General features: G+C 70.9%; 62 protein-coding genes and 2 pseudogenes (1 of these 64 running past the window's edge). 33 read left to right on the top strand and 31 right to left on the bottom strand.

Features of this window, described 5'->3' with window-relative positions:
- From metG to DJ69_RS02055, 5 genes are all read right to left on the bottom strand, one after another.
- A protein-coding gene (gene metG / locus DJ69_RS02075) for a methionine--tRNA ligase (RefSeq protein WP_099254086.1) crosses the window boundary here: on the bottom strand, positions 1-1,499 show its 5' portion. It extends 670 nt beyond the left edge of the window; the window shows 1,499 of its 2,169 coding nt (coding positions 1-1,499); the start codon lies at positions 1,497-1,499; the stop codon falls past the left edge of the window.
- A gap of 156 nt (positions 1,500-1,655) precedes the next feature.
- Entirely contained in the window at positions 1,656-2,108 is a 453-nt protein-coding gene (locus DJ69_RS02070) for a pyridoxamine 5'-phosphate oxidase family protein (RefSeq protein ID WP_099254085.1), read from the bottom strand.
- Positions 2,109-2,186: 78 nt separating this feature from the next.
- On the bottom strand, positions 2,187-3,086 hold the full coding sequence (locus tag DJ69_RS02065) for a thiamine-phosphate synthase family protein (protein ID WP_099254084.1): 900 nt from the start codon (positions 3,084-3,086) through the stop codon (positions 2,187-2,189).
- On the bottom strand, positions 3,083-3,694 hold the full coding sequence (dcd, locus tag DJ69_RS02060) for a dCTP deaminase (RefSeq protein ID WP_099254083.1): 612 nt from the start codon (positions 3,692-3,694) through the stop codon (positions 3,083-3,085). The genes DJ69_RS02065 and dcd overlap by 4 nt, the downstream gene beginning before the upstream one ends.
- Before the next feature lie 72 nt (positions 3,695-3,766).
- Positions 3,767-4,519: a YIP1 family protein gene (locus tag DJ69_RS02055; protein WP_099254082.1), complete on the bottom strand. Its 753-nt coding sequence runs from the start codon at positions 4,517-4,519 to the stop codon at positions 3,767-3,769.
- 88 nt (positions 4,520-4,607) lie between these two features.
- Between DJ69_RS02055 and polX the strand changes: the two genes are divergently transcribed.
- The 4 genes from polX (at position 4,608) to DJ69_RS02035 (ending at position 8,889) form a co-directional block, all read left to right on the top strand.
- Entirely contained in the window at positions 4,608-6,407 is a 1,800-nt protein-coding gene (gene polX, locus DJ69_RS02050) for a DNA polymerase/3'-5' exonuclease PolX (RefSeq protein ID WP_099254081.1), read from the top strand.
- Positions 6,404-6,958: a Mut7-C RNAse domain-containing protein gene (locus DJ69_RS02045; protein WP_394338348.1), complete on the top strand. Its 555-nt coding sequence runs from the start codon at positions 6,404-6,406 to the stop codon at positions 6,956-6,958. Before polX ends, DJ69_RS02045 begins: the two co-directional genes overlap by 4 nt.
- A gap of 50 nt (positions 6,959-7,008) precedes the next feature.
- Entirely contained in the window at positions 7,009-7,653 is a 645-nt protein-coding gene (locus tag DJ69_RS02040; protein ID WP_099254079.1) for a DUF7095 family protein, read from the top strand.
- An 81-nt stretch (positions 7,654-7,734) separates the two neighbouring features.
- Complete coding sequence (locus DJ69_RS02035) at positions 7,735-8,889, top strand: pyridoxal phosphate-dependent aminotransferase (RefSeq protein WP_099254078.1); 1,155 nt, start codon at positions 7,735-7,737, stop codon at positions 8,887-8,889.
- 42 nt (positions 8,890-8,931) lie between these two features.
- Here DJ69_RS02035 and DJ69_RS02030 read toward each other — a convergent pair whose 3' ends face one another.
- From DJ69_RS02030 to DJ69_RS02015, 4 genes are all read right to left on the bottom strand, one after another.
- The gene (locus tag DJ69_RS02030) at positions 8,932-9,660 is read right to left on the bottom strand and encodes a 3-oxoacyl-ACP reductase family protein (protein ID WP_099254077.1); all 729 of its coding nucleotides are present in this window, start codon (positions 9,658-9,660) and stop codon (positions 8,932-8,934) included.
- A gap of 99 nt (positions 9,661-9,759) precedes the next feature.
- Positions 9,760-10,566 carry a class I SAM-dependent methyltransferase gene (locus tag DJ69_RS02025; protein WP_099254076.1) on the bottom strand — a complete coding sequence of 269 codons (807 nt, stop codon included), beginning with the start codon at positions 10,564-10,566 and terminating at the stop codon, positions 9,760-9,762.
- A gap of 40 nt (positions 10,567-10,606) precedes the next feature.
- Positions 10,607-11,101 carry a hypothetical protein gene (locus tag DJ69_RS02020; protein WP_099254075.1) on the bottom strand — a complete coding sequence of 165 codons (495 nt, stop codon included), beginning with the start codon at positions 11,099-11,101 and terminating at the stop codon, positions 10,607-10,609.
- A 176-nt stretch (positions 11,102-11,277) separates the two neighbouring features.
- Positions 11,278-12,153: a deoxyribonuclease IV gene (locus DJ69_RS02015; RefSeq protein WP_099254074.1), complete on the bottom strand. Its 876-nt coding sequence runs from the start codon at positions 12,151-12,153 to the stop codon at positions 11,278-11,280.
- A gap of 78 nt (positions 12,154-12,231) precedes the next feature.
- On the opposite strand from DJ69_RS02015, the gene DJ69_RS02010 reads away from it, so the two are divergent.
- On the top strand, positions 12,232-12,765 hold the full coding sequence (locus tag DJ69_RS02010) for a redoxin domain-containing protein (RefSeq protein ID WP_099254073.1): 534 nt from the start codon (positions 12,232-12,234) through the stop codon (positions 12,763-12,765).
- Positions 12,766-12,774: 9 nt separating this feature from the next.
- On the opposite strand, the pseudogene DJ69_RS02005 reads toward DJ69_RS02010, so the two are convergent.
- A pseudogene (locus tag DJ69_RS02005) lies at positions 12,775-13,469 on the bottom strand (lipoate--protein ligase family protein).
- 239 nt (positions 13,470-13,708) lie between these two features.
- Between DJ69_RS02005 and DJ69_RS02000 the strand changes: the two are divergent.
- The 4 genes from DJ69_RS02000 (at position 13,709) to DJ69_RS01990 (ending at position 15,716) form a co-directional block, all read left to right on the top strand.
- On the top strand, positions 13,709-14,623 hold the full coding sequence (locus DJ69_RS02000) for a serine/threonine-protein kinase RIO2 (protein ID WP_099254072.1): 915 nt from the start codon (positions 13,709-13,711) through the stop codon (positions 14,621-14,623).
- 118 nt (positions 14,624-14,741) lie between these two features.
- Positions 14,742-15,182, top strand: coding sequence for a metal-dependent transcriptional regulator (locus DJ69_RS01995; protein ID WP_099254071.1), 441 nt, complete (start codon positions 14,742-14,744; stop codon positions 15,180-15,182).
- A gap of 50 nt (positions 15,183-15,232) precedes the next feature.
- Positions 15,233-15,400, top strand: a complete 168-nt coding sequence (locus DJ69_RS18165) for a hypothetical protein (RefSeq protein WP_180271695.1) — start codon at positions 15,233-15,235, stop codon at positions 15,398-15,400.
- Between the two features lies 1 nt (position 15,401).
- Positions 15,402-15,716, top strand: coding sequence for an amphi-Trp domain-containing protein (locus DJ69_RS01990; RefSeq protein ID WP_099254070.1), 315 nt, complete (start codon positions 15,402-15,404; stop codon positions 15,714-15,716).
- A 22-nt stretch (positions 15,717-15,738) separates the two neighbouring features.
- Here DJ69_RS01990 and dpsA read toward each other — a convergent pair whose 3' ends face one another.
- Positions 15,739-16,284 carry a DNA starvation/stationary phase protection protein DpsA gene (gene dpsA / locus DJ69_RS01985; protein WP_099254069.1) on the bottom strand — a complete coding sequence of 182 codons (546 nt, stop codon included), beginning with the start codon at positions 16,282-16,284 and terminating at the stop codon, positions 15,739-15,741.
- A gap of 253 nt (positions 16,285-16,537) precedes the next feature.
- Between dpsA and DJ69_RS01980 the strand changes: the two genes are divergently transcribed.
- From DJ69_RS01980 to DJ69_RS18720, 8 genes and pseudogenes are all read left to right on the top strand, one after another.
- Positions 16,538-17,818, top strand: coding sequence for an ABC transporter substrate-binding protein (locus DJ69_RS01980; RefSeq protein WP_099254068.1), 1,281 nt, complete (start codon positions 16,538-16,540; stop codon positions 17,816-17,818).
- Positions 17,815-18,828, top strand: a complete 1,014-nt coding sequence (locus DJ69_RS01975) for an NAD(P)/FAD-dependent oxidoreductase (RefSeq protein ID WP_099254067.1) — start codon at positions 17,815-17,817, stop codon at positions 18,826-18,828. The genes DJ69_RS01980 and DJ69_RS01975 overlap by 4 nt, the downstream gene beginning before the upstream one ends.
- Positions 18,825-19,997 (top strand): FecCD family ABC transporter permease, encoded by a 1,173-nt coding sequence (locus DJ69_RS01970; protein WP_099254066.1) that lies wholly within the window; start codon positions 18,825-18,827, stop codon positions 19,995-19,997. Before DJ69_RS01975 ends, DJ69_RS01970 begins: the two co-directional genes overlap by 4 nt.
- Positions 19,998-20,897 (top strand): ABC transporter ATP-binding protein, encoded by a 900-nt coding sequence (locus tag DJ69_RS01965; protein WP_099254065.1) that lies wholly within the window; start codon positions 19,998-20,000, stop codon positions 20,895-20,897. It abuts the gene before it with no gap.
- A gap of 80 nt (positions 20,898-20,977) precedes the next feature.
- The gene (locus DJ69_RS01960; protein WP_099254064.1) at positions 20,978-22,231 is read left to right on the top strand and encodes an ABC transporter substrate-binding protein; all 1,254 of its coding nucleotides are present in this window, start codon (positions 20,978-20,980) and stop codon (positions 22,229-22,231) included.
- A complete protein-coding gene (locus tag DJ69_RS18160; protein ID WP_180271694.1) occupies positions 22,232-22,387 on the top strand; it encodes a hypothetical protein in 156 nt (51 codons plus the stop codon). It begins immediately after the preceding gene.
- The gene (locus DJ69_RS01955) at positions 22,384-23,274 is read left to right on the top strand and encodes an FAD-dependent oxidoreductase (protein ID WP_099254063.1); all 891 of its coding nucleotides are present in this window, start codon (positions 22,384-22,386) and stop codon (positions 23,272-23,274) included. Before DJ69_RS18160 ends, DJ69_RS01955 begins: the two co-directional genes overlap by 4 nt.
- A gap of 23 nt (positions 23,275-23,297) precedes the next feature.
- Positions 23,298-23,513: pseudogene (locus tag DJ69_RS18720) on the top strand (DUF7552 domain-containing protein); the annotation flags it as partial.
- Between the two features lie 23 nt (positions 23,514-23,536).
- On the opposite strand, the gene DJ69_RS01945 reads toward DJ69_RS18720, so the two are convergent.
- Positions 23,537-24,640: a TrmB family transcriptional regulator gene (locus tag DJ69_RS01945; RefSeq protein WP_099254062.1), complete on the bottom strand. Its 1,104-nt coding sequence runs from the start codon at positions 24,638-24,640 to the stop codon at positions 23,537-23,539.
- A 22-nt stretch (positions 24,641-24,662) separates the two neighbouring features.
- Positions 24,663-26,882 carry an alpha-amylase family glycosyl hydrolase gene (locus tag DJ69_RS01940; protein ID WP_099254061.1) on the bottom strand — a complete coding sequence of 740 codons (2,220 nt, stop codon included), beginning with the start codon at positions 26,880-26,882 and terminating at the stop codon, positions 24,663-24,665.
- Positions 26,883-26,985: 103 nt separating this feature from the next.
- Between DJ69_RS01940 and DJ69_RS01935 the strand changes: the two genes are divergently transcribed.
- Positions 26,986-29,112, top strand: a complete 2,127-nt coding sequence (locus DJ69_RS01935) for a glycoside hydrolase family 15 protein (protein ID WP_099254060.1) — start codon at positions 26,986-26,988, stop codon at positions 29,110-29,112.
- A 105-nt stretch (positions 29,113-29,217) separates the two neighbouring features.
- On the opposite strand, the gene DJ69_RS01930 is transcribed toward DJ69_RS01935, so the two are convergent.
- From DJ69_RS01930 to DJ69_RS01915, 4 genes are all read right to left on the bottom strand, one after another.
- On the bottom strand, positions 29,218-29,400 hold the full coding sequence (locus tag DJ69_RS01930; RefSeq protein WP_099254059.1) for a DUF7511 domain-containing protein: 183 nt from the start codon (positions 29,398-29,400) through the stop codon (positions 29,218-29,220).
- Between the two features lie 205 nt (positions 29,401-29,605).
- Positions 29,606-30,424, bottom strand: a complete 819-nt coding sequence (hisF, locus tag DJ69_RS01925; RefSeq protein WP_099254058.1) for an imidazole glycerol phosphate synthase subunit HisF — start codon at positions 30,422-30,424, stop codon at positions 29,606-29,608.
- Positions 30,425-30,521: 97 nt separating this feature from the next.
- Positions 30,522-31,508 carry a glycosyltransferase family 2 protein gene (locus DJ69_RS01920; RefSeq protein ID WP_099254057.1) on the bottom strand — a complete coding sequence of 329 codons (987 nt, stop codon included), beginning with the start codon at positions 31,506-31,508 and terminating at the stop codon, positions 30,522-30,524.
- Positions 31,509-31,666: 158 nt separating this feature from the next.
- Positions 31,667-31,939: a MarR family transcriptional regulator gene (locus DJ69_RS01915; RefSeq protein WP_099254056.1), complete on the bottom strand. Its 273-nt coding sequence runs from the start codon at positions 31,937-31,939 to the stop codon at positions 31,667-31,669.
- A 243-nt stretch (positions 31,940-32,182) separates the two neighbouring features.
- Here DJ69_RS01915 and DJ69_RS01910 point away from each other — a divergent pair, with 243 nt between their 5' ends.
- Positions 32,183-32,980: a class I SAM-dependent methyltransferase gene (locus tag DJ69_RS01910; protein ID WP_245851445.1), complete on the top strand. Its 798-nt coding sequence runs from the start codon at positions 32,183-32,185 to the stop codon at positions 32,978-32,980.
- Position 32,981: 1 nt separating this feature from the next.
- Here DJ69_RS01910 and DJ69_RS01905 read toward each other — a convergent pair whose 3' ends face one another.
- Together DJ69_RS01905 and DJ69_RS01900 are read right to left on the bottom strand one after the other, a co-directional pair.
- Positions 32,982-33,398 (bottom strand): TRAM domain-containing protein, encoded by a 417-nt coding sequence (locus DJ69_RS01905; protein WP_099254055.1) that lies wholly within the window; start codon positions 33,396-33,398, stop codon positions 32,982-32,984.
- 60 nt (positions 33,399-33,458) lie between these two features.
- On the bottom strand, positions 33,459-34,109 hold the full coding sequence (locus DJ69_RS01900; RefSeq protein WP_099254054.1) for a helix-turn-helix domain-containing protein: 651 nt from the start codon (positions 34,107-34,109) through the stop codon (positions 33,459-33,461).
- A gap of 92 nt (positions 34,110-34,201) precedes the next feature.
- Here DJ69_RS01900 and DJ69_RS01895 point away from each other — a divergent pair, with 92 nt between their 5' ends.
- The 3 genes from DJ69_RS01895 (at position 34,202) to DJ69_RS01885 (ending at position 37,846) form a co-directional block, all read left to right on the top strand.
- A complete protein-coding gene (locus DJ69_RS01895) occupies positions 34,202-35,620 on the top strand; it encodes a cytochrome P450 (RefSeq protein ID WP_099254053.1) in 1,419 nt (472 codons plus the stop codon).
- Between the two features lie 38 nt (positions 35,621-35,658).
- Positions 35,659-36,750, top strand: coding sequence for a bactofilin family protein (locus DJ69_RS01890; protein ID WP_099254102.1), 1,092 nt, complete (start codon positions 35,659-35,661; stop codon positions 36,748-36,750).
- 190 nt (positions 36,751-36,940) lie between these two features.
- A complete protein-coding gene (locus tag DJ69_RS01885) occupies positions 36,941-37,846 on the top strand; it encodes a dihydrodipicolinate synthase family protein (protein ID WP_099254052.1) in 906 nt (301 codons plus the stop codon).
- Between the two features lie 34 nt (positions 37,847-37,880).
- Here DJ69_RS01885 and DJ69_RS01880 read toward each other — a convergent pair whose 3' ends face one another.
- The gene (locus DJ69_RS01880; protein ID WP_099254051.1) at positions 37,881-38,657 is read right to left on the bottom strand and encodes a YkgJ family cysteine cluster protein; all 777 of its coding nucleotides are present in this window, start codon (positions 38,655-38,657) and stop codon (positions 37,881-37,883) included.
- Positions 38,658-38,768: 111 nt separating this feature from the next.
- On the opposite strand from DJ69_RS01880, the gene DJ69_RS01875 reads away from it, so the two are divergent.
- Entirely contained in the window at positions 38,769-39,215 is a 447-nt protein-coding gene (locus tag DJ69_RS01875) for a DUF5788 family protein (protein WP_099254050.1), read from the top strand.
- Between the two features lie 38 nt (positions 39,216-39,253).
- On the opposite strand, the gene DJ69_RS01870 is transcribed toward DJ69_RS01875, so the two are convergent.
- The 7 genes from DJ69_RS01870 to DJ69_RS01840 form a co-directional block, all read right to left on the bottom strand.
- Positions 39,254-40,279, bottom strand: coding sequence for a hypothetical protein (locus DJ69_RS01870; protein ID WP_099254049.1), 1,026 nt, complete (start codon positions 40,277-40,279; stop codon positions 39,254-39,256).
- Positions 40,280-40,385: 106 nt separating this feature from the next.
- Positions 40,386-40,856 (bottom strand): Rieske (2Fe-2S) protein, encoded by a 471-nt coding sequence (locus DJ69_RS01865; protein ID WP_099254048.1) that lies wholly within the window; start codon positions 40,854-40,856, stop codon positions 40,386-40,388.
- A 91-nt stretch (positions 40,857-40,947) separates the two neighbouring features.
- Positions 40,948-41,571, bottom strand: coding sequence for an NfeD family protein (locus DJ69_RS01860; protein WP_099254047.1), 624 nt, complete (start codon positions 41,569-41,571; stop codon positions 40,948-40,950).
- A 173-nt stretch (positions 41,572-41,744) separates the two neighbouring features.
- Positions 41,745-42,002: a DUF7312 domain-containing protein gene (locus tag DJ69_RS01855; protein WP_099254046.1), complete on the bottom strand. Its 258-nt coding sequence runs from the start codon at positions 42,000-42,002 to the stop codon at positions 41,745-41,747.
- A gap of 57 nt (positions 42,003-42,059) precedes the next feature.
- Positions 42,060-43,817: a pyruvate kinase gene (gene pyk, locus DJ69_RS01850; protein WP_099254045.1), complete on the bottom strand. Its 1,758-nt coding sequence runs from the start codon at positions 43,815-43,817 to the stop codon at positions 42,060-42,062.
- A gap of 108 nt (positions 43,818-43,925) precedes the next feature.
- On the bottom strand, positions 43,926-44,384 hold the full coding sequence (locus tag DJ69_RS01845) for a metal-dependent hydrolase (protein WP_099254044.1): 459 nt from the start codon (positions 44,382-44,384) through the stop codon (positions 43,926-43,928).
- Positions 44,385-44,456: 72 nt separating this feature from the next.
- Positions 44,457-45,392, bottom strand: coding sequence for a thiazole biosynthesis protein (locus DJ69_RS01840; RefSeq protein WP_099254043.1), 936 nt, complete (start codon positions 45,390-45,392; stop codon positions 44,457-44,459).
- 173 nt (positions 45,393-45,565) lie between these two features.
- On the opposite strand from DJ69_RS01840, the gene DJ69_RS01835 reads away from it, so the two are divergent.
- The 7 genes from DJ69_RS01835 (at position 45,566) to DJ69_RS01805 (ending at position 47,909) form a co-directional block, all read left to right on the top strand.
- A complete protein-coding gene (locus tag DJ69_RS01835; RefSeq protein WP_099254042.1) occupies positions 45,566-45,832 on the top strand; it encodes a 50S ribosomal protein L37ae in 267 nt (88 codons plus the stop codon).
- Between the two features lie 4 nt (positions 45,833-45,836).
- Positions 45,837-45,971, top strand: coding sequence for a DNA-directed RNA polymerase subunit P (locus tag DJ69_RS01830; RefSeq protein ID WP_004049526.1), 135 nt, complete (start codon positions 45,837-45,839; stop codon positions 45,969-45,971).
- A gap of 22 nt (positions 45,972-45,993) precedes the next feature.
- Positions 45,994-46,278 (top strand): KEOPS complex subunit Pcc1, encoded by a 285-nt coding sequence (locus DJ69_RS01825; RefSeq protein ID WP_099254041.1) that lies wholly within the window; start codon positions 45,994-45,996, stop codon positions 46,276-46,278.
- Between the two features lie 114 nt (positions 46,279-46,392).
- Positions 46,393-46,776, top strand: a complete 384-nt coding sequence (locus DJ69_RS01820) for a prefoldin subunit beta (RefSeq protein WP_099254101.1) — start codon at positions 46,393-46,395, stop codon at positions 46,774-46,776.
- Between the two features lie 6 nt (positions 46,777-46,782).
- Positions 46,783-47,085: a DUF3194 domain-containing protein gene (locus tag DJ69_RS01815; protein WP_099254040.1), complete on the top strand. Its 303-nt coding sequence runs from the start codon at positions 46,783-46,785 to the stop codon at positions 47,083-47,085.
- A 130-nt stretch (positions 47,086-47,215) separates the two neighbouring features.
- A complete protein-coding gene (locus DJ69_RS01810) occupies positions 47,216-47,413 on the top strand; it encodes an HVO_0649 family zinc finger protein (protein WP_099254039.1) in 198 nt (65 codons plus the stop codon).
- Positions 47,414-47,483: 70 nt separating this feature from the next.
- Positions 47,484-47,909: a universal stress protein gene (locus tag DJ69_RS01805; protein WP_099254038.1), complete on the top strand. Its 426-nt coding sequence runs from the start codon at positions 47,484-47,486 to the stop codon at positions 47,907-47,909.
- 9 nt (positions 47,910-47,918) lie between these two features.
- On the opposite strand, the gene DJ69_RS01800 is transcribed toward DJ69_RS01805, so the two are convergent.
- From DJ69_RS01800 to DJ69_RS01785, 4 genes are all read right to left on the bottom strand, one after another.
- The gene (locus DJ69_RS01800) at positions 47,919-48,473 is read right to left on the bottom strand and encodes a GMP synthase subunit A (protein ID WP_099254037.1); all 555 of its coding nucleotides are present in this window, start codon (positions 48,471-48,473) and stop codon (positions 47,919-47,921) included.
- Positions 48,474-48,608: 135 nt separating this feature from the next.
- Positions 48,609-50,093 carry a tRNA pseudouridine(13) synthase TruD gene (gene truD / locus DJ69_RS01795; protein WP_099254036.1) on the bottom strand — a complete coding sequence of 495 codons (1,485 nt, stop codon included), beginning with the start codon at positions 50,091-50,093 and terminating at the stop codon, positions 48,609-48,611.
- Complete coding sequence (pth2, locus tag DJ69_RS01790; protein ID WP_099254035.1) at positions 50,094-50,432, bottom strand: peptidyl-tRNA hydrolase Pth2; 339 nt, start codon at positions 50,430-50,432, stop codon at positions 50,094-50,096.
- A gap of 123 nt (positions 50,433-50,555) precedes the next feature.
- Positions 50,556-51,374: a bacteriorhodopsin gene (locus DJ69_RS01785; RefSeq protein WP_099254100.1), complete on the bottom strand. Its 819-nt coding sequence runs from the start codon at positions 51,372-51,374 to the stop codon at positions 50,556-50,558.
- A 340-nt stretch (positions 51,375-51,714) separates the two neighbouring features.
- Between DJ69_RS01785 and DJ69_RS01780 the strand changes: the two genes are divergently transcribed.
- The 3 genes from DJ69_RS01780 to DJ69_RS01770 form a co-directional block, all read left to right on the top strand.
- Positions 51,715-52,140: a cupredoxin domain-containing protein gene (locus tag DJ69_RS01780; RefSeq protein WP_099254034.1), complete on the top strand. Its 426-nt coding sequence runs from the start codon at positions 51,715-51,717 to the stop codon at positions 52,138-52,140.
- An 87-nt stretch (positions 52,141-52,227) separates the two neighbouring features.
- A complete protein-coding gene (locus DJ69_RS01775; protein ID WP_099254033.1) occupies positions 52,228-53,055 on the top strand; it encodes a sulfite exporter TauE/SafE family protein in 828 nt (275 codons plus the stop codon).
- A 3-nt stretch (positions 53,056-53,058) separates the two neighbouring features.
- Positions 53,059-53,249, top strand: a 191-nt coding sequence (locus tag DJ69_RS01770; protein WP_144050368.1) for a hypothetical protein, incomplete at its 3' end; no start/stop codon positions are given.

The raw sequence follows: 53,249 nt of genomic DNA, 5'->3' as shown, positions 1-53,249 counted from the left end.
ATGACCTGCGCGGCCTCCGCGGGATCGTCGTCCACGAGCTTCCACGGCTCGCTGCGCTGGATGTACTCGTTGCCGAACCGCGCGAGGTCGGTGACGGCGCCGCCGACCGCGCGCACGGAGTAGTCGTTGACCGCGGCCGCGAACGCCTCGATCGCCTCCTCGATCCGCGCGTCCACCTCGTCGCTCGTCCCGTCCGCGATCGGCGCGTCGTCGTAGTTCCGGTGGGCGAACAGGAGGGAGCGGTAGAGGAAGTTGCCGACCGTCCCCACCAGCTCGGTGTTGACGCGGTCGCGGAACTTCTCCCACGAGAAGTCGACGTCCTGCTGGAACCCGCCGTTGGTGGCGAGGTAGTAGCGCAGGGGGTCCGGATGGAACCCCTCGTCGAGGTACTCGTCGGCCCAGACCGCGCGGTCGCGGCTCGTCGAGAACCCCTTGCCGCCGAGGGTGACGAAGCCGGACGCCATCACCGCGCGCGGTTCGGTGTGACCCGTCGCCTCCAGCATCGCGGGCCAGAAGATCGTGTGGTGCTGGATGATGTCGCGGCCGATCACGTGGACGATCTCCCCGCCCTCGGGGTGGGCGTCGCTCGCGCCCTCCTTCCACGCCGCCTCCCAGTCGAACGCCTCGGCGCCGACGCGCTCGGAGTACTGCTTCGTCGAGGAGATGTACTCGATCGGGGCGTCGACCCAGACGTATAAGACGAGGTCCTGTTCGGCGGTTTCACCGCCCTCTTGGGGCGACTCCGTCGCCTCGCCGCCGGGGTAGTCGATCCCCCAGTCCATGTCGCGGGTGATACACCAGTCCTGTAACCCCTGCTCGATCCACTCGCGGGGCTGGTTCCGGGCGTTCGAGGTCCCCTCGAGTCGATCGAGGAAGTCGGAGAGGTACGCTGAGAACTCCGAGACCTCGAAGAACTTGTGGGTGCGTTCGCGGTACTCCGCGGGGTTCCCCGTGATCGTCGACTCGGGGTCCTCGACTTCGCCGGGTTCGAGGTGACGCTGACACCCCTCGTCGCACTCGTCGCCGCGGGCGTGGGCGCCGCAGTAGGGACAGGTCCCCTCCACGTACCGGTCGGGGAGGAACTGGTCGTCGATGGGGTCGTACGCGACCATGATCTCCTTCTCGTAGACGTGGCCCGCGTCTTCCAGGTCGCTGACGAGCTGCTGGGTGACCGCAGTGTTCGTCTCGTCGTGGGTGTGGCCGTAGTTGTCGAACTCGACGTTGAACTTCGGGAACGTCGCGGCGTACTGCTCGTGCCAGTCGAGCGCGAACTGCTCGGGGGAGACGCCCTCCTGCTCGGCGTTGACCGCGACGGGAGTGCCGTGCATGTCGGAGCCGGAGACGAACGCGGTCTCCTGCCCGAGTCGTTCGAGCGCGCGCCGGTACACGTCGCCGCCGACGTAGGTGCGGAGGTGACCGATGTGGAGGTCGCCGTTGGCGTACGGCAGTCCACAGGTCACCACCGCCGGGTCGTCGGTAGGGAAGTCGTCGTGGCTCATGTGGTGTGTGTATCGAGTTGTCGTGGATACGGGCCTAAAGCCCGCTGGTTTTCGGGTGCGATCGAGAGGGTCAGCCGGCTCTGTGAGACGCCGCGCACAGCGGGTTACACGGCGGCCGGCGGGCGACTGCTCGGCCGGGCCCTGAGCGGCGACCGTTCAGGCGTCGGTCACCCGTTCGGCGCGAGCGGTGAACCGGTCGGGATCGAGCCGGTAGAACTCGAACTCGACGCGGCTCGTCGGGTCGCCGAACACGTCGACTAACGGAATCCGCTCCGTCCGTTCGAGCCCGGCGAGCGACTCCGTCGAAAGCGACTCGTCGGTGGTCGACACCAGTCGACCGCTCGCCACCACGCTCTTCCACTGCCCGTCGCGCTCGCCGTAGGTAACGAACGTGATCCCGCGATCGGTGGGGTTCGCCTTCCCGCTCGATCCCCCGACGGCGAGGCGGAAGTAAAACGCCTCCTCGACCGGGTCGTACCCGTACGACACCGGAACCGAGTGCGGGGGGTCGTCGTCGGCCGTCGGCAGGGAGATCACGCCCGTCCCCGATCGCCCGAGGAACTCGTCGCGCTCGTCGTCGTCCATCTGAACCGCGTCAATCCCCGTCATACGTGATCTTGGACGGGTACGGTAATGAATGTCAGCCACCGACCGCGGAGGGGGACCGCGCCGGACCGCCGCGACCGCTTACACGATGTCGCGGACGATCGCGGCCGCCTCGGACGCCGTCGGGGCGAGCACGTAGACGATCGGCTCGATGCCGACCGCGCCGGTCTGGAAGAGCACGAGCGCGTCGGTCGACTCGGCGCCCGCGACCGCGTCGGCGACGGCCTCGTCGGTCGGTCGCTCGGGGTCGAACTCCAGCGCCGGATACGACTCCGCGAGCGCCTCGACGGTCTCGGGGGCGTACCGGACGTTCACCGCGCCGCGGGCGGTCGCGCCCGCCTCGCGTGCGGCGAGCAGGACCGTCGCGACGTGCTCGCTCACGCCGAACTCGGGCTCGCCGGGGACCATCGCCTGCCCCTTCACGTCGACGAGCCGGCCGGGGACGGCCGCCACGTCGTCGATCGTCCGGGCGTCGTCGAGGCACTCGGCGACGTTGGCGCCGACGTTCGGGATGAGCCGGGCGAAGCCGGAGGCGTTCGTCAGGGTCCGGAGCCCGCGGCGGACCGACGAGAGGACGCGCTCGCGCTCGCGGAGCCCGCTGTCCGGGTCGTGGACGGCGAACTCCACCTCGGCGTCGGCGAGCGCGGGCATCGCCTCCTCGTGGAGGTCCGCGAGGAGGTCACCCTCCTCCAGCCGGCGGATCAGCACCTCGATCTCGACGAGCGCCGCGACCGGGGCCATCTCCCCCGCCGCGAGCCCCTCGCCCACGCGCTCCACGAGGTCGCGGACCCGCTCGTCGGCGACGATCCGGTCGTGGCGGGCCACGTCGCCGTGGGCGTACTTCGAGACGGCGGACTGGGAGATGCCGAGCGCGTCGGCCACCTCGCGCTGGGTGAAGCCGCGCTCGCGGAGGTCCTCCGCCAGCATCGAGCGCACCGTCGGGAGGAACTCGTCGACGACGACCTCCTCGATGAACTTCATGCGTGGTCCCCCCGTTCCTCACCACCGTCGCCGTCGAACTCGGGGTCGGAGCCGATCCGGGAGGCCTGCGGCCCGTCTTGGTCTTGGTACTTCGAGCCCCGCTCGACCCCGTACGGGCGGTCCGCGGGCGACTTGAGCTCCGTGAAGATGAGCTGTGAGACCCGCATTCCCGGCGTGAGCGCCACGGGCGCGGTGCCGAGGTTCGACAGTTCGAGCGTGATCTGCCCCTTGTACCCCGGATCGACGATCCCCGCGGTGGCGTGGATGACGATCGCGAGCCGCCCGAGCGAGGACCGGCCCTGCACGGTCGCGAGCAGGTCCGGCGGAATCTCCACCCGCTCCGTGGTGGTGCCGAGCACGAAGTCGCCCGGGTGGAGAATGAACTCCTCGCCTTCGGGGACCCGCGTCTCCGTGACGTACTCGCCGACCTCGTCGGCCTCGGTCGGGTGGATACAGGGGATGTTCGTGCGCTGGAACTCCAGGAAGCGCTCGCCGAGCCGCAGGTCGACGCTCGCGGGCTGGACCTGCTGGTCGACGTCGTCGAGGGGGTCGACCACCAGGTCCCCGTCTGCGAGGCGGTCGAGGATGTCCGCGTCCGACAGGATCATATCGGGAGAGGGGCTCCGACTGGGTTAAAAACTCCCGAATCCGCGGACCGTCGGCGCGATCGCTCCCGGCCGTCACACCATCGCGAGCAGGAGCCCGCACAGCGCGAGGGCGCCCGCGACCGTCCCGGCGACGCCCCGGTCGAGGTCGTGGTACGCCTCCAGCCCGCCGACGACGACGACCCACTGGACCGCGACCACGGCCGCGGAAGCGACCAGAAGCGGCCCCTCCATCGCGGAGATGGCGGCGACGAGCTCGTTCGCGATCGCTTCGACCGTGGTCCCGTCGACCGACGCCGACGCGAGCGCGTACCAGATCGCGGCGAGTCCGGCGGCCAGCCGGGCCACCTCCGCGGCGATCGCCCACGCCGCGATCACGAACGAGTCGCCGATGGAGCCGGCGCCGCCCGCGAGGCGCGCCCCGCCGTGGAGCACGAGCGCGAAGACCGCCCACCAGATCGGCACCCCGATCAGCGCGTAGCCGACGTATCCGCCCGTCGCGCGCTGCAGCTCCTCGCCCACGTTCACGTCGATCCGTTCGGGCTGGTCGCACTGCTCGGCGAAGACGGAGCTCTCGTCGTCCTCGCCGAACGTCTCGCACGTCGACTCCGGCGGGCGGTCGGGGTTGTCGACCGTCACCTCGCGGTCGATCGTCGCGTCGAAGGCGGCCCCGAGCGCGACGACGCCGACGGCGGTCGCGACGGTGACGACCACGACGACGCCGACGGCGAGCGCCTTCCCGCCCGGCTTGAGCCGGCGGAAGCCGGCGCGCGAGCGGTCGAGGAGGCTGCCGACGACTCCGGAGAGCGGGGCGAGCGGGGAGGGCATACGCGGGGGATCCGGGCGATCGGACAAGTGCCTTGTCCACCGGCGATCGCTCTCACTTATTAGTACCGTCCGGCCCAACCCGCACGCAATGAGCCGCAACGACGAGGTCGCCGCTCTCTTGGAGGAGTTCGCCGACCGGCTCGAAGCGACCGGCGTCGAGTACAAGCCGACCGCCTACCGCCGCGCCGCGGAGAACGTCCGCGAGCACACCGCGCCGATCGAGAACCTCGCGGGCGAGGGCGCGGACGCGGTCGCCGAGATCGACCGCGTCGGCGACGCGATCGCGGCGAAGATCGTCGAGTACTTCGAGACCGGCTCGATCGAGGAGCTGGAGGCGCTCCGCTCGGAGCTCCCCGCCGACATCGAGGCGCTGACCGCGGTCGAGGGGGTCGGACCGAAGACGGTCGGGAGCCTCTACGAGGCGCTGGAGATCACCACCCTCGACGAACTGGAGGCGGCGGCCGAGGCGGAACAGATCCGGGAGGTCTCCGGCTTCGGCGCCAAAACCGAGGAGAACATCCTCGACAACATCCCGTTCGCGCGCGAGGCCCGAGAGCGCACCCGCCTCGGCGACGCCCGCCCGGTCGCGGACGACGCCCTGTCGTACCTCGACGACCTCGACGCGGTCGAATCGGCCGCGGTCTGCGGCTCGATCCGGCGCTGGAAGGACACGATCGGCGACGTCGACCTGCTCGTCGCCAGCGACGAGCGCGAGCCGGTCGTCGAGGCGTTCACCGACTGGCCCGAGGCCGACGCGACGATCGAGGCCGGCACCGGGAAGGCGAGCGTCCGCGCCAGCGGCACCCGCGTCGACCTCCGGATCGTCGACGGCGAGGAGTTCGGCGCCGCGCTGCAGTACTTCACCGGCTCGCGCGCCCACAACGTCGCGGTGCGCAACCGCGCGATCGACCGCGACCTGAAGCTCAACGAGTACGGGCTGTTCGACGTGAGCGGCGTCGACGACCCCGACGCCGGCCAGCGGGTCGGCGAGCGCGTCGCGGGCGCGACCGAGGACGGCGTCTACGCGGCGCTCGACATGGGTCCCGTCCCGCCGGAGCTCCGCGAGAACAACGGTGAGGTCGAGGCGGCCGCGGCGGGCGATCTCCCCGACCTCGTCGAGACCGAGGCGATCCGCGGCGACCTCCACACCCACACCGACTGGTCGGACGGCGGGTTCTCGATCGCCGAGATGATCGAGGCGGCGGCGGAGCGCGGATACGACGTGCACGCGGTCACCGACCACGCCGCCGGGCCGGGGATCTTCGGCAACACCGGGCTCGACGAGGCCGAGATCGCGGAGCAGGCCGAGGCGGTGGCGGCGGCGGTGAGCGAGGTCGACGGCGCCGTCGCCGCCGCCGACTCGGCCGCCGACTCGGCCGCCGCCGACATCGAGGTGTTCCACGGGATCGAGGCCAACATCGACGCGGAGGGGGCTATCACCACCGACGACGACACCCTCGCCGACCTCGATATCGTCGTCGCCTCGCCGCACTCCGCGCTGGGGCAGGACTCCGACGCCGCCACGGAGCGGCTGATCCGGGCGGTCGAACACCCGCACGTCGACGTGCTCGGCCACCCGACCGGCCGGATCATCAACAGTCGCCCCGGTATCGCGCCGGACGTCGAGGCCGTGGTCGAGGCGGCGGCGGCCGCCGGCACCGCGATCGAGGTGAACGCGAACCCGGCCCGGCTCGACGCCGACGGCGATGCGGTCCGGATCGCGCTCGACGCGGGCGCGACGATCGCCGTCAACACCGATGCCCACTCCCCCCGCGAACTCGACAACGCCCGCTATGGGGTCCACACCGCCCGACGCGGCTGGGCCGAGGCGGGAGACGTGCTCAACGCGCGCGCTCCGGACGAGCTCCGGGCGTTCCTCGACGACTGATGTCCGCTGCCGGCTCGCCCGCCGAGGGGGACGATCCGCCGCGCGTCCTCGTCGACGCCATGTGCGGCAAGCTCGCCACCTACCTCCGGATCTGCGGCTACGACGCCGCCTACACGCTCGACCGCGGGGTCGAGGCGGACGACCGGATCGCGTCGCTGGCGGCCGCGGAGGACCGCGTCCTGATCACCCGCGACCGCGAGCTCGCCGCCCGGGTCGACGACGCGGTCTGCCTCACCGAGCGCGACGTGCTCGACCAGCTCCGGGAGGTTGCCGCCGCGGGGCTCCCGGTCGCGATCGCCGACGAGCCGACGCGCTGCGGGGCCTGTAACGGACGCGTCGAGCGGGTGGCGCCCTCGGCCGGCGCGGACTCGCTCGAACACGTCCCCGATCCTCCCGACTACGTCCCCGACGACGTGGGGCCGGTCGCGACGGCGGAGGGCGAGGGCGAGAGCGACGACTCCCGGCCCGCGTGGCGCTGTCGCGACTGCGGACGCTGGTTCTGGAAGGGGAGCCACTGGGACTCGATCGCCGCGCGCCTCGACGCGATATAGCCGCCCCCCGAGCGAAACCGGTTTGCCCGCGACCCGCCTACGGCCACCTCATGGACCGCGAGCAGGCCGTCGCCCGGCTGGAGTCCCTCGTCGACCGCGTCGAACGCGAGACCATGCCGGTCCCCGTCCGCGAGGTGTGGGCGTTCGGCGACGTGGCGCTCGGGCTCGACCCCGTCGAGCGGCTCGACGTGTACCTCACCAAAGACGTGATCATGGGCGGCGACACCGAGGCGGCCGCCGACTTCGCGGCCGAGTACGGGGTCAAGGGGGTCGGCACCTCCGTCCGCGCCGCGTGGGCCGAGGCGCACCCGGACCGCGTCCGCGCGAGCGACAACGGGTACGCCGCGCCCGAGCGGTGTCTCGCCGCCGAGCTCGTCGACGACGACGAGCCGATCCACCTCGAAGTGTGTAACGCGAGCTTCGAGGACAACGTGCGACAGCGCCTGAAGGGGGCGCTCGCCCGCGACGCCTACGAGGAGGTGCTCGACCCGCGCGGCGTCTGCCTGTGGGTCGACGGCACCCGCGACGAGGAGGCGTTCGACCGGCTGCGCGACGCCTCCCTCGCGATGCCGACCCTCCCCGCCGCGCTCGGGATGCTCGGCGCGGACGAGGAGGTGGCCCGCGAGGCCGCGGACGTGCTCAAGCGAGCGCGCGCCGAACAGTCCGGTGCCTCCGTCCGCGGCGACATGGTGTAGGCGCCCCCGGCGCGACGCTCCCGGCCGGCCGCGTTTGGCCGCCACCCGACGGCTTTTTGCGCAGTTCGCCGTGTGGACGGTATGCCAACGCCGACCGACCGCGTCCGCCGCGCGGAGCGCTCGCGCATCCGCGTGATGTTCGACCTCGCACAGCGCCACGACGGCGACCTCGTCAGACTGGAGGTCGGGGAGCCCGACTTCGACACGCCCGAACACGTGATCGACGCCGCCGCGAGCGCCGCCCGCGACGGCGCGACGCACTACACCTCGAACGCGGGGCTCCCCGAGTGCCGGCGCGCCATCAGCGACACGCTCGCCGCCGAGTACGGCGTCGAACACGACCCCGACGAGGTCGTCGTCACCGTCGGCGGGATGGAAGCGCTCCACCTGGCGACCCTCGCGACGGTGTCGCCGGGCGAGGAGCTGCTCGTTCCGGGGCCGACGTGGCCGAACTACGAGACGCAGGCGACGCTCGCGGACGGGACCTTCCGCGAGGTTCCGATGCCGGCCGAGACGGGGTTCGCGCTCGACGCGGACCGGGTCATCGACGCGATGAGCGACGACACCGCGGCGGTCGTGCTCACGACGCCGTCGAACCCGACCGGCCGCGTCTTCGACCCCGACGAGTGCCGGGCGGTCGTCGAGGCCGCCGCCGACAACGACGCCTACGTGATCGCCGACGAGGTGTACCTCGGGCTGACGTACGACGGCCCGGCCCGAGGGATCGCCGCGTACACCGGCCATCCGGACCACGTGCTCACGGTCGGCTCCTGCTCGAAGCGGTACGCCATGACGGGGTGGCGGCTCGGCTGGCTCGCCGGCGACCGGGAGGTGATCGACGAGGTGACGACGGTCCGCGAGTCGACCACCGCCTGCGCGTCCAGCGTCGCCCAGCACGCCGCGATCGCCGCGCTCACCGGCCCGCAGGAGCCGTTCGAGGAGATGTACGAGGCGTTCGAGGAGCGGCGCGACCTCGTCGTCGACCGCGTCGCCGACATCGACGGGCTCTCGTGTCCCCGCCCTGAGGGCGCGTTCTACGCCTTCCTCGACCCCGGCATCGACGCGCCCGCCATCGACATCGCGAAGTATCTCCTCCGAGAGCACGGCGTCGTGCTCGCGCCGGGCGACGGGTTCGGCGACACGGCGCCCGGGCGGCTCCGGCTCTCGTTCGCCAACTCCGTCGACCGGCTCCACGAGGGGTTCGACCGGATCGAGGCCGGGCTGGCCGAGTACTGACGGAGCGGCGACCCGACTCGCCGTCCGCCGGTTTCCCCTCGCTTACCGCATCAGCTCCCCGCTGTTCACGTTCAGCGTCTCGCCCGTGACGAACGCCGCGTCCCGGAGGTAGGCGGCGGCGTCGGCGATGTCCTCGGGTTTCCCGTACCGGTCGACGGGGATCCGCGCGAGCTCCTCGCGCTTCTCCGCCGGCGTTCGGTCGCCGGTCATGTCCGTCTCGACGTGGCCGGGCGCGATCGCGTTCACCCGCACGTCGGGCGCGAAGTCGCTCGCGTGGCTCCGGGTGAGCGAGAGGAGCGCGCCCTTGGAGGCGGCGTAGTGACACTCGATCGGCGCGCCGGTGTGCGCGAGGATCGACGAGACGTTGGTCACCGAGGGGCCGTCGTCTGACTCCGAGAGGTGCGGGAGCGCCGCCTTCGTCACGTTGAACGCGGAGTTGACGTTGACGTCCATGACCCGATCGAAGTCGTCCGGGGCGAGGGATTCGGTGTACACGTGCTGGTCGATCCCGGCGTTGTTGACGACGTGGTCCAGCCCGCCGAACGCGTCGGCGGCGGTCTCGACGAGCCGCTCGGCCGCGTCGGCGTCCGAGACGTCAGCGCGGACGACGACGGCCTCGTGCCCCCGATCGCGGACGGCTTCGGCGGCCGCCTCGGCGGCCTCGTCGCTGGTGTGGTAGTTGACGGCGATGTCGTACCCGTCCCGGGCGAACCGCAGCGCGATCGCCCGTCCGATACCCCTCGACGAACCGGTAACGAGTGCGGCCGGCATGTCGCTTCGCTCGCTCCGTGCCGACTTCGCTTTTCGGGACGCGGCGGTCCGTGTGCGGCCGGCCGCCGACGAGGCGGACAAACGGGAGCGGCCCGGCGCTCACTCCACCCGTCCCACCGTCACGTCGAAGGGGACGCGCTCGACGCGCTCGTACTCGTCGTCCCCGATGGCGTCGACCACCTCGCGGCCCATCTCGCGCCACCGGCGCCGGAGGTCGTCGTACGCGCTCTCGGAGGTCGCCGCGATCAGCTCCTCGCGGTGATCGGCCAGCCCCGCGCCCGAGGCCTTCCGCGCCGCGGCGGTCAGCGCCGGCTCCGCGTACGGCGCCGCGACCCGCTTCTCGTGGACGTACCGCCGGGTCCGGATCTCGCCGACCCCCGCCGCCGCGAACGCCTCGCGGACGCGGTCGCCGAGCGCCACGTCGGTGTCGACTCCCTGCAGGTACGCCTCACGCGCCTCTCGTTCCAGGCGCTCCTCTGCGTCGACGGTGGAGGTCACCGTCACGGCGGCGTTGTCCGGCTCGATCGCCGCCACCAGATCCGAGGAGACGCGCGCGAGTTCCCGGACCGCGGCGGTCGGCTCGGGGAGGTTGATGAGGAGGGCCTGACAGACCGCGAGGTCGACCGCGCCGTCCGGGACCGGAAGCCGCGTCGCGTCGCCGGCGACGTACGGGAGCCCGGTCTCCTCGCGGGCGACTCGCAGGAGGTCCGGGTCCGCGTCGACGCCGATCACGGTCGCGTCGGGCGGCGCCTCCGCGTCGAGAACGCGGGTCAGCTCTCCCGTGCCGCAGCCGACGTCGAGGACGCGGCGGCGGCCCGCCAGCTCGAGGTCCGCGAGGGCCTCCCGGCCGTCGGCCCACATCCCGCGACGGGTGTGTTCGAGGTACTCCGCGGAGAATCGTCGCACGCCCCCGCGTTCGGCGCAGGGGAGAATAAACGTACGGAACTCAGCCTTCTTGTCGGCCGCCGGCATCCTCGCCGTTGGCCCCCTCACCGTCGCCGCCGCCGATCCCAGCCAGGTCCGCGAGGAGCGCCGCGGTGACCCCGGCGCAGTAGCCGACGAACGCCCCGCTCAGCCCGACGAGCGCGAACGACATCGTCACCCCGCCCAGCGGCGCGTTGCCGCCGCCCACGCCGGGAACGCCGAACACGGTGCCGACGACCACGAGCGCGGCGAACACGAAGGCGGGCACGACGCCCACCGCCAGACACGCCGGCCCCCCGCAGCGTGCGTACGCCCCGGCGGCCGCGATCGGTGCCGGCGCGTAGAACACCAACAGCGGGACGAGTCGGTCCGTCACCGCCGCCGCGGTCTGGATGTCCGCGAGCTCGGCGGCGATCGCGACCGCCAGCGTCAGCGCCACGAGGACGGCGAACCCCCCGACCATCGTGAGGGCTAACCGACGCCGCTGTCCGATGAGCAGCGCCTTCGTGGTGGTCATATCCGTGGATCGCGCCCCCGAGTACATAAAAGCGCGTCGGACGTTTTCACCCGATCCGACGAACCTCCCCCGCTTCGCCCCCGTGACGACTTACTCCGGTCAAGCAGTCACTCTGCCCCGAAATCGGTTCCCGGTGGGGAACACTCCGCTCGAACCGCTCGGACCGCTCGGACCGCTCACTCCGCCCGCAGCTCGCGGACGCGATCGATGTTCCACGCGAAGCTCTTCCCGTCCTCGGTCGGCGTCTCGAGCGCGAGCGGCACGTCCGCCAGGTCCGGGTGGTTGAGGAACCGCTCCATCCCGGCCTCGCCGATGAGCCCCTCCCCGATGTGGGCGTGCTCGTCCTTGTTGGTGCCGCAGGCGTGCTTCGAGTCGTTGAGGTGGACGTACTTGAGGTGCTCCAACCCGACCACGTCGTCGAACTCCGCGATCGTCTGGTCGACCGCCTCGGGCGTCGAGAGGTCGTACCCGGCCGCGAACGCGTGGGCCGTGTCGATGCACACGTCGATATCGGTCTCCGTGCGGTCGATGACCCCCGCGAGGTGTTCGAACTCGCCGCCGAGCTTCGTCCCCGCTCCCGCGTCGCTCTCGATCAGGATCGTGACGCCGTCGGGCACGTCGATGTCGTCGATCACCGAGGCGGCGTTGTCGAGGCCGCCCTCGACGCCGGCCCCCGTGTGCGCGCCGAGGTGGACGTTGACGTACGGGATGTCGAGCTTGTCGGCCGCGTCGACCTCCTTCTGCATCGAGTCGAGCGACTTCTCGCGGAGCCCGTCTTTCGGGGTACAGAGGTTGACGAGGTAGGAGGTGTGGATCACCCACGGTCCCTCCAGCTCTCGCTCCGTGCCCTCGCGGAACTGCTCGGCCTCCTCGTCGCCGATGTCCGGGTCCTGCCACACCTGCGGGGAGTGGGTGAATATCTGTCCGCAGTTGCCGCCGAACTGCTTCTGTCTGAACACCGCGTTCGCGATGTTTCCGTACGGCGGCGTTTCGGGATCGTTGGACGCTCTCGAACCGGAGATGGAGACGTGGGCGCCGACCTTGAGACTCATACCGTCTCCACGAGAGCGTCGGGAAAAGCCCCTTCGAAAACCGCGCGACTTTTCACGACCGGCGGTATCTCACCGGCCATGACCGACGATCCCGGCCTCGCAGTCGGGGAGCGCGCTCCGAACGTCGCCGGGGATCTCGTCACGCCCGACGGCGACGTCGAGTCCGTCGCCCTCGACGATCTGCTCGCCGACGGTCCCGTGCTGCTGTGCTTCTACACCGCCGACTTCAGCCCGGACTGCGTCGAACAGTGGTGCGCGTTCCGCGACTTCGACTGGTTCGCCTCCGGCGACGCGGTGCAGGTCGTCGGCGTCAGCAAGTCGGGCGTCGGACTCCACCGGCGGTTCATCGACCGGCTCGGCCTCACCTTCCCGATGTTCTCGGACTCCGATCTCGAGATCGCCGCCGCCTTCGATGTGGTCTACCGCGCGCTCGGGGTCACGAAGCGCTCGCGCCGGTCCTGTTTCCTCCTCGACGCGGACCGCGTCGTTCGGTACCGGTGGCTCAGCCACCACTGGCTCGACCCGACGCGCGATGTCCCCCCGGTCGGCGAGATCTACGAGGCGGTCCGGGAGCGCCTCGACGTCGACGGCCCCGACACGTTCGGGTTCTGACCCCCTCTGTTACGACGCGTCGCGTCCGGGACGCGTCCGGACCCACTCCTCGTCTCGGTACTTCGTCTCGACGAGCTCGCGCGCGCGTCGAAGCTCCGCGTCGGTCCACGACCCGTCGCGATCGAGGGTGACGCCCTCCCGGTCGTCGGTCCCCCCCGTTACCCAGGCGACGAGCGCCGCCTCCACCGCCGCCACCGCGTCCGCCCGATCGATATCGGCGAGCTCGTCCATCCCGACCACCCGGTCGCGGAACGCGTCGGGCGTCACCGGCGGGTCCGCGAACGCTCCGAGGTGGCGTGCCGCCTCGACCGAGAAGGTGAGCGAGCCGTGCTGAATGACGGCCTCCCGCTTCCGGTACTGGGCGTTGCCCGCGATCTTCCGCCGCCCGTCAGCGTCGTCGGCGCCGCCGGCAACCACGTCGTGTGCCGGGTGGAGCTCTCGCAGGTAACAGGCCGGATGGTACAGCTCCGGGACGGCCTCCTCGACGTACCTCGCATCGATTCCCAGCCGATCGAACGCGTCGAGGACGGGCTCGCACAGGAGGTGGTAGCAGTCGAGCAGTTCGCCCGGCACGTCGCCGGCGGNNGGGTTGCCGGTCCGCCGGCGGCCGCCGTCTCCGCCGCGACCTCGTCGAGCGCCATCTGCATCGGCCCCGGTCGCGGCTCCTCGCGGATCAGTCGCCAGTCGCCCGTCGGCGCGGTCACCGTCTCCCACCTGCGCTCCGCGCTCGGCCACTCCCCCCGCTCAGCGCTCCCTCCGCGTACATACGTCCCACGTCGGCGCCCCGGCCGAAAGCGGTTGCGTTCGGGGGCGCGAGCGGTCGACACCGCCCGCCCGTCAGTCCGATGTCGCCCGCTCGTCGATTTACTATCGCGCGATACGGTTTATGCCGCCGCTCATCGAACGCGCGTCCCTTTTAGGAATCGCCGGAGTAGGGGCGCGTATGGTTCGAAACGTCGCGGGCGACATGGCCGAGCTCGACCCCGAGGACTTCTATCTCCTCTCGGGCGTCGAGCAGGGGATGCGCTTCTCCGAATGGGTCCGCCGGGACAAGATCCCCGACTACGCGGACCTGACGCGCGAGGAGGTCGACTACCGGATCGACCGGTGTCTCGACCGCGAGCTGATCGAACGGAAGACGATCCAGTACGAGGGGTACCAGCTCACCTTCGAGGGGTACGACGCCTTAGCGCTCCGGACGTTCTCCGAGCGCGAGACCATCGACGGCGTGGGCTCACCCCTGGGGTTCGGCAAGGAGGGAGACGTGTACGAGGCGCAGTCGTTCAAGCCGCTCGCCCTGAAGTACCACCGCGAGGGGTACACCAACTTCCGCGAGGTGAACCGCGAACGCGAGTACACCGCCGACCGCGACCACGTCTCGTGGCTGTACACCGCGCGCAAGGCGGCCGAACGCGAGTACGAGGCGATGGAGGCGCTGTACCCCGACGTGTCGGTGCCGCGTCCGGTCGACCACAACCGTCACGCCATCGTGATGGACAAGTTCGAGGGCGTCGAGCTCGCGCGCGCGAAGCTCGATCCCGAGCAGGCGATCGGCGTCCTCGACCTCGTTCTCCGTGAACTGGTCACGGCCTACGACCACGGCTGGGTCCACGCGGACATGTCCGAGCACAACGTCGCGGTCGCGGAGAGCGGCGTCACCATCTTCGACTGGCCGCAGGCGGTCCCCGTCGACCACGAGAACGCCCGCGAGTTCCTCGAACGCGACGTGGGGAACCTCCTGCGCTACTTCGGACGGAAATACCCCCACGAGGTGCCCCGTGACGCCGACATCGAGGGAATCGCGGACGCGATCGTCGACGGGTCGTTTGCCACGATTCGGGCGTTCGGCGAGAAATAAACCACATTCAGCTATATCGAATCGATCGCGGTCGCCCTCAGACTTGTTCTCCGCCGCCGTCGCGGCGCTCCGGTTCCGGATCCGTAACCGATTTATAATTTTAGGCTAGCCTAAAAGCATGGCGCACGTCGGCGAGCCGGGGTCCACGCGGACGGCCCGGTACTTCCTCGCGCTGTACATCGCGGAACACCGGTCGTCGCCGCCGATCCGGCCCGGGCGGATCGCCGAGATGCTCGACCGCTCTCCGGCGGCGACGACGGAGATGCTCCAACGACTCGCGGCCGACGGGCTCGTCGCCCGTGAGCCGTACGAGGGGGCGACGCTCACCGACGCCGGTCGAGACCGCGCGGAGGCGCTCCACGAGACGTACGTCGTCCTGTCGTGGTTCTTCCGCGACGTGCTCGATCTCGACGCGTACGAGCGCGAGGCGATGGAGATGGCCGGACTGGTCAGCCCCACGGTCGCCGAACGGCTCGCCCACGTGCTGTTCGAAGGCCTCGACGTCGACGCCGAGAGCCGTCCCGACGATCTCGATGTCTCGCCGACGCGTGCGGAGTGACGCGGCGCCGACCGTGTCCTTTTTATTTTAGGTCTGCCTAAAGAAGCGCAATGTCAGCAGGCGCCCAGTCTCGCACCGAATCTCGTCGCGAACCAGAGCCGGATCAAACCCCGTCCGTCACCGTCTGTGAAGGGTGTCCCGGTCGGTCCGTGTTCATGGAGTCGGACAACACGGACGGGTGGATCGCGAGCGACCACGTCGTCGACGTGACGCAGTGAGATGACGGACGAATCCACTCCGGACGAGATGGACTCGTCGACGGCGGACGGGGAGCGAACAGTCATTGCGGGACGGAACTTCGAACAAGAGTATCGCCTCGACGCGAGCGAGGCCGGCGAGTTTCTGGTCGCGCTCGGCGAACAGCTCCGCGACGGCGACGACCTTCGGATCGAGACGGACGAGTGGGAACTCCCGTTCGCGTTCGGCGAGCCCGTGGAGTTCGAGATCGACTTCGAGGGGGTCGGCGAACCGGGACTGGAGATCGAGCTCGAACTGCCGGGCCGAACCGACCAGACGGCACCGGACGTTCGCTGAGCCGCGATCCGTTTTCGACCGGTTAGTTCGTCGCGGAGTCCACGACGAGCGTGTCGTCTTCGAGGTAGTGCTCGATGTGGTGCGCGTGCTCCTCGATCGCTTCCAGCTGATCGCGGAGCATCTCCGCGGTCGTGTAGTCGCCGAGTCCCTCCGCCAGCTCGATGTGTTGCCGGTAGCTCTCGATGATGTCGCCCATCATCTCCAGATCGTTCGCGAGCGAGCTGCGGATGTCGTACACGTCCTCGTCTTCCGGCTCGACGGTGGCGTTCTCCGCGAGCGTCGTCATGCCGGCGTGCGGCACGCCGCCGAGCGCTTGCAGCCGTTCGGCGAGCTCGTCGGCGGCCGCCTCGACGTCCTCGTACACCTCTTGGAGGAACACGTGGACGTCGAGGAACTCCGCGCCTTCGACGTTCCAGTGGTGTTTGTGGAGCTGGTGATAGAGGACGTACGCGTCCGCGAGGTCGACGTTCAGCGCCTCGACGATCTGCTCCGCCTTCTCCGGTTCGAGCCGCAGGGCGTTCTCTTCGACGGTGCCGGCGCGCTGCCGAGTCTCCTTCTGTGTGTTCATAACGATATCCGATACACCCGCTACCCACTTATAACTTATCAATACTAAAACACTTTTTCGCACGACCTAAAACCCACGCGTACGCCGGTAAGCGAGAGTAATAGCGCAGTACCCTCCGAATGTATCAGATTATGTTTATTTCTCCGACCGGTCGCGATCTCCCCGTGGTAGGGGCGCGTCCTCGCCGATCTCTCGGATTTAGGTGCCCCTAAGATTCGAAAGCGATTTAATCCTTTAGGGAGGCCTAAACCATATGGTAACGCACGAGAACCGAAGCACCTCGACGCGCCGCACCGCGATCAGGCTCGGCGGTGCGGTCGCGGGGGCGGGACTGCTCGCGGGCTGTCTCGGAGGCGGTTCGGGCGGCTCCGGATCGGGGGGCTCCGACGGCGCCGCCGGCTCGGACGACGCCGAGACCGACGGGGCAGACGGTTCCGACGCGGCGGCCGCCGGTGACGGGTCTCGGGCGGCGTACTCCGTCGAGATGGCGCCGGTCGGCGAGGTGACGCTCGACGCGGTCCCCGAGGACGTGATGGTCTACAGCCTCCTGTACGCGGACATGGCGGTCGCGTTCGGCCACGGCGACGCGGTGAACTCGCTCGGCTTCGACGCCGACGCCGGCGGGAACACCCTCGACGCCTACTACGCCGCGCTCGACGGCGTCGAGTTCGATCGGGAGGGGATCCGACAGCTCAACTCGGGGTCCGGCGGCGGGATCACGGTCGACCGGGAGCTGCTCTACGAGCTCGACGCCGACCTCCATCTGGCTGACCCCTGTCTGTTCGTCTCCTTCGACGGGTGGGACGAGGGCGACGTGGCGGAGATCCGCGACAACGTCGGCCCGTGGTTCGGCAACGTGTACAGTCGCCGGAACTCCGAGCCGCCGGAGCCGTGCCGCGACGACTACGAGCACTACACCCTCTGGGAGATCGCGGAGCGCGTCGCGGACGTGTTTCAGGAGCCGGAGCGCTACGAGGCGCTCGCGTCGGTTCACGACGACCTGGTCGAAACGGTACAGGCGGACCTCCCGCCGGAAGGGGAGCGACCGACGGTCGCCACGCTCCTCTACATGGACGGGACCTACTACCCCTCGCGGCTCGACGGTCCGGGGTTCGCCACCGCCCACGTGCGTCCTTTCGGCGTGCCCGACGCGTTCGGCGCCGCCGACGTGACCTACGAGACCGCCTACGACCACGAACGGCTCCTGGAGATCGACCCCGACGTGATCTTACACCAGTACGGGGTCGAGTCCTACTACGACGTGGCCGCGATCCGCGAGGAGCTCGCCGACCACCCGGTCGCCGGTGAGCTCTCGGCGATCCGGGCCGACCGGTTCTACCCCTCGGGGAACCCGGTGCAGGGGCCGATTATGAACCTCTTCCAGCTCGAGATGACCGCCAAACAGCTGTTCCCCGAGCGGTTCGGCGAGTGGCCGACGTACGAGCTCGGCGACGGCTATCCGGCGATCCCGGAGGCCGAGCGGCTCTTCGACCGCGACCGGGTCGCCGCGATCGTCGCCGGTGATCAGCCATGAGCGACGGGGTGGACCGCGACGAGCGTGACCCCGCCGACCCCGGAGCCGGGGAGACCGCCGCCGACGAAGCCGCCGAGGGGGCCGACTACGACGCGGTCGTGGTCGGCGGCGGCCCCGCCGGCTGCTCGGCCGCCGTCTTCCTCGCTCGCGAGGGGATCGAGGTCGCCGTCTTCGACCGCGGTCGGTCGTCGATCGCGCGCTGTGCGCACCTGGGGAACTACCTCGGCTTCCCGGGCGGGATCGACGTCGAGACATTTTACGACCTCCTGCACGACCACGTCGACCGTGCGGGCGGCACGCTCGTCGACGACCTCGTCGAGTCGGTCGAGAGGTCGGGGAGCGACGCGAACGGAACGCCCTTCCGCGTCATCCCACAGGAGGGAGGGCCGGTCACCGCCCGCCGCGTGGTGGCGGCGACCCGGTACGACGGCGAGTACCTCCGCGGGCTGGACGACGGCGCGGCGATGTTCGAGACCCACGACCACGGCGGCGAGGTCCACGAACACTTCGACCGGGAGTACGCCGACCCCGACGGGGCGACGCCGGTCGACGGGCTCTACGTCGCCTCGCCCTCCGAGGCCGACCGGCAGGCGATCACGGCGGCCGGGCGCGGCGCCCGCGTCGCCAAACGGGTGATCGCGGACGCGCGGGTCGCGGACGGCTGGTGGCCCGCGGCGGCCGAAGGGGTCGACTGGGTGCGCCGCGAGGCGGAGCGCGAGGACGAGTGGGCCGACCGCGATCGGTGGGTCGAATGGTTCGACGAGCGCCACGCCGACGCCCCGGTCGACGCGGACTCGGAGCGGTTCGCTCGGGTCCGCGAGGCGGTGATCGACGAGGCGCTGTCGGCGTACGTCGACGCCGACGAGGCCGAGTCGCGGGCGGTCGAGGGGCGGCGCGCGCTCGCCGGCCACCTCGATCCCGGCGCCGTCGTCGACGCTCACGGCGCCGAGGCGCTGCTCGACGCGATGGACGACGACGCGATCGCCGCGTACGCCGAGGGGACCCCATGAACGGCGGGCGGTCGGTCGCCGGCGAGGGCGCCGCGCCCCGAGCGTCCGGGGGACGGCTGGGGTGGCTGTTCGACCCGAAGCTGGCCGCGGTGGCGCTCGCCAGCGTCGCCGTCGTCGTCGCCGGCGGGCTCGTGCAGGTGAGCTTCGGCGCCTACTCGATGACGGTCGGCGAGGCGTGGCGCGCCGCCCTCGACCCCGCGGTGCTCCTCGACCCGCGCTGGCTGCTGCAGTTCGTCGTCGGCGAGGGACTGATGCGGTCGATCACCGGCTTCCAGGGTGAGCTGCCGGAGCTGGCGCACGGGACGCTCATCGTCTGGAACATCCGGCTCCCGCGGGTGTTCGTCGCCGCCATCGTCGGGATGAACCTCGGCATCTCGGGGGCCATCTTCCAGGCGGTCACCAGGAACGAGCTCGCCAGCCCGTTCATCCTCGGCGTCTCCTCGGGCGCGGGGCTGATGATCCTGCTGACGCTCGTGATGTTCGGCGGGCTCGCGGCGTTCCTCCCGCTGATCGCGGCGCTCGGGGGCGCGGTCGCGTTCCTGATCGTCTACGCGATCGCGTGGAAGAACGGGACGAGCCCGGTCCGGCTCGTGCTCGCGGGCGTGATCGTCGGGACCGTCTTCAACAGCCTCCAGACGGGACTGTTCTTCTTCGCGGACGACATCGGCGTCGTCCAGTCGGCGATCCAGTGGACGACGGGGTCGCTGACGGGGACCGACTGGGAGCAGGTCCGGATGGCGCTGCCGTGGACGGCCGTGGCGGTGGTGCTGTCGCTCGCGGGCTCCCGGCAGCTGAACCTCCTCCTCCTCGGCGAGCAGACGGCGAAGTCGCTGGGGATGTCGATCGAGAAGGTGCGGTTCGCGCTCTCCGGCGTCGCCGTGTTGGCGGCGGCGGCCAGCATCGCGGTGGCGGGGATCGTCAGCTTCGTCGGACTGATCGTCCCCCACATGGTTCGGAACCTCGTCGGCAGCGACTACAAGCGGGTGATCGTCGGCTGCCTCTTCGTCGGGCCCGCGCTGATGGTCGCGGCCGACGTGGGCGCGCGCCTCGGGATGGGCGTGCTCACGGGCGCCGACGCGCAGGTTCCGGTCGGTATCGTCACCGGGCTGATCGGCGGCCCGTACTTCCTGTACCTGATGCGGAAACAGCAGCACATGGGTGAGCTCTGAATGTCAACGGAACACGTCGACACGACGCGAACGGACGCGACGGACGGACCGGACGGATCGAACGCTGCGGGCGGCTCGGCGGCCGACGGCGAGCCCGCCGCGGCGGACGCGAGCGACCTCGACGGCGAAGACCTCGTGTTGGGGTATCCGAACGCCCCGGAGCCCGTGATCGACGGCGAGTCGATCGCGGCCGAGCCCGGCGCGGTCACGGCGCTCGTCGGTCCGAACGGCTCCGGGAAGAGCACCCTGCTGAAGGGGTTGGCGACGCAGCTCGCGCCGGCGGACGGCTCCGTGCTGGTCGACGGGCGCGACGTGCACGCGATGGACACGAAGGCGCTCGCCCGGACGCTCGGCCTGCTCTCCCAGGAGAGCAGCTCGCCGAACAGCATCACGGTCGAGGACCTGGTGTACCACGGTCGATACCCGCACCGCGGGTTCTTCGAGCGGACGACCGACGAGGACGTGGTCGCGGTCGAGGAGGCGATCGAGCTGGCCGGCTGCGGTCACCTGCGCGACCGCGAGGTCGGGAGCCTCAGCGGCGGACAGAAACAGCTGGCGTGGATCGCGATGGTGCTCGCGCAGGACACCGACGTGCTCCTGTTGGACGAGCCGACGACGTTCCTCGACCTGCACCACCAGATGGAGGTGATGGAGATCATCGAAACCCTGCGCGACGAGAGCGACGTGACCGTCGTCGTCGTCCTCCACGACATCGAGCAGGCCGCCCGGCTCGCCGACCGGATGGTCGCGCTCAAGGACGGCGAGATCCGCGCCCGCGGCGCGCCCGAAGAGATCGTCACCGAGGACCTGCTCGCGGACGTGTTCCGCGTCGACGCCGACGTGGTGCAGACCGAGAACGGGCCGCGCGTCACGCCGCTGCGTGCCCGACACGAGGAGTAAATCGGGTCCGGCGGCGCAGCCGGGGACGGGGATACGGGGCGGATCGGAACGACTATATTGTTTTAGGCTGGCCTAAAAATATGGCCAGAGACGACGCGGGACGCGGCGCACCAACCCGCAGAGCGTTTACCAAGTACGGCGTCACCGTCGCGCTCGGCGGCCTCCTCGCCGGCTGTACCGGCGGCGACGGCGCCGACCCCGACTCGTCCGCTCCCGACGCGACCGGGAGCGAGTCGACGGCTACCGGCTCGACCGGCGACGGCTCGGCGGAGTCACAGACCGCGGACGACGCCGACGGGAGCTACGCGGCGTCGATCTCGCCGGTGGGCGAGGTGACCTTCGAGTCGCCGCCGGAGACGGTGTTCACGCGGCTTACCCACCACGCGGACATGGCGTTCGCGCTCGGTCGGGGAGACGGCGTCACGGCGCTGCACGCGCCGGACTACTACGACGGGCTCTGGAACCAGTACGTCGAGCGGCTCCCCGGCGTCACGCTCGACTGGTCGGGGCTCTACTCCTCCTGGGAGCCGGACAAAGAGAAGCTGTACGAGCTCGACAGCGACGTTCACCTCGCGGACCCGGCGTGGGTGACGCAGCTGGAGGGGTGGGACCGCGAGGACATCGACGAGATCGGCGAGCACGTCTCGCCGTGGTTCGGCAACTCCCTCAGCGACCGTCATCAGGAGCCCGCCGAGGGGTGGGCCGACGGCTACCGGTACTACGGGCTCTGGGAGCAGTTCGAGATCGTCGCCGAGGCGTTCCAAGAGCGCGAGCGCTACGAGGCGCTCGCGGCGGTCCGCGAGGACCTGCTCGCCACGATCGACGAGCGGCTCCCGCCCGAGGCGGAGCGTCCGACCGCGATCATGATCGCCGCCGCCGACATCGAGCAGATCTACGCGTACACGCTGAGCAACCCCGGCTTCCTCACCTCGCACACGCGGCCGCTCGGGCCGCGAGACGCGTTCGAGGGGGACGTCGAGTCCGGGACGGTCGTCGACTTCGAGACCATCCTCGAGGCCGACCCCGACGTCATCCTCTACCTCGGCGGCATGGAGCCGGGAACGGACATGGCCGGGCGGCGGGCCGCCTTCGAGGAGGACCCGGTCGGCTCGCAGGTCACCGCGGTGCAGAACGACCGCATCCACCCGCAGGGCGCACGCTATCAGGGGCCGATCCTGAACCTCTTCCAGCTCGAGATGACCGCCAAACAGCTCTACCCCGACGAGTTCGGCTCGTGGCCGCGGTACGAGTCGGGACCATACCCGGAGATTCCGGAGGGCGAACGGCTGTTCGACCGCCAGCGCGTCGCGGACGCGATCAACGGGGCCCTGTAGATGCGCGCTCGCGAGCCGACGGTCGCGACCGGGGTCGTCAGACCGAGTGGGAGCGCTCCGCCCGTGGACCGAAGCGACTACGGCGGCTCCCCCGCGCCGGACGGTATGGCGATCGACAGCGACGATCCGCGGATCGTACGGGGGATCGACCGATGAACGGGAGCGAGACGCCGGGAGAGTCGGCGGGCGACTCACGCGCGCTCCGCGACGTCGTCGTCGTCGGCGGGGGCGTCGCCGGGCTCTCGGCGGCCGTGTTCACGGCCCGCCAGGGGCTCGACACGCTCGTCGTCGACTCCGGGGAGTCGATCCTCCGACGGAACGCACATCTGGAGAACTTCCCCGGCTTCCCGCTCGGCGTCAACGCCCGACAGCTCCTCGACCTCCTCGGCGAACAGGCCGAGAACGCCGGCGCCGATCGGGTCGACGCCCGGGTCTCGCGGGTCGCGGCGGCCGACAGGGACGAGGGAGCGGACGACGGCGACGACACCGACTCGGCCCGGTTCGTCGTCGAGATCGACGACGACGCGGACGGTCATGACAACGTCGACGACGATGGCGCGGACGACGGCGACGACGTGGGCAACCGCAACGACGGCCACGCTCCCGGCGATCCGATCCGAGCCCGGTACGTCGTCGCGGCGACGAAAAACGAGGTCGGCTACCTCGAGGACGTCGCGGGCGTCGGGATCCTCGACCGCGGGAAGTCGTACGTCGACACCGACGAGCGCGGGCGGACCGGCGTCGACGGGCTGTACGCGGCCGGCCGCCTCGCGGAGAAGTCGCATCAGGCGGCGGTGTGTGCGGGCCACGGCGCCGAGGTCGGCGTGACGATCCTCGAGGCGGACGACCGGGGGTTCTACCACGACTGGGTCGCGCCCGAGGGGTACTTCAGCGACCGGGGTCGGGAGGTGCCGCCGGGCTGCGAGGAGATCGACGACGACGAGCGACGCGAGCGCGAGGCGGACTCGCGCGAAGTCGTCCGGGAGCGGTTCGCGGCGCCGCACCCGGATCCGCAGGAGACGCACCCGAGCCTGGAGGAGTGAGCCGCGCGAGGAGGTGACATCACGTGATCGGAACGACGCTACTCGAGATCGGCGACCACATCGAATCGCTCGCGAGCGAGACGGGCGAGTACTCGCTCGTCTGTGCGCGGTACGGCGACCGACCGGTCCCGGCGACCGGGCTCCGGTTCGAGAGCCGGCCGGTCGCGCGCGCCGCGGCGCGCGCCACCGAGCAGTACCGCGACGCGCTTCGCCGGTACGACCCGCGGCTGCCGTACTACGTTCCCCGCCCGCGCTCGCGCCGTTACTCGTCGCCCGCCACGTTCCCGGCGTCCGTCTCGTCGGGTCCGCTCTCGTCTGCCTCGATCCGGACGAGGTCGGCCTCCACGTCCTCGACGAACGCGCCCTGTCCCCCGACCGTGACGGTCTCGCCCTCGTCGGTCTCGACGACGAGCGAGTTTTCGACGGGGAACTCGTTGGTCGTCGGCTCCACCATCCCCTGTTTCGACTCGACGACGCGGCCGCTGACTTCGACCGGCTCGTCGTCGTCGGTCCACCGACCTCCCACGGTGACGTGGGGCGTCTCGCCCGCCCGGAGCCGGAGCGTCGCCTGGAGGACGGTCTGCCTGAAGTTCCCGTACTCGGCCGGGAGCGGCGCGGGGTCCGCGGTCGCGACCTCGCTCGCGGCCGGCCAGTAGTTCCCGAGGAACGAGCCGGCGATCACGGGCGCGAGCTGCTCCTGCGAGAAGTGGATCGCCTGCCGGTCGGTGTTGGACCGGCGCAACAGCTCGGGGGGGACGACGACCCCGGCCGCCGCGTCGACGGTGAGCAGGGTGGGCATCGCCTCGCTCCACGTCCGAACGACGCTGGCGACGCCGTCGAGTTCCCCTTCGATATCTTCCGCGGTACCGGCGTCGGAGACGATGAGCAGCACGAGCACGCCGCGATCGACCGCCTCGACCAGGGAGTCGCGGATCTCGGGGAGGTGGCCGGCGGTGATAGACAGCGTCACCTCGTCGACGGCGTCCGCGAGAAGCGACCGGATTCGCTTCGTCACCGTCACCCGAGACTTGATCACCTCGAACTGCTCGGTCTGCCGCTCGACCCGCGAGAACCGCTCCTCCAACGCGGGGCGGATCGCGTCCACGTCCGCGCGGAGCCGGTTTATCACCTCGTCCGGCGGGTTCGCACGGATCGTCGTCGGCACGACGTGGTCGTTCACCTCGACGAAGCCGCGCTCCGCGAGCGACTCGCTCACGCTGTAGACGTAGCGTTTCGACACTCCCGCGGCGTCGGCGATGGTGCTCGCCTTCGCCTCGCCGTGCGCCAAGAGGCTGAGGTACGTGTCGATCTCCTTATCAGAGAGTCCGAACCGGCGGAGAAGATCGTTCAGCGTCCGGTCGTCCATGTGACAGTGATGCGCGTGGGTATTACTTATAAGGGTCGTCTCGATCGCCGCGACGACACGCATCGGAGGGGGGCGCCTCCTCCCGAAGGACGGCGACGCTCTCGACCGTGACCTCCCCGTCGATCCGGGCGGCCCCGTCGCCCGCGAACAGGTCGGCCTCGAACGTCGGTGGCACGGCCACTCTCGCAGGCCGGTCGGCGAAGTTGATGACGACGAGGACCGAGTCGGCCGTCGTCGTGCGCTCGTACGCCGTCACGCGCTCGGGGTCGCCGTCGACGACCGACACCCCGGCGGCGCGGCCCTCGAAGTCGACGGCGCCGTCCCGAAGGAGCGGTTCGCGCTCGCGGAGCGCGGCGAGGTCGCGGTGGAAGTCGGTGAGGGCGTTGTCGCCGTCGTGCCACCGGATCGGGCCGCGGTACGTCTCGTTCCCCCGCTCCTGGCCGGCGTATATCATCGGCGCGCCGGGAAGCGTGAACGTCGCCGCGGCCGCCGCTTTCAGCGCCCATAACCCGTACTCCGCGAGGTAGCGCTCCTCGTCGTGGTTCTCGACGTAGCGCATCTGGCGGCTCGGGTCGTCGAAGCCGAGCCACTCGGCGCGGTCGAACGCCTCCGAAATCGCGTCCGCGGGCGCCTCGCCGGCGCCGACCTTCCGGAGCACCCCGTACAGCGAGGTGTCGTAGTGGATGTCGAACTCCCCCTCGCCGTAGAAGGGGTCGTGCGGGAGCGTCTCGTCGAGCAGGAGGAAGTCGTCGGGTACGCGCTCTCCGACCTCCTTCCAGAAGCCGTGGGGGACCCCCCACGCCACGTCGGCGCGGAAGCCGTCGACGACCGCGCTCCACTCGTCGACCACGTCGAGGAGCCACTCGCGGACCGCCGGGCTGTCGAAGTTGAGGTTCGGGATCCGCCGCCAGTTGAAGTAGTACTCGGGCATGTCGCCATCGGCGAGCTCCGCCCAGTCGGTGTCGGTCACGTCGAAGGTGCCGTCGGTCCGCCGGTAGTAGTCGGCGTACGCGTCGACGCCGGCGGCGTGCATCTGGAAGAAGGGGTGGTCGCGGGAGGTGTGGTTGATCACCAGGTCGAAGACGACCCTGATCCCCGCCTCGTGACAGGCGTCGACGAGCGACTCGAACGCCTCGCGGTCGCCGAGGTCGGCGGCGGTGTCGCCGTAGTCGGTGACGTGGTAGCCGTGCTCCGTCGGCGAGGCGAGCACCGGCGTGAGCCACAGCGCGTCGACGCCGAGGCTCTCGATGTAGGGGACCCGCCGCTCGATCTCGCGGAACGTCGTCGGGAGGGTGTCGCCGGCGAACGACCGGACGAACACCTCGTAGATCGTCGGCGAGTCGGCCCACTCGGGAGGCGCGTGAGGGTCGCTCACCGCGATCGACCCCCCTTCGCCTCGCTCGATCCGAACCGTCTCCCCGGCGCCGTACCGGTCCGCGTGGGGGACGGCGTGGATCCGGATCCCGCCAGCGAGGTCGTTGGGGAGCTCCGCGAGCGGGATCGAGAGGGCGTCGCCCGCCGTCAGCGACTCGATCCGCGCGACCGCCTCGGGGGCCGCGTCGCGGTCGTCGACGAGGAAGTCGACGGCGACGGGGGAGTCGCCGCTGTTTCGGCCGATCTCGCCGTCGCCGTCTAGGTCGGGAGGCGCCGCGGCGTCGGCGTCGATCCGGACGGACGGGCCGCTCCCGGCTTCACCGTCGACGACCGTCGCCGACAGCGAGACGCGCGGTCGGCCCGGTCCCGGCACGGTCACCTCGTCGCTGTGCACGTTGCCGGGGTCGTCGTTGGCGACGAAGCTGAACCCGTGGCGGCCGGGCGGGACGCGGACCTCGTACACCCAGTCGTCGCCGTCGCGCTCCGGGCGGTCGCGCGCGAGCAGGCGGTCGTTGTGAGACCACATCAGCGAGACGCGGTCCACGTCCCCGTCGTCGACCGGGAGGTCCGCGGCGGGGACGCGGAGCTCGACCGACCGCCGCTCGTCGGGGTACGCGCGCACCCGCTGTCGATGCGTTCCGTCCGGCGCGTCGAGCGTCAGGACGTACGTGCCGGGCACGTCGGGGCGGAGGTGGACGACCGGCGCGTCGGCACGGCTCGTCTGGCCGAAATCGAGGACGCCCCCGTCGCTCTCCTCGGGCGCATCGCGGAGCGTCCACTCGTAGGTGCCGTCGGGATCGGGGTTTCGCGGAGCCAACTCGACGGAGTCGCCGACGCTCGTCGTGCGCGGCGGACCGGGTTCGTGCATACGGGCTACCGGCGTCGCCCCGGCTTGAGGGTTTCCGTTCCGAGAATGAATGAATAATAATTACACCAAAACTTCATACGCGGAGGGGTCGTTTACCCGCGTAATGCAACTCCGCGACGCGCTCGACGACTACAAGCGAAACACCGGGCACGCCACCCGGTTCCCCGCCGAACGCCGAACCGTCACGGGTCGCTTTTCGGGCGGCGACGGGCGACTCGTCCACGTCGACGCCGGCGGCGAACTCCGCGACTTCGGCTACCCGCTGACCGGTCTCACGGGGCTCGTCCGCTCGCGTGTCGGCCTCGCGGTCGGCGACGAGGTCACGTGGCTCGACGAGGTCGCGACCGAGCAGCGCTACGTCGGCGAGACGACCCTGATCGAAACCGTGCATCGCACCGACCGCGGGAGGGTGACTCGGTACGACGCGACGATCGGCGACGCCCACATCACGCGCGCGGCGATCGACGTGGGCGACGACGGGCACGCGAACGTCGACCCCGACGACCTCTCCCTCGTCGTCTACGCCCGGTTCGCGCCCGACGGGCGCGACGATCGCCTCGGCCAGCTCCGGTACGACGACGCGGTCGAGGTGTACCACGACGACGAGCACGACTTCCTCGCGAGCGACACCGGCTTCTCCGACCTGCGCGGCCAGCTCCCGGCGACGTTCGCCGAACTGCTCGACGACGCACCCACCGACCTCCCGCGGGACCGCGACGGCGACCGCTACGAGGAGGAGCGCCTCTCCGGCGAGGTCATCGCGGACGTACCCTTCGAGAACGGCGTCGCCACCGTCGGCACCCTGCTGACCGACCGCGAGGAGACGACGCGCGGGGCGGCCCGCGACCGGCTCGCGGAGCTGTTCGACGAGCTCGACGACCCCGACGCGCTCGCCGCGGCGGCGGGTGAGACGACTCCCCCGGTCCCCGACTCCGTCCCGGCTCGGGAGTCGATCGTCGCCGACCTCCGGGTGTTGTCGCTGCTCTCCGCGGAGTCCGGGCTCCGGATCGCCGGCCCCGACTTCGACCCCTTCTACGCGACCTCCGGCGGCTACGGCTACACGTGGTTCCGCGACGACGCCGAGATCTCGACGTTCGCGCTCGACGCCGACGACCGGCTCGGGCTCGGGCTCGACGACTGGCACGCGCGCTCGGCCGAGATGTACGTCGCCACCCAGCGTCCCGACGGCTCGTGGCCCCACCGCGTGTGGCCCCGGAACGGCGCGCTCGCACCGGGCTGGGCGAACGCGCGCATCGAGGACGGCCCCGACGTCGACTACCAGGCCGACCAGACCGGGAGCGTCATCGCCTACCTCGCGCAGGCGCGCGCCGCCGGCGTCGACGTGCCGGACCTCGACCGGACCCTCGTCGCCGCGCTCGCCGGGCTCGACGAGACGCTCGCGGCGGACGGCCGCCCGGTCGTCTGCCAGAACGCGTGGGAGGACAGCGCCGGGCGCTTCGCGCACACGACCGCGACGTTCCTGGAGGCGTACAGCGAGCTCGCGCTCCACGGCGAGACGCTCGACGCGGACTCGCTCGACGCGGCGAGCGGCCTCGACCGCACTGCCCTCCCGGATGATCTCGCCGCCCACGCCCGCGATCAGGCGACGCGCGTGTACGACGCCCTCGACGATCTGTGGGTCCCCGAGCGCGGCTGTTACGCGCTCCGCGAGACGCCGGAGGGCGCGATCGACGACCGGCTCGACTCTTCGACGCTGTCGCTGGCGAGCGCGCACCGGTCGTTCGACGCGCTCGGCGGGGGCGACGGGGCCGAGGAGGCGGGTGCGGTCGACGACGAGCGCCTCGACCGCCTGGTCTCGCACGTCGAGACGGTCGTCGACGGGCTCACGCACGAGACCGACGACATCGCGGGCCTGATCCGGTACGAGGGCGACGGCTGGCGGCGGGCCGGCCAGCGCTCGGAGAAGGTGTGGACGGTCTCGACCGCGTGGGGCGCGAACGCCTGCGCCGAGCTGGCCGTCCTGCTCGCCGACCGCGGCGACCCCCGCGCGGCCGAGATGGTCGAGCGCGCTCGGGAGCTGCTCGCCCAGGTCTCGCCCGGCGGAACGCTCTGCGAACCGACGAGCTACCTCCCCGAACAGTTCTTCGACGACGGGACCCCCGACAGCGCGACGCCGCTCGGATGGCCCCACGCGATCCGGCTGGCGACCGTGGCGCTGCTCGAAGATGAACTCCCGCAGTTCGCTGACCGCGTCGCGGCCGACGACTGACGCTTCGCCCGGCGCGTTCCCGTCGGTACCCACTTATGAACCGACGCGAAACGCCTGCCGCGCACGAGATCTCACCACCGCCGCGTAACAACCGACGCGCCGGCCTTACCGCCACTCCTCCGCCGGCACGCAGTCCTCCGCTCGGACTGTGATCCACCGGGTCGTCCGTTCGTCGGGATCGCGGTCCCGCTCGAAGAACGTCACCTCCTCGCCGTCGGAGTCACCGTCAGTCCGCTTGCAGACGAGCTCCGACTGCTCGGCACGGATGCGCGCCGATGACGTGGACATACGTGACGATTCGCCCCCGATCGGATAATAAGTATTGGTTTTCGGTCGTGATCAACGAAACAACCGTCGTCGATGGCGGAGATTAACCGGGATCCGAGTGAATCACGGCCCGCCTCCGCCGTCACGTTGCCACGCCGGATCGTCCCGGTCTACAGCCCCTCCTCCCGGACTGTCCCCGCCTACAGCCGTGCCAGACCGTCCCCGCCTACAGCCGCACCGGCACGCCGCGCTCGTCGAGGTACGCCTTCGTCTCCTCGATCGAGTAGTCGCCGAAGTGGAAGATGGAGGCCGCGAGCCCGGCGTCGGCGTTCGCCTCGGTGAACACCTCGTACATGTCCTCGGGAGAGCCACAGCCCGACGAGGCGATGACGGGCGTCGAGACGGCGTCGCACACCGCCGTCATCAGCGGGATGTCGTAGCCGTCCTTCGTCCCGTCCTTGTCGATGGAGTTGACGAACAGCTCGCCGGCGCCGCGCTCCTCGGCCTCCATCGCCCACGAGACGGCGTCGATGCCGGTGCCCTCGCGGCCGCCCTTCTTGGTGCACTCGAACCACACCGCCTCGCCGTCCTCGTCCTCGTAGAAGTGCTCGCCCTCGTCGTCGTACCGCCGGCGGGCGTCGACCGAGATGACGATACACTGGCTGCCGAACGCCGCGGCCCCCTCCTCGATGAGCACGGGGCGCTCCAAGGCGCCGGTCGTGATCGACACCTTGTCCGCGCCGGCGCGGAGCGTCTCCTTGATGTCGGCCTTGGTGCGGATGCCGCCCCCGACCGTCAGGGGAATGAAACACTCGTCTGCGACCGCGTTCACCACGTTGAGCATCGTCTCGCGGCCCTCCGCGCTCGCCGTGATGTCGAGGAAGACGAACTCGTCGGCGCCCGCGGCGTTGTACTTCTTCGCCAGCTCGACCGGGTCGCCGGTGTACTCCAGATTCTCGAAGTTGACGCCCGTGTACACCGCCGCGTCCCCGTCGTCGTCGAGGTCGACGTCGATACAGGGGATGATCCGCTTCGTGAGTCCCATTCGTTACCGGCCGTTGGCGGCGGTCGGGGTTAAAAGGCCCGGGGCCGCTCTCGTCGCGCGGGTTCCGCCCGGCGCGCGGTCCGCTTCCCGCGCACCGTCACTCCTCCGACGCTCGCCGGTCGTACTTCGCGACGGCGCGGTCCGCGCGCTTCGAGATACCGTTCGGGTTCCGGGCCGGGCTCCGGTCTCGGCTCCGCGCGACGAGCCCGTCGGAGCCCCCGCCGGCGAGCCCGAAGAGCACGTCGCGGCCGGTGGCGACCCACCGCGACGGGGTCGACTCGCCGCGGAGCACGTCGCCGGCGGCCCCGAGCGCGTCGGCCACGGCGTGCGTTCCGGCCCGCGCGGCCACGGTCGGCCGGACCCCGTAGTTCTTCAGGAGGCGATAGGCGAGCGCCCGGTACTTCCACCCCCACTCGCGGGCGGTGCGCCCGCCGTCGGCGGCGGTCGGGCTCGGGAGGGCCTTGGCGACCGCCATCTCCTCCTGCCACCCCACGGTCCGACCCATCTGCGCCAGCCGATGGGCGGCGTCGCGCGCCCCGCCGGTGTTGAGGTACTCGTCGAAGCCGTCCAGGTCCCGCAGCGACTCGTGTCGGAAGGCGACGTTCCCCCCCTCGAAGTACGTCACCTCGGTGTTCGCGATCGCCCGTCGCTCCGGGCCGCCGCGGGCCTCATCGCCGTTTCGACGCTCCCCGTCCGGCCTCTCGTCGTCGCGCTCTTCGCCGTCGCGTTCCGCCTCCGGCTCGATCGGCGTCACCGGCCCGGTCACGGCGTCCGCGTCGCCGAGCCCGGTGCGGACTGCCTCGAGCCACCCCGCCTCGATCCGGTTGTCGTAATCCACGAGGGCGATCGCGTCGCCGGTGGCGACCTCGATGCCGGCGTTGCGGGCGACGTTGACCGTCCGATCGGAGATCTCCACCAGCACGTCCACGTCGTCGCGGTCTCGCACCATCCCGGTGGTGCCGTCGGCGGAGGGCCCGTTGGCGACGATCACCTCCGCCTCGGGAGCGTGGGCCGCCAGCGCGTCGAGGCAGGCGCCCAACCGATCCCGCCCGTTGAGGGTGGGCACGACGACCGAGAGGTCCATACGGTCGAATATCGAGGCCGAGGATTAAAAAGAGATCCGTGCGGACCGACCGCGAGGCTGCGCCGAGACCGATCGACGGGCGAGCGAGAGAACCGTCGGCGCGCGGTCGACGGGGGACGTTCGATCGCCGGTCTCGTCCCGGCGGCCGGTGCGCGCGTTCAGATCGTCAGGTAGTACACCTGCTTGCGCGCGTCCTTGAAGCTGTAGCGGGAGTCGACGAGCCCCTCCTCCTCCAGCCGGTTGAGCGCGTAGCGCACGGTCCGGTCGGGGAGCAGCGACTCGTCGGCGAGGCCGCCCTGCGAGAGGGGGGCGTCGCCTTCCAGCACCTTGGCGACGAGCTTGGCGCTCGGGGGCAGTTCGCGTAGGCGATCGCGGTACTCGGACTCCGAGAGACGGTCTTGGTCAGCGGTCTCCGCGGGACTGGTACTCATATCTCATGTCCAACCTGCGCCTATTGGTAAAGGTTGGCTACATATTGGGCAATCTGATTGGAATAATATAATGTGTTAATATCACAGCTCGGGCGGCGATCACTCCCGATCCGTCGGGCGGATTGTGGCGCGGTAACGTGTCCAGTCCGCCGATGAGCGCCGAGTCGTCGGGGCCGCCGTCGCCGAGCGATCGCCGATCGCATCCAGTACGGTTTTGTCGGTCGGGCGTGCAGTACGGACAACGTGAAGGGACAGGACTGGTACCAGGCCGACGAGGTCGCGGAAGAGTACGAGGACGTACGGTTCTCCGGTGGCGGGGAGCTCATCGACAGACGCGAGAAGGAGGCGGTCCTCTCGGCGCTCGGGCCGATCGAGGAGGGACACCGCGTGCTGGAAGTCGCCTGCGGGACCGGTCGGTTCACGACCATGCTCGCGGATCAGGGCGCCGACATCGTCGGTCTCGACATCTCCCGCGAGATGCTCGAACAGGGGCGGCAGAACGCGGCCGAGTCGGGGCTCTCGGACACGGTGGAGTTCGTCCGCGGCGACGCCTCCCGGCTCCCGTTCCCGGACGACCACTTCGACACGGTGGTCGCGATGCGCTTTTTCCACCTGATGGACGACCCGGTTCCGTTCGCCCGTGAGCTGCGCCGCGTCAGCGCCGATCAGGTGTTCTTCGACACGTTCAACAGCCGCAGCCTGCGGACGCTGTACACCTGGCTGCTCCCGATGGGGTCGCGGCTCTACTCCGAGCGACAGGTCGTCGACATGCTCCGGGCGGCGGAGCTGACGCTCGCCGGCGAGGAACACGACTTCGTGCTGCCGTACGGCTTCTACCGCGAGCTTCCGGGTCCCGTCGCGAAGCCGTTCCGGATGGTCGACGGGCTCGTCGGCAACACGATTCCGGGCGACTACGTGGCGTCCGTCTCCTACTGGGACGCTCGCGTCTCCGGGACCTCCGACGACAGCGACCCCACAGACGGCGGCTCCGCCGTCGACGACGACGCCGCGGAGTCCGCCGACGCGGACGCCGCTCGGTGAGCTACGCCGACTCCTCCACCACTTCGCCGACCGCGAAGTTCGATTTGACTTCCGTTACCTCGATTTTCACGCGCTCGCCGACCTCCGTCTCCGGGACGATGATCACGTACCCGCGCTCGACGCGGGCGATCCCGTCGCCCTGCTTCCCGAGGTCCTCGATCTCGACGTAGCGCATCTCGCCGGGCTCGACCGGGGGTTGGGGCCCGTCGTCGGCGCGGGACGCCGAGGTGTCGACGCTCTCGTCGGTCGCCTCGGCCGTCTCGGACTCGGATCGTGAGATGAGCGCGACGCGGTAGGTCTCGCCGGGCTCCAGCGAACCGGTCTCGATCTCTCGTCGCGGGACCTCCACGACGTACTCGCCGTCCTCCTCGCGAACGTCGGCGCTGAACAGACAAAGGAGCTTCTCTGAGATCTCCATAGTAGACTCCAGCGAAACGTGGAGACGGACCAGTATAGTTGTACCGCCGACACGCGCCGCTCACCCGGCGAGGAAGGCGCCGACCAGCGCCGCCTCTCCCTTCCGGAGGTGGGCGCCGGCCGTCGACGGCGAACACCCGATCGCCTCGGCCACGTCGGCGACCGACCCGGTCCGTGGCACGTCGTAGTACCCGACGCGGCGCGCGGCGCGGAGCGCTTCCCGCTGGCGCTCCGTGAGGTCCGCGCCGGCCAGCCGTCGGCCGCCGCCGTACGACCCGATCCGCTCGACCGAGACGTCGATCGGGTCCGGCACGGCGGAGAGAACGTCCCGCAACTGGTCCGGCGGGCCGATCACCCCGAACGAGAGCCGGCCGCCCGCCCGGAACGCGATCGGCGGCACGGAGAGGAACTCCGTGTCGACGAACGCGCCGAGGAACGTCTCCAGCGGTCCGCCGAGCCGGTCGTACGCCTTGAGGTAGAACGCGTCGTCGCCGGGCGCGGTCTCGAAGCGGTCGATCGAGTCGATCGCCCGCAGCCGTTCGAGGTACCGCTCTCGGGGGGCGACGACGCGGAACAGCGTGACGAACGTCTCGTCGGGGAGCCGTCGCCACGTCAACAGGTCGGACCGCCACCCGTCGCCGTCGTCGAGGAAGTCGTGCATCGGATGCCGCACCGACGGGGGAAACGCGAACTCCACGCGAACGTATCGCATACGGTTCGTGGCGGCCGCCGTCACTTGAATCTTAAAAACACACGGACTGATCCGTGCAAAGGCTCAGCGGTTTCCCTCGGTGATCCGTTCGTATGGGAGACACGACACGCCCGCCGGACCCCGGCGGGCTCCCGGTGCTCGGAAACGTCCACGAGATCGCGAGCGACGCGCTCGGGTTCTACGAACAGCGGTCCGCCGAGCACGGCGGGGTCGTCCGGTACGACGTGTTCGGCACGGAGAGCTACCTCGTGACCGACCCCGAGGCGATCGGGCAGATCCTCGTCGAGGAGCACGACCGGTTCGTGAAAGGCGAGATGCCCCGCGAGCGGCTCGGTGGCCTCCTCGGCGACGGGCTGTTCCTCGCCGAGGGGGAGGCGTGGCGCGAGCAGCGCACGGCGATCCGGTCGGCGTTCTTCCGCGAGCGGGTCGCCGCCTACGGCGACGCGATGGTCGACCGCGCCCGCGAGACGGCGAACTCGTGGGAGGACGGCGCGGTCGTCGACGTACACGCCGCGTCCACCGAGTACGCGTTCGCGGTTCTCGCGGAGAGCCTGCTCGGAAGCGATATCGAGCGCGAGCGCGAGACTGTCCGGGCGGCGTCCGCGGCGATCACCGACCGGTTCGACACGCGCCGGCTGACGTCGTTCCTCCCCGAGTGGCTGCCGACGCCGGCGAACCGACGGTACCGCCGGCGGCTCGACGCCCTCCGCGAGACGATACGCGGGCTCGTCGCGGAGCGCCGTGCGGCCGACCCGCCGGCCGATCCCGGCGCCGCGGACGACCTCCTCGGCACCCTCGTCGCGGCCGCGGAGATGGGGGCGCTCGACGACGGCGAACTGGTCGACAACGCGGTGACGTTCCTCTTCGCCGGCCACGAGACGAGCGCGCTCGGGCTGACGTACGCGCTGTACTGCCTCGCCGACACCCCCGAGTTTCAGGCGCGGGTTCACGCGGAGGTCGCGGCGCTCGGCTCCGATCCGACTCCCGCCGACCTGCGCGAGTGTCCCGCCCTGACCGCGGCGGTCGACGAGGCGCTCCGCCTGTACCCGCCGGTCCACTCCTTTTTCAGGGAGCCGACCGAGCCGGTCTCGCTCGGCGGCTACCGCGTCCCGGCCGATGTCGTGCTCACGCTCTCTCCGTGGACGGTCCACCGCGACGGGCGCTGGTGGGACGACCCCGAAACGTACCGGCCCGAGCGCTGGCTCCGCGAGACCGACGCCGGCGAGACGGTTCACGGCGACGACCGCCCCGGACCGGCGGTGGGGGAGCGCCCCGAACACGCCTTCTTCCCGTTCGGCGGGGGACCGCGCCACTGCATCGGCATGCGCTTCGCACGACAGGAGCTTCGCCTCGCGGTCGCGACGCTGCTCCGCCGGGTGCGACTCGAGCCGGTGACGACGGAGCTGTCGCTGCAGGCGAGCGTGAACACCCGCCCGGAGGGTCCGGTGCGCGTACGCGCTCTCACGCGAGACGAGCCGCTCGACCCGGACGAGCCGTCCGATACCAGTTGACAAACAATCATATGTACTTCGACATAGACACTCCGATCATGGCCCTCTCAGACAGCAGCACTCGCCGTCGCATCGCCGTCGCGCTCGCGCTCGTGGCGCTCCTGTCGCCGCTCGCGACCGGGCTCGCCACGGCGCAGTCCGTTCAAGGCGCATCCGGGTCCATCGTCGTCGACGAGGGAGAGACGGTCGACAGCGTCGAGGGCGCGGCCGCCACGATCGTCGTGCGCGGCACCGTCGAGGGCGACCTCTCCGGTGCGGCCGGCTCGATCCGGATCGCCGAGACGGGCCGCGTCGGCGGCAACGTCCAGGCCGCCGCCGGGACCGTGATCGTCGACGGCACGGTCGGCGGAGACGCGGAGATCGGCGCCGGCTCCTTCGAACTGACGGAGACCGGTCGAATCGACGGCTTGCTGGACGCCGGCGCGGGCTCGATCGTCGTCGACGGCGCGGTCGGCGGCGACGTTCGCGCGGCCGCCGGCTCGGTCGTCCTCGGCCCCACCGCGGACATCGGCGGCGAGTTCCGGTACGACGCCGACGAGTTCACGCAGAGCCCGGACGCGACCGTCGCCGGCGGCGTCGTCGAGGACACGAGCCTCGGCGGCACGGGTTCCGGTGGCGGCGACTTCGTTCCGTCGTGGGTCGGATCCGCGTACGGCGTCGCCGCCAACCTCGTGTTAGGCGCGGTCCTCCTGCTCGCGTTCCCCCGGTTCTCGCGCGGTGTCTCCGACCGAATCGGCGGGGGACCGCTCGCCAGCGGCGGGGTCGGACTCCTCGCGCTGATCGCCGCACCGATCGCTCTCGCCCTCGTGGCGATCACGATCGTCGGGCTCCCGCTGGCCCTCGTCGGGATCGCGGCCTACGTCGTCGCGCTCTGGGTCGGCTCCGTGTACGGCCGGTACGCGCTCGGATCGTGGGTCCTCGCCCGGCTCGGCCGGCCGAACCGGTGGGCCGCGCTCCTGCTCGGCGTCGTCGGGGTCGCCCTGATCGGGCTGGTCCCGTGGGCGGGCGGGCTCGTCGAACTGCTCGTCCTCCTGCTCGGACTCGGTGCGCTCGGACTCGGGCTTCGGGACCGATATCGAGGACGGAACGACGCGATCGTCTCCGACAGCGACCCGGTGGAGGTGGACTGACCGCGGGGCTGCTCACCGTCTCGTCCTCGTTTCTCTCTTCCACCTCACTTCTCTCCTCTCACCCTCGTTTCTCTCTTCCCGCTCTCCATGCCTCCCGCCCCGATCGCCACACCTCCCGACGCCGCTCCCGGCTCCGGCAACCCCCGCCACCGGACCAAGACCTTTCTCGCGGTCCCCCGAACCACCCCGCATGAGCGATCCGACATTCCGCCACGGAGCCGTCTCGCCCCCGATCGTGACGCCGTTCGACGCGACCGGCGCCGTCGACGCCGACGTGCTCGCGAACCACGTCGAGACGCTCGTCGACGCCGGGCTCGACGGCATGGTTCCCTGCGGAACGACGGGCGAGTTCGCCAGTCTCACGGACGAGGAGTGTCGGACGGTGATCGAGACCGCCGTCGAGGCGGCCGACGGTCGCGTGCCCGTGCTCGCCGGCGCGGCGGACACGACCGTCTCGGGCGTGCGCGATCGGCTGCGGTTCGCGGCCGAGACGGGCGCCGACGCGGGGCTCGTCACGCTCCCGTACTACCACACCTCGACTGACTCCGACGGCCAGCGGGCCTTCTTCGAACGGGTCGCCGACGACTCCCCCGTCCCGATCTACCTGTACGACATCCCGCTGACGGTCGGCGAGCGGATCGACCCCGAGGTGGTCGCCGAACTCGCCGCCCACGAGTCGGTCGTCGGGCTGAAGGACACGTCGGGCGACCTCTCCGGGCTCGACGGCGTCATCCGCCGGACTCCGGAGTCGTTCACCGTCTTCCAAGGGGTCGACGCCCAGCTCTATCCGACCGTGACGCTCGGCGCGGACGGCGGGATCAACGCGCTCTCGCAGGTGATCCCCGAGGCGTTCGTCGCGCTCGGCGAGGCGCTCCGCGCCGGCGACGACGACCGCGCGCTGGCGCTCCACCGGGAGGCGATCGCCCCGCTTTTCGCTCGCTGTGCCGACTACGGCTTCGCGCCGGCCACGAAGGTCGCGGCCGCGCATCGCGGATTCATTCCGGACCCGGCGGTCCGACCGCCGCTCACGCTCCCGGACGCGGCGGGGCGGGAGGCGATCGCCGCCGATGTCGACGCGGCGCTCGACGCGGTGTGACTGTCGGCGAGACGCCGATTCGGGCCCGAGTGCGTCAGTCCCCGTCGATCGGCGTCCCGTCCGCCTCCTTCGGTCCCTCGGAGTCGAAGACCACCACGTCGCCGTCGGCGCGCTCGGCGGCGGACGGATCGTAGCCGTCGCGCACGCCGACCGCCTCCGCCAGTTCGCGGACCGCGCGCTCCTTGAGCGACGCGGCCAGCGCCTCGGCGTCCTCGCGCGAGATGTCGCGGCCGAGCCCCTCGCACTCGTGGGCGCGGACGACGCCCTCGGCGTCCACCGCCTCGCCCATCGGCTGGCTCGTCCCCTCCAGGGCGACGCTGAACGGGTAGGTCCGGCAGATGAGCGGGCGGGCGTCGTGGACGGTACAGGCCCCTTGCCCGTTCGCCTCCGCGTAGAAGGTGCAGTCCCCGCAGTCGTCGGTCGCGAGCGCCCACTCGAACGTCTCGCCCGTGGGCTCGCCGTCGTCGCCCTCGGAGAGCCCGAACGGCATGGGGCGGGCCACGTCGCGCCAGTCGTACGAGTCGTCGAACTGCGCCTCGGCGGCGTCGGCGACCGCGCGGACCTCGTCCGGGAAGACGGTGGCCGTGTGCGGCTCGCGGTCGTCGGGGGCGTCGCCGTCGCCCCCGTGGCAGTCGGCGCCGGCGTCCTCCGCCCCCTCCCCCGCCGGCGCGCCGCCGGGTTCGTCGGGGGCGTATCCCGTACAGCAGCCGCCACAGCGCGTGCACTCGAAGCCGATCGACTCGATGGCGTCGGCGAGCTCGCCGGCGTCGAGGTCGCGGGCGCGTTCGAGTTCGGCTTCGAGCGATTCCATGGAGACGCTTGCGGCGCGATCAGGTTAATCCCGTCCCTTCGGGAGTCGCGTCGGCGTTCGAGGGTGCAGCCGCCGAAGGAGCGAAGTGCGACCGCCCCCTACCGAGGGGGCGTGAAGGAGTACGAGCGGAAGGGGCTCCTCGAACGCGTCAACCGCGAGGCGGCGACGGTCGGCGCGGATATCCCCGAGGAGATCGAGATCCAGGGGGAGCCGATCGAACTGCGGTCGTTCGTCTTCGAGATCAAGCGCCGCGACACCGTCCCGCCCGGCGAGCGGGAGCGGGTCGAGCAGGCGAAACGGAACCTCCGGCGCGAGCGCTTAGACCGGCTCGAACCCATCGAGGAGAACGAGGTGAGCTACGATCGCGGCGAGGAGCTGGCGGCCTCGATCATCGGGATCGACCGCGCGCTCGACGCCCTGGAGGGGCTCGACGCGCCCGACCCCGAGACGGAGGCGAAGCGGCAGGAGACGGCCGACCGCAAGCGCTGGATGAGCTTCTTGAAGAAGGCGCTCGGCCGGGACGACGCGGGCGGGGCGGGCGGTCGAACGCGGTTCTGACGGGTCGGCGGCCGCGCTCGCCGCCGACGGAGACGGCTTCAGGCCGACTGGAACTGCAGGCGGTAGTCGTAGTAGCGGTCGTCGTAGCGGATCCGCTCTGACCCGGACTCGCTCCACCCCGCGTCCTTCCGAATGTTGCCGTCGAGGTACGGGCGCTCGTGTATCGCTCGGAGCACCTCGGCGTACCCGTCCGAATAGGGGTGTGACTCCTCGTATCCCCCGCGGGCGGCGGCGTCGATCACCGCCCGCGCGTCGGCCGAGAGGTCGTCGCCCTCGATCCGCGCGCCGACCGTCCGCGCCCGGACGATCGCCTCCATCCGCTCCGGCGACTCCGCGACCGGCTCGGCGACCGCGCGGTACACGGGCTCGTAGAACCGCTCGCGGGTGACCGCGACCCGATAGACGGTGTCGCGGTACGTGACGCGGCTCGGGCCGTCGCCGTCGAGCAGTTCGCTCGCGTCGATCGCGTCCGCGTCGCGGTAGACGTAGCCGCCGCGTTCCACCAGGCCGACCGGCACGCCGCCGACGTCTCCCCGCGCTCGCGCCGAGAAGTGGGCGATTTCGACGGCGCGTCGGTCTCCCGCCGGGAGCGTCTGCTTCCCGACGGCGCCGTTCCCGTCGTCGTCGGTCTCCCCGCCCGCGTCGGTCCCGTTGCCGCCGTCGACCCCGTCGGCCTCGAACAGCCGGAGCACGGGGCGCGTCGCTTCCGCCTCGTCGACGACGACGGAGCTCAACCGATAGTATGTCCCCTCGTGGGCGGCGTACGTCGGGTCGTCGCTCGCGGACGGGAACGGCTTCCGGTACTGCGTGGTGTACCGCTCGCCGTTTCGGGCGGGCTTGAACGCCGCTTCGTCCCATCCCGGGCCGGCCGCCGCGAGATCGACGACGGCGGTGTCGCGGAGGGTGTCCCCCGCGTCGTCGAGCGTGAGCGCCAGCACGCGGTCGTCGTCGCCGTCCGCGGGGCCGCCCGTCACCGATCCGTCGAGGCAGCCGGCAAGCGCGCCCGCCGCCGCGGCGACGCCGCCGGTGAGCAGCCGGCGTCGGGAGGGGTTCGGATTGGTCATACGCGTCGTTCGTCGCCCCCGTATAAATGGGCCGCCGTTGCACAAAGAGCCGCTGTGGTCTCCGGGGCGACTGCCCTCACCTCCGGCGCAACGGCCGTGGTCCCCCTCAGTTCCCCGTGAAGTCGATCCGCGAGTCGCCGGCGTCGCCGTCGCGGTTCGCGTGGCCGAGCCGGACGAACTCGTAGGCGTCGTCGGCGAGGTACACCGCGTCGCCGTCGACGGTCACGTCGACGCCCTCGAGCACGGCCCCCTCGCAGGGGCCGAAGTTGCAGTAGCCGCCGTCGGCCTCGAACGTCGCGCCGTGCTTCTGGCAGAACACCTCGCCGTTGCGCACGAACGCCCCGTCGTCCTTGTCGAGGCGCACGTCGGTCCAGTGTTGACAGTAGTTGCGGAACGCGCGCACGTCGCCGGCCGCCCGAGTGAGGATCGCCTCGGCCTCGGGCGTCCCGGCTTCGGACTCGCCCACGTCGCCCTCCCCGTCGTCGACGCTCTCCGGGTCGACCGGGCGCAGGGTCACGAGCAGCGTGCTGTCCTCGGGAACCTCCTCGACGGCGGCGATCCGACGGTCCGCGTCCATACCCGTTCGTGGCCGGCGGCGCGCTTCAACGGATCGATAACACGACGCCTCGCGCGCCCGGCGACGCCGCGCGGCGCGCGCCCTCCGCGCTTCACTCGCGTTCGGTCTCGGTCGCTCGCTCGGCGTCGTCGGTCTCCTCCGCCGTCTCGTCGGTCTCTCGCTGCGCTTCCTTCCGCGCCCTGTCCGCGGCGAGCTCCTTGTCGATGTCGTCCTCGACGTACCCCATCGACTCCACGGTGACGACGTTGCCGCCGCCGGGGTCGACGACCATCACCTCCTCGCCCTCCTCGATCTCGCCTTCGATCGAGCGCGCGGAGTAGTGGGGGTTGAAGCCGCCGCCGGAGAGCTTCACCTCGCCGCCGGCGGTGGTCACCGCTTCGGTGACGACGCCGGTCTTCCCTTTCAGCGACGCGCTGTCGCTCGTCTGCTGTTGGCCCTTCCCGCCGTAGAGGTCGAACTCGTGGTAGCCGTAGAAGGCCGCCGCGCCGAACACGAGCGTCAGGAGCGCCATGACGAGGATCAGGCCCGCACCGACGACCCCGAGCGACGTGAGGAGGAGCCCACCGAGCCCCGCTCCGATCAGCGCGATGCCGACCACGATGAAGTTCGCACCCGGCGCGAGCGCCTCCGCCATCGAGAGCAACAGCCCGGCCGTCAACAACAGCAGGGGGAGCGTGTCCGGGGAGAGGAGCCCGGACTGCGCGAGCACGTCCATGTCCAAACGTACGGCCGCGGCAGTATAAGTGGTGGTACGGGAGGGCGCAAGTGGCGGTACGGGAAGGCGCAAGTGGCGGTACGGGAGGGCAGCGACGCGGGATGGGAACAGCGCGGGATGAAACGGATTGGGAGTCGACAACGCGGTCGACGGCGACTCGGGGCCCCGACCGATCAGAACCCGAGGAAGAGGACGGCGATCGTGAGCACGACCCCTAACACGACGAAGACCGCGTGTTCGGCGTCGATCGATCCGGGCTCGATCGGTTCGGTTTCTGGCGTGTGAGTGTCCTCGGTGACACCGCCGGGGCCGACGTCTTCGACGGCGAACCGCCACTCGCGCTCGTCGCCGTCCCCGCGTTCAGCCTCGTCCGGGCGCGTCTCGTTCGCCCGGCTCCGGACCTCGTCGCGCTCCCCGTCGTCGCTGCTCATGCTCGCGGCTACGCGACTCATCTGTAAATGGCTGGCGGGTGGGGAAGCCTCCCCGCGCTACCGCTTCCGCGCCGCCGCGATCACGTCGCCGTCGTAGACCACGCCGCGCTCGCCGTCGACCGTGATCACGGTCCCGTCGGTCACGCTCTCGGGCAGGTGCGCGCCGGAGACCATCGGCACGCCGAGCTCCCGGGCGACCACGGCCGGGTATCCCGTCATCCCTTCGCGGGCGTCGATGATCCCGGCGACCGCGTTCAGGTCGCCCGTGAACTCGCCCTCGAAGCTGGAGCCGAGCGCGATGATCGACCCGTCCGGGAGCTCGCTCAGATCGCCGTCGGCGGTGTGGTACACCGGGGCCGCGACGCGACCGGCGGCGACCGCCTTGCCGGTCACCAGCGTCTCGGCGGCGACGTGGACCTTGAGCGTGTTCGTCGTGTTCGTCCCCTCGAACTCCGAGAGCATCCCCGAGAGCACGACGAGCGTGTCCCCGGACGAGGCGCCGCCGGTGTCGAGCGCGGCGTCGACCGCGTTGTCGAGGATCGTCTCCATGTCGTGGACGTACTCGGTCAAGACGGGACGAACCCCCCACGAGAGTGCGAGCTGGCGACGGACGCGGTCGTCCGGCGTCGTCGCGACCACGGGGACCGCCGGTCGGAACATCGCCGTCTTGCGGGCCGTGAATCCGGACTCCGAGACGGCGACGACCGTGGAGGCGCCGATGTCGCGGGCGAGGTAGCGCGCGGACCGGGCCAGCGCCTCGGTCCGCGAGCCCTCCGCGGCGGTCGGCACGCGCTGTTCGCGCGTCTCCGCGTACTCGTCGCTCGACTCGACCTCACGGACGATCCGGTCCATCGTCTCGACGACGTTGACGGGGTCCTCGCCGATGGCGGTCTCGCCGGAAAGCATCACGGCGTCGGTGCCGTCGAGGACCGCGTTGGCGACGTCGGAGGCCTCCGCCCGGGTGGGCCGCCGCGAGTGGACCATCGAGTCGAGCATCTCCGTCGCCGTGATGACGGGGACGCCCGCGTTGACGCACTTCCGGATGATCCGCTTCTGAATGACGGGCACGTCCTCCAGCGGGCACTCCACGCCGAGGTCGCCGCGGGCGACCATCACGCCGTCGGCGGCGTCGACGATCCCGTCGAGGTTGTCGACCGCGCCCGCCCGCTCGATCTTCGCGATGATCGGGATGTCGCCGCCGCCCCGCTCCTCCAGCGCGTCCGCGATCTGGTACACGTCCTCGGCGTTGCGCACGAAGGAGGCCGCGACGAAGTCGGCGTTCGCCCGGGCGGCGAGGTCGAGTTCGGCCTCGTCCTCGGCGGTGATGAGGTCCACGTCGATGGCGACGCCGGGGAGGTTGACGCCCTTCCGCGAGCTGAGCTTCCCGCCGGAGACGACCGTGGCGACGACCGACTCGCCGTCGACCCGCTCGACCCGGCACTCGATCCGACCGTCGTCCAAGAGGATCGTATCGCCCGGACCCGCGGCCGCGATGGAGTGGGTGAGGCCGACGCGTTCGGGGGTGGCGTCGTCGCCCTCGACGAACGTCACCTCGGAGTCCGTCACGAGCGAGATCGGGTCGTCGAGCTCGGCGGTCCGGACCTCCGGCCCCTTCAGGTCGACCATCACCGCGAGCGGGTCGTCGAGCTCGTCGTCGACTTCGCGCGCGTGTTCGATGACCTCCTCGCGGTGGTCCGTCGTCCCGTGGCTGGCGTTCAGCCGGACGACGGACATCCCCGCGTCCGCGAGGTCGCGGATCGTGTCCCGGTCGTCCGACGCAGGACCGATCGTACAGACGATTTTGGCGTTTCGCATGTCGGCGGTTTCGTCGCAGGGGCGGAAAAAGGCACACGGTTGAGTCGCCACCGAGTGAACGTTCATGAGGTTCGCCGGGCGGACGACTGCACCCCCGGAGCCCGCCGCTCACGGCGTGAGAGTGACGGACAGCGCGAGCGCGGCGGCACCGACGCCGAGGAACAGCCGGTTCGCGCGGGGGTTCGCCGCCGGCGTCAGATCGAGCGTCACGTGCCGCTCCGAGAGGGGGCGAAACGGCCAGATCCCCATCGGCGTGATCGCGTCGCCGGCGACGTGCGAGGTGAGCGAGAGCGCCGCGACACCACCGACGAAGGCCGCGGTCCACGGCGGGCGGACGGCCGCCGTCGCGACGGCGACGACCGCGCCGACGGCGACCGTGAACGCGACCGTGTGCGTCGGGCCGCGGTGCGAGACCGGCAGTCGGTGGTCGAGATCGGGCAGCGTCGCAAACGCGACGGCGACCGCCGCGCCGAGGACCGCCAGTTCCGGCTCACCGGCGACGCGGACCGCTCCCGCGACCGGCGCGTACGCGAGCAGCGCGATCCCGACGTGGCCCCGCCAGTACATGGGCGACGCTCGGGGAACGCCGCTGAAAAACCCGTTGGGGGAGGCGTCGGCGGAGCGGGCGCTCGCGTCGCCTCAGTCGTCGGCGGGCGCGGGCGCGTCGCCCGCGGAGAGCCGGACCTCCGGCCCGTCGACGTCGAGTTCGTCGAGCGCGGCCTGTGCGGCGCGCTTCCCGGAGACCAACATCGCGCCGAACGTCGGCCCCATCCGCGGGAGGCCGTGGGCGGTCGCGACCGCCATGCCGGACGCGATCAGCCCGTCGTGGACGACGCCGGTGTGCTCGACCACGGCGTCCTCGCTCTCGCCGACCCACATCGAGTCGTGGCCGGGCGAGTCGTGGCCGGGCGCGCCGTACTCGCCGTCTCCGGTCTGGTCCATCCCGGTGTTGTGCTCCTTCGCGTGTTCGATGCCGGGCGCCGAGAGGACGCCGCGCTCGTCGAGCTTGCTGATCGCGACCGCGTCGTGGCCGGTCGCGTCGATCACCAGGTCGGACTCGATCGCGATGGGATCGACGCAGGTGATCTCGCGGGGGAGCGCGTGGACCGGCGTCCAGTTCATCACGATCCCGCCGACGCGGTGGTCCTCGCGGACGACGAGGTCGGTGAACTCGGTCATGTTCTGGACGCGCGCGCCGGCGTCGCAGGCCGCCTTGATCAGCCCGGAGCAGGCCTCGGGGCCGGCGGCGGTGTAGAGCCCGTCCACGTCGTCGACCGGCTCGTAGTCCACGTCGAGGTCGTCGAGGACCTCCTGTGCCGGATCGCGGACCGTCACCGTGTTCATCAGGAACCCGCCGAGCCAGAACCCCCCGCCGAGGTAGTTGTTCTTCTCGACGATCAGCACCTTCACGCCGCGCTCGGCCAGCTCTTTGGCGGCCATCAACCCCGACGGGCCGCCGCCGAGGATGATCACCTCCGAGTCGGTGAACTCGAGGAACCCGTCGGTCCACTCGTTGCCGATCGCCTTCGTTACGTCCGTCTCGCTCACGTCGCTGAAGCCGTCGAATCCGTGCATACAACCAAGTAATATTACTTAGTAGTGAAAGGCGTTGCGGTCGTCGTCGCCGCTCGCGATCGGCGGTGGGATCGTCTCCGTCGCCGCGCTCTCGGCGCGGTGCGATCGGCTCCGCGCTCCGGCGTCCCCGACTCGTAGCCTTTTTACCCGCGCTGGCGGTAGACGGAGTCACTATGGCTGAGGACAAGGCACGAAGCACCGGCAGCGCGGGCCGATTCGGCGCCCGATACGGCCGGGTCTCCCGCAAGCGGGTCCAGGACATCGAAGAGGAAATGCAGAACGCCACCGTCGACGGCGACGACGTGAAGCGCGTTGGCACCGGCATCTGGGTCAACGAGGAGACCGGCGAGACGTTCACCGGCGGCGCGTACCGCCCCGAGACGCCCGGCGGTCGCACCGTCCGCCGCTCCATCCGCGCCGCGCTCTCCGACGAGGAGTAAGGCGATGAGCTACAAGTGCTCCCGCTGTAAGCGCGACGTCACGCTCGACGAGTACGGCGGCGTGCGCTGTCCGTACTGCGGCCACCGCGTCCTCCTGAAGGAGCGCGGCGGCGACGTGAAGGAAGTCAACGTCGAGTAACCCCGCGCCCGATCGCGTCACCGTGACTTCCGACGCCACCGTTTCGACTTCCGAGCGCGCGCACGAAACGGTTCTCTCGTTCCGTTACCCCTCCGAGCGGCGCGCACGGCTCGTCGGCGACGCGCTCGCCCCCGAAGTCGGCGAGATCGACGACGCCCGATCAGCCGCGACCGTCTCCCGCGACGGCGACGCGGTCCGAGTCCGCGTCGTCGCCGACGACCTCGTCGCCCTCCGCGCCGGGATCAACAGTTGGTCGCGGCTCGTCGACGTCGCCGAGCGCGTCGGCTCGGGACGCGGTCGAGAGTAGCGGCGACCTGCCGTTTTCTCGCCTCTCCGGCGCTGTGCCCTCCGATCCGATCGTCGTCGGAGAAGTCGGGGGTTTTTCCGTCCGGGACGCCTCGTTTCGCCCATGCAAGGGAACATGCCGCCCGAGGCACAGGAGAAGATCGAGGAGCTGCAGGAGCTGCAGGAGACCGCACAGCAGGTCGCCGAGCAGAAAGAGCAGGCCCAGACCGCGCTCAACGAGTCCAAGACGGCGCTCGACGCCCTCGAAGACGTCGACGATGACGCCGGAATGTACCGCGAGATCGGCGAGGTCCTCGTCGAGACGGACTACGAGTCCGCCTACGACGACCTCGAGAACAAGGTCGACTCCCTCGAAGTTCGCGCCGAGCAGCTTCAGAAGCAGGAGGAGCGCGTCGAGGAGCAGTTCGACGAGCTGCAGGACGAGCTCCAGCAGATGCTTCAGGGCGGCGCCGGCGGCGGCCCGATGGGTCCGGGCGGTCCGGGCGCGGGCGGCGCGTAAGTGCCGATGTCCGACGGATCGAGCGACGGATCGACCGGCGAACCGGTCGGTGCAGGCGACGGGAGCGCCGACGACGAGCCCACGGACGACGAAGTCGTCCGCACGGCCGCAGAGGCCGCCGAAGGCGTCGTGTTCGCGCACTACGACCAGTCGGCGGTGACCGATCTGGACGTGACGGTCACGTTCGAGGAGGGCGTCCTCGACGTCGACGTCTACCTGAACGCGCCAGACGACCCTGACCCGGACGCCGTCGCCCGCGAGGCGGCCGAAACCGCCGGCGAGGCGGTCGACGAGCTGTTCGAAGCGTAGGGCGGCGCACCTTTTTCAGCCCGCCGTGCCGACCGCCCCGAGAGCGACGCGAGTCTCGACGGCGGAGTTCCAGTTCGCGTGACTCACCTGATCGATAACTATTAATCGTGGTATTGTGTATCGGTACCACATGTCATCTAGCTACGGCGGTACGTCGGCGTTCGATCGGCTCCGCGCCCGGCTCGACGGACGGGACCACGCCTGCGAGGAGTGCGGGTTCGTCGACGAGGAGGGTTCGTGGGAGGCGGTGACGACGGGCGCGACCGTCGAGTACCGACGGGAGTGCCCGAGCTGCGGGACCGAGCGCGTTCAGACGTACCGGCTGTGAGCCGGGGACCGCTCCGGGACCGTTCGCGTCGAGGTAACCGTTAAGTCGTTGGCGTGTGGGCCGAGACGACATGTACGACGCGATCCTGTGTCCGACCGACGGGAGCGCCGGCAGCGACGCCGCGATCGAACAGGCCTGTGGTCTCGCCGCCCTGACGGGCGCACGGGTCCACACGCTGTTTGTCGTCGACGAGGGGATCGCCGGCGCCGACGAGTGGGACTTGGTCGTCGAGCGCGAGGAGGAGCGCGGCGAGCGCGCGCTCGACGCGGTCGTCGGGGCCGCGACGGAGCGCGGCGTCGAGGCGGAGCGCCACCTCCGACGCGGGCACCCCCACGAGGAGATCCTCGACGCCGCGGCCGACTACGACATCGATCTGATCGTGATGGGGACCCACGGGCGCACCGGGATCGGGCGCTTCGTTACGGCGGGGTCGGTCGCAGAGCGGGTCGTGCGACACAGCGAGCTCCCGGTGTTGACGGCGCACATCGGCGAGTAGCTCTCGGCCCTACGCGGACTCGCAGATCGCGACGAAGTTCTCGAACACTTCCTCGCCCCGCTCGGTGTGGGCGACCTCGGGGTGCCACTGGACGCCGAACATCCCCGCCTCGGCGTTCGCCATCGCCTCCACGTCGCAGACGTCGGAGGTGGCGGTTCGAACGAACCCCTCGGGAACCTCGGTCACCTCGTCGGCGTGGGAGGCCCAGACGCGCGTCTCGGGCGCCAGCGAGCCGACGAGCGGGTCCTCGTCGTCGACGATCTCCACGTCGACGTCGGCGTAGCCGCCGTAGTCGCCGCCGCCGACCGCGCCGCCGCGCTCCAGCGCGATCAGCTGCATCCCGAGACAGATCCCGAGCACGGGCACGTCCAGATCGAGGTAGTCGGGCGCGTTGCCGACGCGGTCCATGTCGGGGCCGCCGGAGAGGACGATCCCGTCGGCGTCGATCTCCGCCGGGGGCGTGTCCGCCGAGACGATCTCGGTGTCGACGCCCACGTCGCGGAGCGCCCGCCGTTCGAGGTGGGTGAACTGGCCGTGGAGGTCGATGACGACGATCCGGGTCATGGCTCCGGTTGGCGGCTCCCGCACAAAAACGGCTCGGAACGGAGCGCAGTATCGTGGTGGTTTCGACCGCGAGATCCGATCGATAATACACGAACGCGGATCAATCTGGGGATCAATCCGCGGGATCGCCGCCGATCAGAGGTCCAGCGGCCCGCTCTTGGTGAACTCCCGGAGCAGCACCGTGGCGTACGACCCGCTGGGGAGCGCGAACGCGAACCGCGGATCGCCGCCCTCGAACGTCACGTCGAGGTCGCTCCGGAGGAGGATCGCCCGCCGGGTGCCCGACGAGTCGAACTCGCCGGGGAGCGCGAAGTCGCCGGGCTCGATCCCGGCGCCGTCGAGGACCTCCCGTTCGATCTCGCCGGGCTCACCGTCGCCGAGGTCGGTCTCGGTGCCGACGAGGGGCGCGGTGACGAACGCCCGCCCGCGCTCGCAGTGGCGGGTGACGACGGAGACCCGGTCCTCGTCGACCCGCTGGAGGCGGTCCGTGTCGGGCGCGTACAGCTCGTCGGGGGCGTCGCCGTCGGCGAAACAGACCACGTCGCCGGCGACGGGCCGGTCGAACGGGAGCCCGCGGCGCAGGCGCTTGCTCAGCACCCGGTTGAAGAGGAACGACTGCGCGGCGTTGACGAACAGCCGCTGGAGGTTCGAGGGGACCGCCTCCAGCGCGTGGCGCCAGTCGTCGTGATCCGGGGGCGCGTCGGGGGGCACGTCGCGCTCGGCGAGCCGGTGGACCATCGAGCGCTCGAAGCGGAGTTTCCCCGGAATCGCGTCGAGGCAGGCCTCCCAGTCGCCGTCGCCGGTGCCGTCGGCGGTGGCGGGGTCGTCGCCCGCGCCGAGGCCGTCGCCCGCGCCGCCGTCGCCGACCCCGAACGCGGCGTCGACGCGGTCGCGCGCGGCGCGGGTGTCGTCCGGCTCCGTCGCCGCGGGATTGCCGGCGTACAGCCGCACCGCCTCGCGGACGTCGCCGCGGACGACTGCGAGTCCGACGCGGTGCGTCACGGGGCGCCGGCTCCCGAAGCGCTGCTGGCCGAAGTAGTTGGGGACGCCGACGACGGCGCCGTTACCGCCCGGACCGGTCGCCTCCGTCTCCCCACCGTCGCCCCCGAACGCCCGCAGGTCCGCCACCACGTCGGCGACGCGCTCGGGGGCCTCGCTCACCGCGTCGGCGACGCGGATCTCGAAGGCGTTGCCCGCGAGGTCGCCGAACGAGAGGCCGCGGCCGGCCCGCCCGAGGGGATCGATCTCGGCGCCGCGGATCTCGGGGAGGTCGTCGGGGTCGACCTCGCGGAGCGTGAACAGCTGGGTGGTGACGGCGCGCTTGTCCTTCGTCCCCGCCCACGAGACGCGCTCGCGGCTGATCCCGAGGGCGTCGGAGATCCGGCGCGCGAAGTCGTTCGTGTCCCAGTCGCGGAGCGTGACGCGGACGACGAGCTCGGGGTAACTCCCGGTATCCGCGCCGAGCGGCTCCGGCTCGAACGCCTCCAGCTCGCGGACGCGGAAGTCTTCTGGCGACTCGCGGAGCCGACCGCCGATCCCGTCGGCGTCGCTGACGTAGTGGTCGATGCCCGCGGCGCGCTCGGTCGGGTGCGCCTCGCGGAGCGTGTGGGGCGAGGCCATCTAGTAGAGCGAGAGGTCGCCGGTCACGCGGTCGACGGTGTCGTCGCGGGCGGGTCCCACCGCGAGCGCGGTGACGGTCCCCGGTTCCAGTTGGGTGTGGCCGGCGTCGCGGACGATCGCGTACGGGATCCCCTCTTTGTCGGCCTTGTCGGCCAGCGCGAACAGCTGGCTCTCGGAGTCGCCCTTGAGAACGATCTTCTTCTGTCCCTCGCCCTGCCACTTCTTGCGGACGCGTCGCCCGGCGTCCTGGTACGCCGACAGCGACGCGTGCGCGACCTGCGCGGCGAGTTTCCCCTCGCCCATCCCGATGTCGGTGCGGGCGACGATGGCCTGTTTCATGTCCGTGTCCACCGCCGCCGCGGGTTTAGCGTTTGTCTCTCGGTCGCCTCGACGAGGAGTGACAGACGCGAAAACGGCCGCGAAACGCCCGCACCGCGGCGGACGCCCGTCGGTCGCCGGAACTCAGTCGTCCGCGGCCGCGACGCCGCTCCCGTCCGAGCCGACCCCGGAGCTTATCGTCGCAACCGCGCTCTCGTTGCTCGCGACCCAGCGCAGCAGGAGGAACGCGAAAAGGTACTTCGCGACGATGTCCATCCCGCTGTAGGCCCACGAGGTGACCGCGGGAGACTGGACTAACGCGAGCCCCTCGGCGCCGACCCCCCAGACGATCGGGTAGCCGAGCCACAAGACGACGGTGAGCAGTTTCAGCGTGTTGAATATCTCGGCGGTGCCGGCGATCTCAGCGTCCTCCGCCCACTCGACGAGCAGGACGTAGAGGACGACGGCGAAGAAGGCGCAGCTGATGCCGTACCAGACCCAGCGCAGCATGTACGAGGACGTGGTCAGCGCGGCCGCGAGGCCCGTGACGCACATCGCGATGTCGGCCGTGATCGCCGTGAACAGCTTCGTCACGTTCGATCCGGCGAGCAGCCCGAGCGCGAGGAGGATCATCGGCGTCGACAGGGCCCACGTGAGATACCGACCCCACGGCGTGAACACGCCGCCCTCCGGCCCGGACCCGGCCCCGGCCAGCGCGTGTCCGGCCGGCATCTCGAGAAAGCCGACGGTGATCCCGGATACGAGTCCCGTGTAGCTGGCGATCGACACGAGCGGCACCATCAGCGTGGCGACGAAAATCAGCTGAGCGCGGGGATCCTCCACGCGCCGTCCCATGTAGACGAACAGGAGGATCGACAGCCCCGCGAGGGCGATGTTCAGCCAGAGCGACGCACTCAGGAGCGGATCCGCCCGGATGTACTCGAACAGCTCGGTCTGGGTCATCTCGAGTGGCACGATTCCCCGCGCGAGCGCGTCGGCTGCTGCTGTTTCGATCATGCGATGTCGACGGCTACGAGATGAGCCGGTTAAACAGCAGTACCCAACTAGTAGGGGTCCACCGTGTACGTTTCATTCTGAGCCGGATTATTCGGATCATTTTCTTTATCGCCCACACCGACGAACGCGCGTTTTAAAACACGCAGATCGACGGCAGATCCGGGGACGGAAGCCGAAAGGCGAGGCGAGAGACGGCGCGCCCGCGTTCGCTCCGCCGGGGGCCGAGACGTTCTCACTCGGCGGGGACGACCGCGGTATTGAAACGACTGAGGCACCCAGTGTGACCATGCATCGCAGACGGTTCCTCCGAGGGATGGGCGCCGCCGGAGGCGTCGCGGCGACGGCCGCTCTCGCCGGCTGTTCGGCCGTCGGGGGCGACCCCGGCTACGACGTGGGGATGATGGCGTCCGCGTTCGAGCCGACCGAGGTGACGGTCGCCGTCGGCGACACCGTCGTCTGGGAGAACACGAGCGCTCGCGGCCACACGGTCACCGCCTACGAGAGCGCCATCCCGGACGCGGCCGAATACTTCGCCTCGGGCGGTTACGACGGCGAAACGGCGGCTCGCGAGGCCTGGGCCGACGAGTTCGGCGGACGCTTGGAGAACGGCGATCGCTACTCGCACACCTTCGAGGTCGCCGGCCGCTACGACTACGTCTGCATCCCCCACGAGGCGGGGGGAATGGTCGGGACCGTTTTCGTGGAGGAGTGACGTGCGAGCGCACCGGCTCGCCCGCCCGCTCCCCCGGGCGACGAAACCCATTAGCGCGCGCGACCCCAACCACAGGTGACTCGACTCATGGCCATCTCGACGCTTCTGGGAACCGACGTCCTGCTGTTCCTTGCTATCGGGCTGCTCGGCGGCGCCCACTGTATCGGGATGTGCGGCCCGCTCGTGACGGTGTACGCGGGGCAGATGCGCGAGGGCGGCGAGCGCGCCGACGGCGGCTCGACGGCCGCCGGCGCGGCCCGTGACCGCCGCGGGAGCCACCTCACGACGTACGAGGTCCGCCAGCACGCGCTGTTCAACCTCGGTCGCGCCGCGAGCTACGCGACCATCGGCGCGGCGCTCGGGGCGCTCGGCGGGGCCGTCCTCGTCACGACCGCGACGCTGACCGGCGCGGCCGAGGCGGTGCGGGGCGTCGTCGGCCTCGCCGTCGGCGCGGCCGTGATCCTCGTCGGGGTCAGATACGCGCTCGGCGGCGCGACCGGCGGGATACACCTCCCCGGACTCGGCCGCGTCACCGGCTGGCTCACGGGCCACGTCGACCGGCTCGCCAACGGTCCCGGGATCGTCGGGCTCGGCGCGGTCCACGGCCTGCTCCCCTGTCCGATCCTCTACCCGGCGTACCTCTACGCGTTCGCCAGCGGCTCCGCCGTCAGCGGCGCGCTGGCGCTCGGCGCGCTCGGCGTCGGCACGATGCCCGCCGTCTTCCTCTACGGCACCGTCATCGAGAGCGTCGACGCGGTCCACCGCCGCCGCGTCCACCGCCTGCTCGGCGTCGCCTTCGTCGCGCTCGGCTACGTCCTGTTCGCGCACGGGCTCATGGCCGTCGGCGTCCACGTGCCCCACCCGAGCCTCCCCTTCTGGAACCCGGTCGACATCGCGGCCGCGGGGGGACACTGACCCATGAGCGCGCCCGACTGCACGCTCTGTGAGCTCCCGACGGACGGCGTCGACGTGGTCGATGACGACGGAAACGAGTTCTGCTGTACCGGCTGCCGCGACGTGTACGAGACGCTCGGGGACGCCGACGTCGACGCCGTCCGTCGGGAGCTCACAGAGCGTGCAGTCGGGCGCGCTCATGGGTCAGTGTCCCC

Source organism: Halorubrum persicum, from assembly GCF_002727125.1.
Classification (GTDB): domain Archaea; phylum Halobacteriota; class Halobacteria; order Halobacteriales; family Haloferacaceae; genus Halorubrum; species Halorubrum persicum.
Note: the sequence above shows the minus strand (reverse complement) of the source record. Positions and strands in the feature narration are given on the sequence as shown.

What these genes read in the sequence shown, in the direction of transcription:
- DJ69_RS01965 (WP_099254065.1), top strand. Translation starts at nt 19,998, where the DNA reads ATGTCAACGGAACACGTCGACACGACGCGAACGGACGCGACGGACGGA.
- DJ69_RS01800 (WP_099254037.1), bottom strand. Translation starts at nt 48,473, where the DNA reads ATGACCCGGATCGTCGTCATCGACCTCCACGGCCAGTTCACCCACCTC.
- DJ69_RS01835 (WP_099254042.1), top strand. Translation starts at nt 45,566, where the DNA reads ATGGCTGAGGACAAGGCACGAAGCACCGGCAGCGCGGGCCGATTCGGC.
- DJ69_RS18160 (WP_180271694.1), top strand. Translation starts at nt 22,232, where the DNA reads ATGCGCGCTCGCGAGCCGACGGTCGCGACCGGGGTCGTCAGACCGAGT.
- DJ69_RS01870 (WP_099254049.1), bottom strand. Translation starts at nt 40,279, where the DNA reads ATGACCAATCCGAACCCCTCCCGACGCCGGCTGCTCACCGGCGGCGTC.
- DJ69_RS18165 (WP_180271695.1), top strand. Translation starts at nt 15,233, where the DNA reads ATGTCAGCAGGCGCCCAGTCTCGCACCGAATCTCGTCGCGAACCAGAG.
- DJ69_RS01955 (WP_099254063.1), top strand. Translation starts at nt 22,384, where the DNA reads ATGAACGGGAGCGAGACGCCGGGAGAGTCGGCGGGCGACTCACGCGCG.
- DJ69_RS01885 (WP_099254052.1), top strand. Translation starts at nt 36,941, where the DNA reads ATGAGCGATCCGACATTCCGCCACGGAGCCGTCTCGCCCCCGATCGTG.
- DJ69_RS01860 (WP_099254047.1), bottom strand. Translation starts at nt 41,571, where the DNA reads ATGGACGTGCTCGCGCAGTCCGGGCTCCTCTCCCCGGACACGCTCCCC.
- DJ69_RS01775 (WP_099254033.1), top strand. Translation starts at nt 52,228, where the DNA reads ATGGCCATCTCGACGCTTCTGGGAACCGACGTCCTGCTGTTCCTTGCT.
- DJ69_RS01815 (WP_099254040.1), top strand. Translation starts at nt 46,783, where the DNA reads ATGTCCGACGGATCGAGCGACGGATCGACCGGCGAACCGGTCGGTGCA.
- DJ69_RS01855 (WP_099254046.1), bottom strand. Translation starts at nt 42,002, where the DNA reads ATGAGCAGCGACGACGGGGAGCGCGACGAGGTCCGGAGCCGGGCGAAC.
- polX (WP_099254081.1), top strand. Translation starts at nt 4,608, where the DNA reads ATGAGCCGCAACGACGAGGTCGCCGCTCTCTTGGAGGAGTTCGCCGAC.
- DJ69_RS01785 (WP_099254100.1), bottom strand. Translation starts at nt 51,374, where the DNA reads ATGACCCAGACCGAGCTGTTCGAGTACATCCGGGCGGATCCGCTCCTG.
- DJ69_RS01805 (WP_099254038.1), top strand. Translation starts at nt 47,484, where the DNA reads ATGTACGACGCGATCCTGTGTCCGACCGACGGGAGCGCCGGCAGCGAC.
- dpsA (WP_099254069.1), bottom strand. Translation starts at nt 16,284, where the DNA reads ATGAACACACAGAAGGAGACTCGGCAGCGCGCCGGCACCGTCGAAGAG.
- DJ69_RS01780 (WP_099254034.1), top strand. Translation starts at nt 51,715, where the DNA reads ATGCATCGCAGACGGTTCCTCCGAGGGATGGGCGCCGCCGGAGGCGTC.
- DJ69_RS01935 (WP_099254060.1), top strand. Translation starts at nt 26,986, where the DNA reads ATGCAACTCCGCGACGCGCTCGACGACTACAAGCGAAACACCGGGCAC.
- DJ69_RS01975 (WP_099254067.1), top strand. Translation starts at nt 17,815, where the DNA reads ATGAGCGACGGGGTGGACCGCGACGAGCGTGACCCCGCCGACCCCGGA.
- DJ69_RS02020 (WP_099254075.1), bottom strand. Translation starts at nt 11,101, where the DNA reads ATGACCACCACGAAGGCGCTGCTCATCGGACAGCGGCGTCGGTTAGCC.
- DJ69_RS02030 (WP_099254077.1), bottom strand. Translation starts at nt 9,660, where the DNA reads ATGCCGGCCGCACTCGTTACCGGTTCGTCGAGGGGTATCGGACGGGCG.
- DJ69_RS01845 (WP_099254044.1), bottom strand. Translation starts at nt 44,384, where the DNA reads ATGTACTGGCGGGGCCACGTCGGGATCGCGCTGCTCGCGTACGCGCCG.
- DJ69_RS01820 (WP_099254101.1), top strand. Translation starts at nt 46,393, where the DNA reads ATGCCGCCCGAGGCACAGGAGAAGATCGAGGAGCTGCAGGAGCTGCAG.
- DJ69_RS01920 (WP_099254057.1), bottom strand. Translation starts at nt 31,508, where the DNA reads ATGGACCTCTCGGTCGTCGTGCCCACCCTCAACGGGCGGGATCGGTTG.
- pth2 (WP_099254035.1), bottom strand. Translation starts at nt 50,432, where the DNA reads ATGAAACAGGCCATCGTCGCCCGCACCGACATCGGGATGGGCGAGGGG.
- DJ69_RS02055 (WP_099254082.1), bottom strand. Translation starts at nt 4,519, where the DNA reads ATGCCCTCCCCGCTCGCCCCGCTCTCCGGAGTCGTCGGCAGCCTCCTC.
- DJ69_RS01880 (WP_099254051.1), bottom strand. Translation starts at nt 38,657, where the DNA reads ATGGAATCGCTCGAAGCCGAACTCGAACGCGCCCGCGACCTCGACGCC.
- DJ69_RS01940 (WP_099254061.1), bottom strand. Translation starts at nt 26,882, where the DNA reads ATGCACGAACCCGGTCCGCCGCGCACGACGAGCGTCGGCGACTCCGTC.
- DJ69_RS01970 (WP_099254066.1), top strand. Translation starts at nt 18,825, where the DNA reads ATGAACGGCGGGCGGTCGGTCGCCGGCGAGGGCGCCGCGCCCCGAGCG.
- DJ69_RS02040 (WP_099254079.1), top strand. Translation starts at nt 7,009, where the DNA reads ATGGACCGCGAGCAGGCCGTCGCCCGGCTGGAGTCCCTCGTCGACCGC.
- DJ69_RS01810 (WP_099254039.1), top strand. Translation starts at nt 47,216, where the DNA reads ATGTCATCTAGCTACGGCGGTACGTCGGCGTTCGATCGGCTCCGCGCC.
- DJ69_RS02015 (WP_099254074.1), bottom strand. Translation starts at nt 12,153, where the DNA reads ATGAGTCTCAAGGTCGGCGCCCACGTCTCCATCTCCGGTTCGAGAGCG.
- truD (WP_099254036.1), bottom strand. Translation starts at nt 50,093, where the DNA reads ATGGCCTCGCCCCACACGCTCCGCGAGGCGCACCCGACCGAGCGCGCC.
- DJ69_RS02035 (WP_099254078.1), top strand. Translation starts at nt 7,735, where the DNA reads ATGCCAACGCCGACCGACCGCGTCCGCCGCGCGGAGCGCTCGCGCATC.
- DJ69_RS01895 (WP_099254053.1), top strand. Translation starts at nt 34,202, where the DNA reads ATGGGAGACACGACACGCCCGCCGGACCCCGGCGGGCTCCCGGTGCTC.
- DJ69_RS01960 (WP_099254064.1), top strand. Translation starts at nt 20,978, where the DNA reads ATGGCCAGAGACGACGCGGGACGCGGCGCACCAACCCGCAGAGCGTTT.
- DJ69_RS02000 (WP_099254072.1), top strand. Translation starts at nt 13,709, where the DNA reads ATGGTTCGAAACGTCGCGGGCGACATGGCCGAGCTCGACCCCGAGGAC.
- DJ69_RS01990 (WP_099254070.1), top strand. Translation starts at nt 15,402, where the DNA reads ATGACGGACGAATCCACTCCGGACGAGATGGACTCGTCGACGGCGGAC.
- DJ69_RS01980 (WP_099254068.1), top strand. Translation starts at nt 16,538, where the DNA reads ATGGTAACGCACGAGAACCGAAGCACCTCGACGCGCCGCACCGCGATC.
- DJ69_RS01900 (WP_099254054.1), bottom strand. Translation starts at nt 34,109, where the DNA reads ATGCGATACGTTCGCGTGGAGTTCGCGTTTCCCCCGTCGGTGCGGCAT.
- DJ69_RS02070 (WP_099254085.1), bottom strand. Translation starts at nt 2,108, where the DNA reads ATGACGGGGATTGACGCGGTTCAGATGGACGACGACGAGCGCGACGAG.
- DJ69_RS02010 (WP_099254073.1), top strand. Translation starts at nt 12,232, where the DNA reads ATGACCGACGATCCCGGCCTCGCAGTCGGGGAGCGCGCTCCGAACGTC.
- DJ69_RS01840 (WP_099254043.1), bottom strand. Translation starts at nt 45,392, where the DNA reads ATGCACGGATTCGACGGCTTCAGCGACGTGAGCGAGACGGACGTAACG.
- pyk (WP_099254045.1), bottom strand. Translation starts at nt 43,817, where the DNA reads ATGCGAAACGCCAAAATCGTCTGTACGATCGGTCCTGCGTCGGACGAC.
- DJ69_RS01890 (WP_099254102.1), top strand. Translation starts at nt 35,659, where the DNA reads ATGGCCCTCTCAGACAGCAGCACTCGCCGTCGCATCGCCGTCGCGCTC.
- DJ69_RS01915 (WP_099254056.1), bottom strand. Translation starts at nt 31,939, where the DNA reads ATGAGTACCAGTCCCGCGGAGACCGCTGACCAAGACCGTCTCTCGGAG.
- DJ69_RS01905 (WP_099254055.1), bottom strand. Translation starts at nt 33,398, where the DNA reads ATGGAGATCTCAGAGAAGCTCCTTTGTCTGTTCAGCGCCGACGTTCGC.
- DJ69_RS01865 (WP_099254048.1), bottom strand. Translation starts at nt 40,856, where the DNA reads ATGGACGCGGACCGTCGGATCGCCGCCGTCGAGGAGGTTCCCGAGGAC.
- DJ69_RS02065 (WP_099254084.1), bottom strand. Translation starts at nt 3,086, where the DNA reads ATGAAGTTCATCGAGGAGGTCGTCGTCGACGAGTTCCTCCCGACGGTG.
- DJ69_RS01930 (WP_099254059.1), bottom strand. Translation starts at nt 29,400, where the DNA reads ATGTCCACGTCATCGGCGCGCATCCGTGCCGAGCAGTCGGAGCTCGTC.
- DJ69_RS01945 (WP_099254062.1), bottom strand. Translation starts at nt 24,640, where the DNA reads ATGGACGACCGGACGCTGAACGATCTTCTCCGCCGGTTCGGACTCTCT.
- dcd (WP_099254083.1), bottom strand. Translation starts at nt 3,694, where the DNA reads ATGATCCTGTCGGACGCGGACATCCTCGACCGCCTCGCAGACGGGGAC.
- DJ69_RS01995 (WP_099254071.1), top strand. Translation starts at nt 14,742, where the DNA reads ATGGCGCACGTCGGCGAGCCGGGGTCCACGCGGACGGCCCGGTACTTC.
- DJ69_RS01830 (WP_004049526.1), top strand. Translation starts at nt 45,837, where the DNA reads ATGAGCTACAAGTGCTCCCGCTGTAAGCGCGACGTCACGCTCGACGAG.
- hisF (WP_099254058.1), bottom strand. Translation starts at nt 30,424, where the DNA reads ATGGGACTCACGAAGCGGATCATCCCCTGTATCGACGTCGACCTCGAC.